This window comes from Streptomyces sp. NPDC006197 (assembly GCF_040613865.1).
Classification (GTDB): domain Bacteria; phylum Actinomycetota; class Actinomycetes; order Streptomycetales; family Streptomycetaceae; genus Streptomyces.
In genome coordinates this window covers 1-54,901 of record NZ_JBEXSZ010000025.1, presented here as the reverse complement: position 1 = coordinate 54,901, position 54,901 = coordinate 1, and the positions used below count along the sequence as shown (strand labels likewise).

The 54,901-nt window shown below is 73.1% G+C and carries 57 protein-coding genes and 1 riboswitch (1 of these 58 cut by a window edge); of the genes, 26 read left to right on the top strand and 31 right to left on the bottom strand.

Annotated features, from left to right (window positions below; genetic code table 11):
- A protein-coding gene (locus ABZ318_RS11085) for an FHA domain-containing protein (protein WP_356902186.1) crosses the window boundary here: on the bottom strand, window positions 1–223 show its beginning. The gene continues 2,354 nt to the left of window position 1, outside the view; 223 of the gene's 2,577 nt are visible here — the first part of the coding sequence; it begins with the start codon at window positions 221–223; its stop codon lies beyond the left edge, outside the window.
- 197 nt (window positions 224–420) lie between these two features.
- Here ABZ318_RS11085 and serB point away from each other — a divergent pair, with 197 nt between their 5' ends.
- On the top strand, window positions 421–1,638 hold the full coding sequence (gene serB / locus ABZ318_RS11080) for a phosphoserine phosphatase SerB (protein ID WP_356902185.1): 1,218 nt from the start codon (window positions 421–423) through the stop codon (window positions 1,636–1,638).
- Window positions 1,639–1,759: 121 nt separating this feature from the next.
- On the opposite strand, the gene ABZ318_RS11075 is transcribed toward serB, so the two are convergent.
- The 4 genes from ABZ318_RS11075 to ABZ318_RS11060 form a co-directional block, all read right to left on the bottom strand.
- Complete coding sequence (locus ABZ318_RS11075) at window positions 1,760–2,278, bottom strand: histidine phosphatase family protein (RefSeq protein WP_356902184.1); 519 nt, start codon at window positions 2,276–2,278, stop codon at window positions 1,760–1,762.
- Window positions 2,279–2,313: 35 nt separating this feature from the next.
- The gene (locus ABZ318_RS11070; RefSeq protein ID WP_356902183.1) at window positions 2,314–2,517 is read right to left on the bottom strand and encodes a hypothetical protein; all 204 of its coding nucleotides are present in this window, start codon (window positions 2,515–2,517) and stop codon (window positions 2,314–2,316) included.
- A 136-nt stretch (window positions 2,518–2,653) separates the two neighbouring features.
- Entirely contained in the window at window positions 2,654–2,770 is a 117-nt protein-coding gene (locus ABZ318_RS11065; RefSeq protein ID WP_260174269.1) for an SGM_5486 family transporter-associated protein, read from the bottom strand.
- A 17-nt stretch (window positions 2,771–2,787) separates the two neighbouring features.
- Window positions 2,788–4,104: an MFS transporter gene (locus ABZ318_RS11060; protein ID WP_356902182.1), complete on the bottom strand. Its 1,317-nt coding sequence runs from the start codon at window positions 4,102–4,104 to the stop codon at window positions 2,788–2,790.
- A 63-nt stretch (window positions 4,105–4,167) separates the two neighbouring features.
- On the opposite strand from ABZ318_RS11060, the gene ABZ318_RS11055 reads away from it, so the two are divergent.
- Window positions 4,168–4,890 (top strand): FCD domain-containing protein, encoded by a 723-nt coding sequence (locus ABZ318_RS11055; RefSeq protein WP_356902181.1) that lies wholly within the window; start codon window positions 4,168–4,170, stop codon window positions 4,888–4,890.
- Here ABZ318_RS11055 and ABZ318_RS11050 read toward each other — a convergent pair.
- The 3 genes from ABZ318_RS11050 to fabG form a co-directional block, all read right to left on the bottom strand.
- A complete protein-coding gene (locus ABZ318_RS11050; protein ID WP_356902180.1) occupies window positions 4,826–5,245 on the bottom strand; it encodes a hypothetical protein in 420 nt (139 codons plus the stop codon). The genes ABZ318_RS11055 and ABZ318_RS11050 overlap by 65 nt on opposite strands.
- 158 nt (window positions 5,246–5,403) lie before the next feature.
- Entirely contained in the window at window positions 5,404–6,180 is a 777-nt protein-coding gene (fabI, locus tag ABZ318_RS11045; protein ID WP_356902179.1) for an enoyl-ACP reductase FabI, read from the bottom strand.
- A gap of 5 nt (window positions 6,181–6,185) precedes the next feature.
- The gene (gene fabG / locus ABZ318_RS11040) at window positions 6,186–6,905 is read right to left on the bottom strand and encodes a 3-oxoacyl-[acyl-carrier-protein] reductase (RefSeq protein WP_030691676.1); all 720 of its coding nucleotides are present in this window, start codon (window positions 6,903–6,905) and stop codon (window positions 6,186–6,188) included.
- Between the two features lie 252 nt (window positions 6,906–7,157).
- Between fabG and ABZ318_RS11035 the strand changes: the two genes are divergently transcribed.
- The 3 genes from ABZ318_RS11035 (at window position 7,158) to tyrS (ending at window position 11,500) form a co-directional block, all read left to right on the top strand.
- Complete coding sequence (locus ABZ318_RS11035; protein WP_356902178.1) at window positions 7,158–8,681, top strand: TldD/PmbA family protein; 1,524 nt, start codon at window positions 7,158–7,160, stop codon at window positions 8,679–8,681.
- Window positions 8,682–8,787: 106 nt separating this feature from the next.
- Window positions 8,788–10,179 (top strand): metallopeptidase TldD-related protein, encoded by a 1,392-nt coding sequence (locus ABZ318_RS11030; RefSeq protein WP_356902177.1) that lies wholly within the window; start codon window positions 8,788–8,790, stop codon window positions 10,177–10,179.
- Window positions 10,180–10,234: 55 nt separating this feature from the next.
- Window positions 10,235–11,500: a tyrosine--tRNA ligase gene (gene tyrS / locus ABZ318_RS11025; RefSeq protein ID WP_356902176.1), complete on the top strand. Its 1,266-nt coding sequence runs from the start codon at window positions 10,235–10,237 to the stop codon at window positions 11,498–11,500.
- A gap of 59 nt (window positions 11,501–11,559) precedes the next feature.
- Here tyrS and ABZ318_RS11020 read toward each other — a convergent pair whose 3' ends face one another.
- A complete protein-coding gene (locus ABZ318_RS11020; protein WP_356902200.1) occupies window positions 11,560–11,838 on the bottom strand; it encodes a GlsB/YeaQ/YmgE family stress response membrane protein in 279 nt (92 codons plus the stop codon).
- A 169-nt stretch (window positions 11,839–12,007) separates the two neighbouring features.
- Between ABZ318_RS11020 and ABZ318_RS11015 the strand changes: the two genes are divergently transcribed.
- Entirely contained in the window at window positions 12,008–12,334 is a 327-nt protein-coding gene (locus ABZ318_RS11015) for a DUF3099 domain-containing protein (protein ID WP_356902175.1), read from the top strand.
- Window positions 12,335–12,468: 134 nt separating this feature from the next.
- Window positions 12,469–12,705, top strand: a complete 237-nt coding sequence (locus tag ABZ318_RS11010; protein ID WP_356902174.1) for a hypothetical protein — start codon at window positions 12,469–12,471, stop codon at window positions 12,703–12,705.
- 28 nt (window positions 12,706–12,733) lie between these two features.
- Here the strand turns inward: ABZ318_RS11010 and moaA are convergent, their stop codons facing one another.
- The 3 genes from moaA to ABZ318_RS10995 form a co-directional block, all read right to left on the bottom strand.
- On the bottom strand, window positions 12,734–13,723 hold the full coding sequence (gene moaA / locus ABZ318_RS11005) for a GTP 3',8-cyclase MoaA (protein WP_356902173.1): 990 nt from the start codon (window positions 13,721–13,723) through the stop codon (window positions 12,734–12,736).
- Between the two features lie 165 nt (window positions 13,724–13,888).
- Window positions 13,889–15,514, bottom strand: coding sequence for a cation acetate symporter (locus ABZ318_RS11000; RefSeq protein WP_356902172.1), 1,626 nt, complete (start codon window positions 15,512–15,514; stop codon window positions 13,889–13,891).
- A complete protein-coding gene (locus tag ABZ318_RS10995; RefSeq protein ID WP_356902171.1) occupies window positions 15,511–15,882 on the bottom strand; it encodes a DUF485 domain-containing protein in 372 nt (123 codons plus the stop codon). Before ABZ318_RS10995 ends, ABZ318_RS11000 begins: the two co-directional genes overlap by 4 nt.
- A gap of 273 nt (window positions 15,883–16,155) precedes the next feature.
- Between ABZ318_RS10995 and ABZ318_RS10990 the strand changes: the two genes are divergently transcribed.
- A complete protein-coding gene (locus ABZ318_RS10990) occupies window positions 16,156–17,688 on the top strand; it encodes a S8 family serine peptidase (protein ID WP_356902170.1) in 1,533 nt (510 codons plus the stop codon).
- Window positions 17,689–17,778: 90 nt separating this feature from the next.
- A complete protein-coding gene (locus ABZ318_RS10985) occupies window positions 17,779–19,116 on the top strand; it encodes a CoA transferase (protein ID WP_356902169.1) in 1,338 nt (445 codons plus the stop codon).
- 308 nt (window positions 19,117–19,424) lie between these two features.
- Here ABZ318_RS10985 and ABZ318_RS10980 read toward each other — a convergent pair whose 3' ends face one another.
- The 8 genes from ABZ318_RS10980 to ABZ318_RS10945 all read right to left on the bottom strand — a co-directional run bounded on the left by ABZ318_RS10980 (window position 19,425) and on the right by ABZ318_RS10945 (window position 27,181).
- The gene (locus ABZ318_RS10980; RefSeq protein ID WP_356902168.1) at window positions 19,425–20,468 is read right to left on the bottom strand and encodes a zinc-dependent alcohol dehydrogenase family protein; all 1,044 of its coding nucleotides are present in this window, start codon (window positions 20,466–20,468) and stop codon (window positions 19,425–19,427) included.
- A gap of 18 nt (window positions 20,469–20,486) precedes the next feature.
- Window positions 20,487–21,149 (bottom strand): lysoplasmalogenase, encoded by a 663-nt coding sequence (locus tag ABZ318_RS10975; RefSeq protein ID WP_356902167.1) that lies wholly within the window; start codon window positions 21,147–21,149, stop codon window positions 20,487–20,489.
- A complete protein-coding gene (locus ABZ318_RS10970; protein WP_356902166.1) occupies window positions 21,146–22,063 on the bottom strand; it encodes a sterol desaturase family protein in 918 nt (305 codons plus the stop codon). The genes ABZ318_RS10975 and ABZ318_RS10970 overlap by 4 nt, the downstream gene beginning before the upstream one ends.
- 144 nt (window positions 22,064–22,207) lie before the next feature.
- Complete coding sequence (locus ABZ318_RS10965; RefSeq protein ID WP_356902165.1) at window positions 22,208–22,921, bottom strand: VIT family protein; 714 nt, start codon at window positions 22,919–22,921, stop codon at window positions 22,208–22,210.
- Window positions 22,922–22,945: 24 nt separating this feature from the next.
- Complete coding sequence (locus ABZ318_RS10960) at window positions 22,946–24,190, bottom strand: amidohydrolase family protein (RefSeq protein ID WP_356902164.1); 1,245 nt, start codon at window positions 24,188–24,190, stop codon at window positions 22,946–22,948.
- Window positions 24,187–25,479 carry an amidohydrolase family protein gene (locus tag ABZ318_RS10955; protein WP_356902163.1) on the bottom strand — a complete coding sequence of 431 codons (1,293 nt, stop codon included), beginning with the start codon at window positions 25,477–25,479 and terminating at the stop codon, window positions 24,187–24,189. The genes ABZ318_RS10960 and ABZ318_RS10955 overlap by 4 nt, the downstream gene beginning before the upstream one ends.
- Before the next feature lie 20 nt (window positions 25,480–25,499).
- Entirely contained in the window at window positions 25,500–26,384 is an 885-nt protein-coding gene (locus ABZ318_RS10950; RefSeq protein ID WP_356902162.1) for an SDR family NAD(P)-dependent oxidoreductase, read from the bottom strand.
- Window positions 26,384–27,181 carry an acetoacetate decarboxylase family protein gene (locus ABZ318_RS10945; RefSeq protein WP_093876759.1) on the bottom strand — a complete coding sequence of 266 codons (798 nt, stop codon included), beginning with the start codon at window positions 27,179–27,181 and terminating at the stop codon, window positions 26,384–26,386. The genes ABZ318_RS10950 and ABZ318_RS10945 overlap by 1 nt, the downstream gene beginning before the upstream one ends.
- Window positions 27,182–27,279: 98 nt before the next feature.
- Here ABZ318_RS10945 and ABZ318_RS10940 point away from each other — a divergent pair, with 98 nt between their 5' ends.
- The 6 genes from ABZ318_RS10940 to ABZ318_RS10915 all read left to right on the top strand — a co-directional run bounded on the left by ABZ318_RS10940 (window position 27,280) and on the right by ABZ318_RS10915 (window position 32,833).
- Window positions 27,280–27,903 carry a TetR family transcriptional regulator gene (locus tag ABZ318_RS10940; protein WP_356902161.1) on the top strand — a complete coding sequence of 208 codons (624 nt, stop codon included), beginning with the start codon at window positions 27,280–27,282 and terminating at the stop codon, window positions 27,901–27,903.
- A 181-nt stretch (window positions 27,904–28,084) separates the two neighbouring features.
- Window positions 28,085–29,059 (top strand): DEDDh family exonuclease, encoded by a 975-nt coding sequence (locus ABZ318_RS10935; protein ID WP_356902199.1) that lies wholly within the window; start codon window positions 28,085–28,087, stop codon window positions 29,057–29,059.
- Window positions 29,060–29,122: 63 nt separating this feature from the next.
- Window positions 29,123–29,356 (top strand): hypothetical protein, encoded by a 234-nt coding sequence (locus ABZ318_RS10930; protein WP_030691654.1) that lies wholly within the window; start codon window positions 29,123–29,125, stop codon window positions 29,354–29,356.
- Between the two features lie 81 nt (window positions 29,357–29,437).
- On the top strand, window positions 29,438–30,235 hold the full coding sequence (locus tag ABZ318_RS10925) for an SURF1 family protein (protein WP_356902160.1): 798 nt from the start codon (window positions 29,438–29,440) through the stop codon (window positions 30,233–30,235).
- Between the two features lie 53 nt (window positions 30,236–30,288).
- Complete coding sequence (locus ABZ318_RS10920; RefSeq protein ID WP_356902159.1) at window positions 30,289–32,073, top strand: glycoside hydrolase family 15 protein; 1,785 nt, start codon at window positions 30,289–30,291, stop codon at window positions 32,071–32,073.
- A 4-nt stretch (window positions 32,074–32,077) separates the two neighbouring features.
- The gene (locus tag ABZ318_RS10915) at window positions 32,078–32,833 is read left to right on the top strand and encodes an SDR family oxidoreductase (RefSeq protein WP_356902158.1); all 756 of its coding nucleotides are present in this window, start codon (window positions 32,078–32,080) and stop codon (window positions 32,831–32,833) included.
- Window positions 32,834–32,874: 41 nt separating this feature from the next.
- On the opposite strand, the gene amaP is transcribed toward ABZ318_RS10915, so the two are convergent.
- From amaP to ABZ318_RS10890, 5 genes are read right to left on the bottom strand one after another with little or no spacing between them, the layout of a single operon-like run.
- Window positions 32,875–33,462, bottom strand: coding sequence for an alkaline shock response membrane anchor protein AmaP (gene amaP / locus ABZ318_RS10910; protein WP_356902157.1), 588 nt, complete (start codon window positions 33,460–33,462; stop codon window positions 32,875–32,877).
- The gene (locus tag ABZ318_RS10905; protein WP_356902156.1) at window positions 33,459–34,112 is read right to left on the bottom strand and encodes a DUF6286 domain-containing protein; all 654 of its coding nucleotides are present in this window, start codon (window positions 34,110–34,112) and stop codon (window positions 33,459–33,461) included. Before ABZ318_RS10905 ends, amaP begins: the two co-directional genes overlap by 4 nt.
- The gene (locus ABZ318_RS10900; protein WP_356902155.1) at window positions 34,109–34,474 is read right to left on the bottom strand and encodes a hypothetical protein; all 366 of its coding nucleotides are present in this window, start codon (window positions 34,472–34,474) and stop codon (window positions 34,109–34,111) included. The genes ABZ318_RS10905 and ABZ318_RS10900 overlap by 4 nt, the downstream gene beginning before the upstream one ends.
- A gap of 9 nt (window positions 34,475–34,483) precedes the next feature.
- Window positions 34,484–34,675, bottom strand: coding sequence for a hypothetical protein (locus tag ABZ318_RS10895; protein WP_356902154.1), 192 nt, complete (start codon window positions 34,673–34,675; stop codon window positions 34,484–34,486).
- A 41-nt stretch (window positions 34,676–34,716) separates the two neighbouring features.
- Window positions 34,717–35,193, bottom strand: coding sequence for an Asp23/Gls24 family envelope stress response protein (locus tag ABZ318_RS10890; RefSeq protein WP_356902153.1), 477 nt, complete (start codon window positions 35,191–35,193; stop codon window positions 34,717–34,719).
- A gap of 93 nt (window positions 35,194–35,286) precedes the next feature.
- On the opposite strand from ABZ318_RS10890, the gene ABZ318_RS10885 reads away from it, so the two are divergent.
- Window positions 35,287–35,973: a hypothetical protein gene (locus ABZ318_RS10885; protein WP_356902152.1), complete on the top strand. Its 687-nt coding sequence runs from the start codon at window positions 35,287–35,289 to the stop codon at window positions 35,971–35,973.
- 106 nt (window positions 35,974–36,079) lie between these two features.
- Here the strand turns inward: ABZ318_RS10885 and ABZ318_RS10880 are convergent, their stop codons facing one another.
- The 3 genes from ABZ318_RS10880 to abc-f all read right to left on the bottom strand — a co-directional run bounded on the left by ABZ318_RS10880 (window position 36,080) and on the right by abc-f (window position 39,199).
- Complete coding sequence (locus ABZ318_RS10880) at window positions 36,080–36,880, bottom strand: enoyl-CoA hydratase/isomerase family protein (RefSeq protein WP_030691644.1); 801 nt, start codon at window positions 36,878–36,880, stop codon at window positions 36,080–36,082.
- Window positions 36,881–37,013: 133 nt separating this feature from the next.
- Window positions 37,014–37,235, bottom strand: coding sequence for a helix-turn-helix domain-containing protein (locus ABZ318_RS10875; protein WP_006123601.1), 222 nt, complete (start codon window positions 37,233–37,235; stop codon window positions 37,014–37,016).
- Window positions 37,236–37,600: 365 nt separating this feature from the next.
- Window positions 37,601–39,199: a ribosomal protection-like ABC-F family protein gene (gene abc-f, locus ABZ318_RS10870; RefSeq protein WP_356902151.1), complete on the bottom strand. Its 1,599-nt coding sequence runs from the start codon at window positions 39,197–39,199 to the stop codon at window positions 37,601–37,603.
- A 267-nt stretch (window positions 39,200–39,466) separates the two neighbouring features.
- On the opposite strand from abc-f, the gene ABZ318_RS10865 reads away from it, so the two are divergent.
- Both ABZ318_RS10865 and ABZ318_RS10860 read left to right on the top strand, forming a co-directional pair.
- Window positions 39,467–40,357 (top strand): neutral zinc metallopeptidase, encoded by an 891-nt coding sequence (locus tag ABZ318_RS10865; RefSeq protein WP_356902150.1) that lies wholly within the window; start codon window positions 39,467–39,469, stop codon window positions 40,355–40,357.
- Window positions 40,358–40,415: 58 nt separating this feature from the next.
- Complete coding sequence (locus ABZ318_RS10860) at window positions 40,416–40,817, top strand: VOC family protein (protein WP_356902149.1); 402 nt, start codon at window positions 40,416–40,418, stop codon at window positions 40,815–40,817.
- A gap of 14 nt (window positions 40,818–40,831) precedes the next feature.
- Here ABZ318_RS10860 and ABZ318_RS10855 read toward each other — a convergent pair whose 3' ends face one another.
- Both ABZ318_RS10855 and ABZ318_RS10850 read right to left on the bottom strand, forming a co-directional pair.
- Complete coding sequence (locus ABZ318_RS10855; protein WP_356902148.1) at window positions 40,832–42,160, bottom strand: hypothetical protein; 1,329 nt, start codon at window positions 42,158–42,160, stop codon at window positions 40,832–40,834.
- A gap of 144 nt (window positions 42,161–42,304) precedes the next feature.
- Window positions 42,305–43,432, bottom strand: a complete 1,128-nt coding sequence (locus ABZ318_RS10850) for a hypothetical protein (RefSeq protein ID WP_356902147.1) — start codon at window positions 43,430–43,432, stop codon at window positions 42,305–42,307.
- A 506-nt stretch (window positions 43,433–43,938) separates the two neighbouring features.
- Between ABZ318_RS10850 and ABZ318_RS10845 the strand changes: the two genes are divergently transcribed.
- The 7 genes from ABZ318_RS10845 to ABZ318_RS10815 all read left to right on the top strand — a co-directional run bounded on the left by ABZ318_RS10845 (window position 43,939) and on the right by ABZ318_RS10815 (window position 52,336).
- Complete coding sequence (locus ABZ318_RS10845; protein ID WP_356902146.1) at window positions 43,939–45,207, top strand: inorganic phosphate transporter; 1,269 nt, start codon at window positions 43,939–43,941, stop codon at window positions 45,205–45,207.
- Between the two features lie 16 nt (window positions 45,208–45,223).
- Window positions 45,224–45,445: a hypothetical protein gene (locus ABZ318_RS10840; RefSeq protein ID WP_356902145.1), complete on the top strand. Its 222-nt coding sequence runs from the start codon at window positions 45,224–45,226 to the stop codon at window positions 45,443–45,445.
- Window positions 45,446–45,565: 120 nt separating this feature from the next.
- Window positions 45,566–45,698: riboswitch (cobalamin riboswitch) on the top strand.
- Between the two features lie 34 nt (window positions 45,699–45,732).
- On the top strand, window positions 45,733–46,707 hold the full coding sequence (locus tag ABZ318_RS10835) for a cobalamin biosynthesis protein (RefSeq protein ID WP_356902144.1): 975 nt from the start codon (window positions 45,733–45,735) through the stop codon (window positions 46,705–46,707).
- Window positions 46,704–48,212 carry a cobyric acid synthase gene (locus tag ABZ318_RS10830; protein WP_356902143.1) on the top strand — a complete coding sequence of 503 codons (1,509 nt, stop codon included), beginning with the start codon at window positions 46,704–46,706 and terminating at the stop codon, window positions 48,210–48,212. The genes ABZ318_RS10835 and ABZ318_RS10830 overlap by 4 nt, the downstream gene beginning before the upstream one ends.
- Window positions 48,213–48,261: 49 nt before the next feature.
- Window positions 48,262–50,334: a putative cobaltochelatase gene (locus ABZ318_RS10825; protein WP_356902142.1), complete on the top strand. Its 2,073-nt coding sequence runs from the start codon at window positions 48,262–48,264 to the stop codon at window positions 50,332–50,334.
- The gene (gene cobO, locus ABZ318_RS10820; RefSeq protein ID WP_356902141.1) at window positions 50,334–50,942 is read left to right on the top strand and encodes a cob(I)yrinic acid a,c-diamide adenosyltransferase; all 609 of its coding nucleotides are present in this window, start codon (window positions 50,334–50,336) and stop codon (window positions 50,940–50,942) included. The genes ABZ318_RS10825 and cobO overlap by 1 nt, the downstream gene beginning before the upstream one ends.
- A complete protein-coding gene (locus tag ABZ318_RS10815; RefSeq protein WP_356902140.1) occupies window positions 50,936–52,336 on the top strand; it encodes a cobyrinate a,c-diamide synthase in 1,401 nt (466 codons plus the stop codon). The genes cobO and ABZ318_RS10815 overlap by 7 nt, the downstream gene beginning before the upstream one ends.
- A 2-nt stretch (window positions 52,337–52,338) precedes the next feature.
- Here the strand turns inward: ABZ318_RS10815 and ABZ318_RS10810 are convergent, their stop codons facing one another.
- Complete coding sequence (locus ABZ318_RS10810) at window positions 52,339–53,067, bottom strand: ZIP family metal transporter (protein ID WP_356902139.1); 729 nt, start codon at window positions 53,065–53,067, stop codon at window positions 52,339–52,341.
- A 21-nt stretch (window positions 53,068–53,088) separates the two neighbouring features.
- On the opposite strand from ABZ318_RS10810, the gene cobC reads away from it, so the two are divergent.
- Window positions 53,089–54,831 (top strand): Rv2231c family pyridoxal phosphate-dependent protein CobC, encoded by a 1,743-nt coding sequence (gene cobC, locus ABZ318_RS10805; RefSeq protein ID WP_356902138.1) that lies wholly within the window; start codon window positions 53,089–53,091, stop codon window positions 54,829–54,831.
- Window positions 54,832–54,901 lie beyond the last annotated feature (70 nt).

Below are 54,901 nucleotides of genomic sequence, written 5' to 3'. Positions count from 1 at the left end.
GGATCCTCTGGCCCTGGAGGAAGGTGCCGTTCGTGGAGCCGTGGTCCTCGATGACCCAGCTCCGGCCTCCCCAGCTGATGGTGGCGTGGCGCCACGAGACCCTGGCGTCGTCGATGACCAGGTCACCCTGAGGGTCCCTGCCCAGGGTGTACGACCGGGACGGATCGAGCGTCCAGGTCCTGCCGTTCAATTCCAGTACGAGTTCTGGCACTCCATGCCCCACTACTTGTCCCCCGATGTACCCCCGTCGTCGGGAGTCCAGGGATGGCGAATCATCCTGGGGAACTATTTCAGGCCCGGTCCCGTATCGGAAAGTCGGGCCGCGTGAAGACCTCAAGGGTGTCTCCTGGACCGGTCGGGTGTCCGCAGGGCGGGACGGGGGGTCTGACCGCACACGGTGCCCGATACGGTGGAACCACCATGAGCGCATCGCAGACCTCAGACGTTCCCACCCTTCTCGTCAAGATCTTCGGGAAGGACCGTCCCGGGATCACCGCGGGACTCTTCGACACCCTCGCCGCCTACTCCGTCGACGTCGTGGACATCGAGCAGGTGGTCTCCCGCGGCCGCCTCGTCCTGTGCGCGCTCGTCACCGAGCCGACCGTCGCCTCGCAGGGCGAACTCCGGGCCACCATCCACAGCTGGGCCGAGTCGCTGAAGCTCCAGGCCGAGATCATCTCCGGCACGGGCGACAACCGTCCCCGCGGTGAGGGGCGCTCGCACGTCACCGTGCTCGGCAACCCGCTCACCGCCGAGCAGACGGCGGCCATAGCGGCCAGGATCGCGGAGACCGGCGGCAACATCGACCGCATCTTCCGCCTCGCGAAGTACCCCGTGACGGCGGTCGAGTTCGCCGTCTCGGGCTGCGAGACCGAGCCGCTGCGGACCGCGCTGGCCGTCGAGGCGCACGGCATCGGGGTCGACGTGGCCGTCGTCTCCGCCGGTCTGCACCGGCGGGCCCAGCGGCTCGTGGTCATGGACGTCGACTCCACCCTGATCCAGGACGAGGTGATCGAGCTCTTCGCCGCGCACGCGGGCTGCGAGGACAAGGTCGCCGAGGTGACGGCGGCGGCGATGCGCGGCGAGCTGGACTTCGAGCAGTCCCTCCACGCGCGCGTGGAGCTGCTCGCCGGTCTCGACGCCTCGGTGGTCGACAAGGTCCGCGCCGAGGTGCGGCTGACTCCGGGCGCCCGGACCCTGATCCGTACGCTCAAGCGGCTCGGCTACCAGGTGGGCGTCGTCTCCGGCGGTTTCACGCAGGTCACCGACGACCTGAAGGAGCGGCTGGGTCTCGACTTCGCCTCCGCCAACACGCTGGAGATCGTGGACGGGAAGCTCACCGGCCGGGTGACCGGCGAGATCGTCGACCGGGCGGGCAAGGCGCGGCTGCTGCGCCGGTTCGCCTCGGAGGCGGGGGTGCCGCTGGCGCAGACCGTGGCGATCGGCGACGGGGCCAACGACCTGGACATGCTGAACGCGGCCGGGCTGGGCGTGGCGTTCAACGCGAAGCCGGTGGTGCGTCAGGCGGCCCACACGGCGGTGAACGTGCCGTTCCTGGACACCGTGCTGTACCTGCTCGGCATCACGCGCGAGGAGGTCGAGGCGGCGGACTTCGGCGAGGACGACCTGCCGCACTGAGCGGTGGCGGTAAGGAGGAGGGCCCGGGTGTCGGACGACGCCCGGGCCCTCCCGCGTACGGAGTGCGGCGTACGGGATGAGGCGTACGGGGTGGGCCCCCGTGCGGGGCCGGCGTACGCGATCAGGCGTGCGGGGTCCAGAAGTCGACGAGTCGTCCGACTCCGTGCTCCACGGACTTCCACGTGCCGTCGAAGGTGACGACGGCGAAGGCGGAGGTCGGGAAGCCGCTGCGGTTCATCCGGGGCAGCACGTCCCCCTCGGACCCGCCCGCCAGAGCGTCGGCGAGCGCGTGCATGCCCGGGTTGTGGCCGACGAGCAGGAGGTTGTTCACGGTGTCCGGGGTCTCGTTGACCAGGGCGATGAGCTCGCCGAGGGAGGCCTCGTACAACCGCTCCTCGTACACGGTCTTCGGGCGGCGCGGGAACTCGTGGACGGCCAGCTTCCAGGTCTCGCGGGTGCGCACGGCGGTCGAGCAGAGGGCCAGGTCGAAGGTGATGCCGCTGTCGGCGAGCCGGCGGCCGGCCACCGGTGCGTCCTTGCGGCCGCGGTCGGCGAGGGGCCTCTCGTGGTCCGGTCCGTCGTTCCAGTCTGCCTTCGCGTGCCGGAGGAGCACGATGCTGCGGGGTGTATCGACGCTCATGGTCCACAGCTTCGCATGAAACAGGTCACTCCGACTCAGAGAGAGAGTGTTTGCCAGAGGTGCTCCAGGACGCGGCCGGTCGCGAGCTCACCCGGGGTCGCCTGGGCCCCGTCCGACCCGGTCATGAGGACCAGGAGGGCGAGGAAGGCGGCTGCCGGGAGGACGAGGGCCCACCAGGGCAGCCGGGTGTCGACGCCGGTGGTCGTGGTCCGGATGCCGGGGTGCGTGGGGGCCGACATGGCCGCCTCCGTGGGTGAGTTCCGCGCTTTCGCCGTTGTCACCAACGTACGGATCGCGCGTCTTCCGGCCCATCCGGTGATCCACCCACTTCACCCTGAGACCCGCCCCCTAGGGGATGCGGGGGCTACCCCCACCTCACGGGGAGGCGAAGGAGGCGATGACGGCGATGACGACCGTGATGCCGAGCATCGCGCCGAGCACGAGGAGCAGCTTCTTCTGGCCGTTCGGGGGGTTGGGTTCGAGGACTGGCATGGGGACAGTCTCGCATCTCAGCATTCGTCCTCGACCGTCCGGTCCCTGCCCGCCAGGGTTCCGACGATCATCTGCGGCACCATGAGCCCGCCCATGAGCGCGATGGGCAGTCCCCAGCCGCCGCTGTGCTGGTAGAGCACGCCGACGAGGAGGGGGCCGGGGATCGAGATGAGGTAGCCGACGCTCTGCGCGAAGGCGGAGAGTCGGACGACGCCGGCGCCGGTGCGCGAGCGCATGCCGATCATCGTGAGGGCGAGCGGGAAGGAGCAGTTGGAGATGCCGAGGAGCACGGCCCAGACCCAGGCTCCGCCGGCGGGGGCGAGGAAGAGTCCGGTGTAGCCGGTGAGTCCGCACAGGCCGAGCGCGACGACGATCGGGCCCTGGTTCTTCATCCGGGTCGCGAGGCGGGGGATGACGAAGGCGAGCGGGACGCCCATGACCATGGTGACGGCGAGGAGCACGCCCGCGGTGGCGGCGGGGACGCCGGCGTCGCGGAAGATCTGCGGCATCCAGCCCATGGTGATGTAGGCGCCGGTGGCCTGGAGGCCGAAGAAGACGCCGAGCGCCCAGGCGGTGCGGCTGCGGGTGATGCGCGGCGCGGGGGCGGCCTGCGGTGCCGTTTCGGGGGTCGTGGCCGCCGGACGTGGCGTGTCCGTGTCCCGGTCGCGCAGGAGCGGGAGCCAGGGCAGGACGGCGAGCGCGGCGAGGGCCGCCCAGACGCCGAGGCCGAGGCGCCAGTCGCCGCCGAGGGCGTCGGTCATGGGCACGGTCGCGGCCGCGGCGACGGAGGTGCCGAGGGCGAGCGCCATGGAGTAGAGGCCGGTCATGCTGCCGACGCGGTCGGGGAAGTACCGCTTGACGATGACGGGCATCAGAACGTTGCTGACGGCGATGCCCATGAGGGCGAGGGCGCTGGCGGCGAGGAAGGCGGCGGTGCCGGTCGCGAAGGGCCGCAGGACGAGGCCGGTGAGGATCGCGGCCATGCCCGCGCAGACGACGGCGGCGGGGCCGAAGCGGCGGGCGAGGCGGGGCGCGGTGATGCCGAAGACCGCGAAGCAGAGCGGGGGGACGGAGGTCAGGACGCCGGCGACGCTGCCGCTCATGTGGAGGTCTTCGCTGACCTCTTCGAGGAGGGCGCCGAGGCTGGTGATGGCGGGGCGCAGGTTGAGGGCGGCCAGGACGAGTCCGACGGCGACGATGCCGAGCAGCCGGCCGCGTGCCGGGCCCGGTGCGGGAGAATCGCCGGCGGTGGCGGGCGCTCCGGAGGACGCGGTCGCGGCGGTGGTTCCGGCCGGTGGTGCGGCGGGGTCGAGGGTCTTCGGCTCGTCAGGCATGAAGCCATCATAGAATCATGGGATGATTGATTGTCCAATCTCGAACGAATGGGAAGGCGCTCCATGGCCCTCGGTCACCCCCGGCGCACCGGCCTCTCCGACCAGGTGATCGCCGAGCTGCGGAACCAGATCACCTCCGGCGAGTGGCCGGTGGGTTCGCGCATCCCGACCGAACCCGAACTGGTCGAGCAGCTGGGCGTGGCCCGCAACACGGTGCGCGAGGCGGTCCGCGCGCTCGCGCACAACGGTCTGCTCGACATCCGCCAGGGCTCGGGGACGTACGTCGTCGCCACCAGCGAGCTGGCGGGCGTCATGCACCGGCGCTTCGCCGGCTCCGACCCCCGGCACGTCGCCGAGCTGCGCTCCACGCTGGAGTCCGCCGCGGCGCGCTTCGCGGCCGGGCGGCGCACGGAGCGGGACCTGAAGCAGCTGGACGCCCTGCTCGTGCGGCGCGAGGAGGCGTGGGAGTCGGGGGACGCGGAGCGGTTCGTGACGGCCGACGCGGCCTTCCACCACGCGGTCGTCGCCGCCTCGGGCAACGAGGTGCTGACGGAGCTCTACGCGGACCTGGGCGATCTGCTGCGGGACTGGCTGCGCGACGACGTGGGGCAGGTGCTGCGGCCGGAGAACCACATGGACCACGCGCGCCTGGTGGACGCGATCCGCGAGGGCGATGCCGAGCGGGCCGGCACGGAGGCGGCCGGTTACCCCTTCATGTGCCTCAGGAGCCCCGTACCGGAAGGGGCTGCCCCGGAGCGGGAGCCGGATCCGCGGGCTGGTGCGTGATCCAGGCGGACCGGACCTCCTTCCAGCAGCGGCCGGTGACCTGGGCGAAGTCGGCGGGGCCGACCTCCACGGGGGCGCTGTCGCTGTCGACGTCCCACCAGCGGTCGCACTCGACGTGGAGGCGGACGCGGTCGGTGCGGGGGTACGGGTTGCTGCAGTGGGCGGTGACGCGGGAGCCCTCGACGACGGTGCGGCAGGAGGCTCCGAAGTCCTCCGGCTCCCCGGTCGCCGGGGCGGTGGCGGAGGGCTCCTCGGCGGGGGCGGGGGCGTCCCGCAGCTCGGTGGCCACGGCTGTCCCGGTGATCAGAACGGCGACGGAGGCGAACGCCCCGAAGCCCTGGCGTATCTCGCGCATGCCCGTACCTCCTCCCCGTCAGCAGCAGAACATCACGCTCTGCCCCAGTCTGGGGTCATTCGGGCTACATTTCGACCCGTGCAGGAGTTGCGGAACGGCGAGGGCCGTGTGTCCGCCACCGGGGCGGACACACGGCCCTTCACTGCCGTACCGGGCGGTTACGCGCCGATCGCGTGCAGACCGCCGTCGACGTGGATGATCTCGCCCGTCGTCATCGGGAACCAGTCCGAGAGCAGCGCGACGATGCCGCGGCCGGCCGGCTCCGGGTCCGCGAGGTCCCACGTCAGCGGGGAACGGGTGTCCCACACGGAGGCCAGGCCGTCGAAGCCCGGGATGGACTTCGCGGCCATGGAACCGAGCGGGCCCGCCGAGATCAGGTTGCAGCGGATCTTCTGCTTGCCGAGGTCGCGCGCCATGTAGCGGCTGGTGGCCTCCAGGGCGGCCTTGGCCGGGCCCATCCAGTCGTACTGGGGCCAGGCGAACTGCGCGTCGAAGGTGAGGCCGACGACCGAACCGCCCTCGGACATCAGCGGCAGCAGCGCCATGGTCAGCGACTTCAGGGAGAAGGCGGAGACGTGCATGGCGGTGGCCACGGACTCGAACGGCGTGTTCAGGAAGTTGCCGCCGAGCGCGTCCTGCGGCGCGAAGCCGATGGAGTGCACGATGCCGTCGAGGCGGTCGCCCAGGTGCTCGCGGACCTGGCCCTCCAGACGGGCGAGGTGCTCGTCGTTGGAGACGTCGAGCTCCAGGACCTTCACCTTGTCGGGGTGGGGCAGCTTCTTGGCGATGCGCTCGGTCAGCGTCGGACGCGGCCAGGCGGTGAGGATGATCTCCGCACCCTGCTCCTGGGCCAGCTTCGCGGCGTGGAAGGCGATGGAGGACTCCATCAGCACACCGGTGATGAGGATGCGCTTGCCCTCGAGAATTCCGCTCATGGTGATCAGTGACCCATGCCCAATCCGCCGTCAACCGGGATGACGGCTCCAGTGATGTACGAGGCGTCGTCGGAGGCGAGGAACTTCACCGCGGCGGCGATCTCCTCCGGCTGCGCGTAACGGCCCAGCGGTACCTGGGACACGATGCCCGCGCGCTGCTCGTCGGTGAGCACCGCGGTCATGTCGGTGTCGACGAAGCCGGGGGCGACGACGTTGAAGGTGATGTTGCGCGAGCCCAGCTCACGCGCGAGGGAGCGGGCGAAACCGACCAGGCCTGCCTTGGAGGCGGCGTAGTTGGCCTGGCCCGCGGAGCCCAGCAGACCGACCACCGAGGAGATCAGGACGACGCGGCCCTTCTTGGCCCGCAGCATCCCGCGGTTGGCGCGCTTGACGACCCGGAAGGTGCCGGTGAGGTTGGTGTCGAGGACGGACGTGAAGTCCTCCTCGGTCATGCGCATGAGGAGCTGGTCCTTCGTCACGCCGGCGTTGGCCACGAGGACCTCCACCGGACCGTGCTTCTCCTCGATCTCCTTGTAGGCCGTCTCCACCTGCTCCGCGTCGGTGATGTCGCACTTGACGGGAAGGCAGCCGAGCTCGACCAGGGCGGCCGGGGGCTCGCCGGAGCGGTACGTGATCGCGACCTTGTCGCCGGCCTCGGCGAACGCGCGGGCGATGGCGAGGCCGATGCCCCGGTTTCCTCCGGTGACGAGAACCGAGCGGCTCAACGGATCACCCTTTCGATAGCGGTCTGGTAGCCGAAAACCTATCGGTACCGCCCCCGACATGAGGAATCGACCTCCGACAGTGGCGTACGGGCGTCACTGTCGGGTCCCTACAGCTCGGGGCCGGTGCGGGCCGGCCCGCGGGTGCGCCGGGGGCGCCCTCCGATCCAATGCGCGGACTCGGCCGCCCGTCCCGTGATTGACTTCCCGGACAGTTCAACCGCCGTCTTCCGATCGCCGAGAGCGAGGCCGCTCGTGGTCCATCAGATCGACCCTTCGTTCGTCGCGCTGCCGTTGCGGGCGCTCGCCGACGCGGCGCTCGCCCGAGCGCGCGCGCTGGGTGCCGAGCACGCGGACTTCCGCCTGGAGCGGGTGCGCAGCGCCTCGTGGCGGCTGCGCGACGCCAAACCGTCCGGGTCCTCGGACACCACGGACCTGGGCTACGCGGTGCGGGTGGTGCACGGTGGGGCCTGGGGGTTCGCGTCCGGCGTCGACCTGACGATGGACGGGGCCGCGCGGGTCGCCTCGCAGGCGGTCGCCATGGCCAAGCTGTCGGCGAAGGTGATCGCGGCGGCGGGGTCGGAGGAGCGCGTGGAGCTGGCCGAGGAGCCGGTGCACGCGGAGAGGACGTGGGTCTCCTCGTACGAGATCGACCCGTTCTCCGTCCCCGCCGAGGAGAAGAGCGCGCTGCTCGCCGACTGGAGCGCGCGGCTGCTCCGGGCGGAGGGCGTGGCGCACGTGGACGCCTCGCTGCTGACCGTCCACGAGAACAAGTTCTACGCGGACACGGCCGGCACCGTGACCACCCAGCAGCGCGTCCGGCTGCACCCGCAGCTCACGGCGGTCGCCGTGGACGGGACGACCGGCGAGTTCGACTCGATGCGGACGATCGCGCCGCCGGTCGGGCGGGGCTGGGAGTACCTGACGGGGACCGGCTGGGACTGGGACAAGGAGCTCGACGAGATCCCGGGGCTGCTCGCCGAGAAGATGCGGGCGCCGAGCGTGGAGGCGGGCCGGTACGACCTGGTCGTCGACCCGTCGAACCTGTGGCTGACGATCCACGAGTCCATCGGGCACGCCACCGAGCTGGACCGGGCGCTGGGCTACGAGGCGGCCTACGCGGGCACCTCGTTCGCCACCTTCGACCAGCTGGGCAAGCTGGCGTACGGCTCCTCGATCATGAACGTGACGGGTGACCGGACCGCCGAGCACGGTCTCGCCACGGTCGGCTTCGACGACGAGGGCGTCGAGGCGCAGAGCTGGGACCTGGTGAAGGACGGCACGCTCGTCGGCTACCAGCTGGACCGGCGGATCGCGAAGCTCACGGGCCTGGGCCGGTCGAACGGCTGCGCCTTCGCCGACTCCCCCGCGCACGTCCCGGTGCAGCGGATGGCGAACGTCTCGCTCCAGCCGGACCCGGGCGGTCTGTCGACGGAGGACCTGATCGGGGGCGTGGAGCGCGGCATCTACGTGGTCGGCGACCGGTCCTGGTCGATCGACATGCAGCGCTACAACTTCCAGTTCACCGGCCAGCGCTTCTTCCGCATCGAGAACGGCCGCCTCGCCGGGCAGCTGCGGGACGTGGCGTACCAGGCGACGACCACGGACTTCTGGGGCTCGATGGAGCAGGTCGGCGGCCCGCAGACGTACGTCCTCGGTGGCGCCTTCAACTGCGGCAAGGCCCAGCCGGGCCAGGTCGCCGCCGTCTCGCACGGCTGCCCGTCCGCCCTCTTCCGGGGCGTCAACATCCTCAATACGACGCAGGAGGCCGGTCGATGAACGCCCGCCACGATCTTTGCTGGGGGTCCGGCCCGCGGCGGAGCCGCAATCGGATGCAGTGTCCCCCGGGCAAGCACAGTCTCAATACGACGCAGGAGGCCGGTCGATGAGCCGCGTCAGCAAGCCGTACGAGATCGTCGAGCGGGCCCTGGAGCTGTCCCGCGCGGACGGGTGTGTCGTCATCGCCGACGAGGAGTCCTCGGCCAACCTGCGCTGGGCCGGGAACGCGCTCACCACGAACGGGGTGACCCGGGGCCGGACGCTCACCGTGATCGCGACCGTCGACGGCGCCCAGGGCACCGCCTCCGGTGTCGTCTCGCGGTCCGCCGTGACCGTCGACGACCTGGAGCCCCTGGTCCGGGCCGCCGAGGCCGCCGCGCGCGCCGCCGGGCCCGCCGAGGACGCCCAGCCGCTGGTGGAGGGCGTGCCCGCCTCCCCCGACTTCACGGACGCCCCGGCGGAGACCTCCTCCGCCGTCTTCACCGACTTCGCCCCGGCGCTCGGCGAGGCCTTCGCACGCGCGCGTGCCGGCGGACGCGAGCTCTACGGCTTCGCCAACCACGAGCTGACCTCCACCTACCTGGGCACGTCCACGGGGCTGCGACTGCGCCACGACCAGCCCAACGGGACCCTGGAGCTCAACGCCAAGTCCCCCGACCGCTCGCGCTCCGCCTGGGCCGGGCGCTCGACCCGGGACTTCAAGGACGTCGACCCGGCCGCGCTCGACGCCGAGCTGGCGACCCGGCTCGGCTGGGCGGAGCGGCGGATCGAGCTGCCCGCCGGGCGGTACGAGACGCTGCTGCCGCCGACCGCGGTGGCCGACCTGATGATCTACCAGCTGTGGTCCTCGGCGGCCCGGGACGCGGTGGAGGGCCGTACGGTCTTCTCCAAGCCCGGCGGCGGCACCCGGCTCGGCGAGACGCTCTCCCCGCTGCCGCTGACGCTGCGCAGCGACCCGAACGAGCCGGGTCTGGAGTCCTCGCCGTTCGTGATCGCGCACTCCTCCGGCGACGACTCCTCCGTCTTCGACAACGGTCTGCCGGTCGGGCCGGTGGACTGGGTGAAGGCCGGCGCCCTGGCGCACCTGATCACCACCCGGCACACGGCGGGACTTACTCGCTTGCCCGTGGCGCCGGGAGCGGGGAACCTGATCCTGGACGGCGGCGGCGAGCGCTCCCTGGAGGAGATGGTGGCCTCCACCGAGCGGGGACTGCTGCTGACCTGCCTCTGGTACATCCGCGAGGTCGACCCGGCGACGCTGCTGCTGACCGGGCTGACCCGGGACGGCGTCTACCTCGTCGAGAACGGCGAGGTGGTCGGCGAGGTGAACAACTTCCGGTTCAACGAGTCGCCGGTGGACCTGCTGTCGCGGGCCACGGAGGCGGGCCGTACGGAGAAGACGCTGCCGCGCGAGTGGAGCGACTGGTTCACCCGGGCCGCGATGCCCGCCCTGCGGGTTCCGGACTTCAACATGAGCTCGGTCAGCAAGGGGGTCTGACCCGCCTAGACTGGGCCGACGTAGCACTGACGACTTTCTGAGGAGACGGACGATCGTGACGGACATCGTCGACGAGCTGAAGTGGCGCGGGCTGTTCGCCCAGTCCACCGATGAGGACGCACTGCGCAAGGCTCTCGCGGACGGTCCCGTCACGTTCTATTGCGGTTTCGACCCGACCGCGGCCAGCCTCCACGTCGGCCACCTGGTCCAGGTCCTCACCGTCCGCCGGCTCCAGCAGGCCGGGCACCGGCCGCTGGCGCTGGTCGGCGGGGCCACCGGGCAGATCGGTGACCCGCGTCCGACGGCCGAGCGCACCCTGAACGATCCGGAGACGGTCGCGAACTGGGTGAACCGGCTGCGCTCGCAGATCGAGCCCTTCCTCTCCTTCGAGGGGGAGAACGCGGCGGTCATGGTGAACAATCTGGACTGGACCGCCGGGATGTCGGCGATCGAGTTCCTGCGGGACATCGGCAAGCACTTCCGGGTCAACAAGATGCTGACCAAGGACTCCGTCGCCCGGCGCCTGGAGTCCGAGCAGGGCATCAGCTACACCGAGTTCAGCTACCAGCTGCTCCAGGGCATGGACTTCCTGGAGCTGTACCGCCGCTACGGCTGCACGCTCCAGCAGGGCGGCTCGGACCAGTGGGGCAACCTGGTGGCCGGCCTCGACCTGATCCACCGCCTGGAGCCGGGCGCCGAGGTGCACGCCCTCGCGACCCCGCTGATGGTGAAGGCGGACGGCACCAAGTTCGGCAAGACCGAGAGCGGGGCCGTCTGGCTGGACCCGGAGATGACGACGCCGTACGCGTTCTACCAGTTCTGGCTGAACGTGGACGACCGGGACGTCTCGACGTACATGCGGATCCTGTCCTTCAAGTCCCGTGAGGAGCTGGAGGAGCTGGAGGCGCAGACGGCCGAGCGGCCGCAGGCGCGTGCCGCCCAGCGGGCGCTCGCCGAGGAGCTCACCACCCTGGTGCACGGCGCCGAGCAGTGCGCGGCCGTCATCAACGCCTCCAAGGCGCTGTTCGGGCAGGGCGACCTGGCCGAGCTGGACGAGCCGACGCTCGCCGCCGCGCTGTCCGAGCTGCCGCACGCGCGCGTGACCGGGCTCGGCCAGGTCGTGGACCTGTTCGCCGAGGTCGGTCTCGTGGCGAGCAAGTCGGCGGCGCGGCGCACGGTGAAGGAGGGCGGGGCCTACGTGAACAACGTGAAGGTGACCGCCGAGGACGCCGAGGTGTCGGCGGAGGAGCTGCTGCACGGCCGGTGGCTGGTGCTGCGGCGCGGCAAGAAGAACCTGGCGGCGATCGAGTTCGCCGGCTAGCGGGGTCGTGGAAGGGGCCCGGTACGCGCGCGGTGCGCCGTACCGGGCCCCTTTCCGTCTCAGGCGCGCTGTCGTCTGTTGCCCCTGATCGAGGCCCACAGCATGTCGCCCACGCCGACGACGGCGACGGCGCCGATCAGCTGGAGCAGGTGCCGGGTCCAGTCGATGCCCTTGGTGTCATTGACTCCGATCCAGGTCGCGACCGCGTTTCCGAGCACGCTGCCGAGAATGCCGAACACGGTCGTCAGCCACAGCGGGATCTGCTGCTTCCCCGGCAGGATCGCCTTCGCGATCAGACCGAGGACCAGTCCCACGATGATCGCCCACAACCAACTCATCATCGCCTCCTAGTGCGCACGTGGTCCCACTCTCGGCCCGTCCGCCATACAGCGCATGTCGGACGGCGCCATACGTGCCCCGGCCTCGTCGGCCGCGGAGGGCGGGCGTACCGTGGAATCAGGTCCGGACCGGGGAGGGTCCGGCACGACCTGTGGGCGGTGAACGGCGATGCTGAAGCATGGCGGGACCGAGGTCTTCCGGATCACGGGAGCCCGACAGGGGCTCGCCGACGACGTGCGGGGGCGACAGCGGCGCTATGTCATCTCGATGACGGTGCGGACGCTCTCCGTGATCGCCGCGACGGTGCTGTGGAACGTCGAGCGGCATGTGGCTTTCGTGGCGCTGGCCCTGGGCCTCCTGCTCCCCTACATCGCCGTGGTGATCGCCAACGCGGGACGCGAGAGGGCGCCGTCCCTTCCCTCCACCTTCGTCCCCCCTCCGGTGCGCCCCGCGCTCGACGCCCCGAACCTCAAGAAAACCTCAGATCAATCATGACGATCCGGTGCACCGCACCCCAGGTGCCGTGACATACTGCCTACGCGCTCCGCATCCCCCGTCGGAGCGACGGACCGATGCCGGGCAGCTCCCCCCGTGGCTGCCCGGCATCGCTGTTGCTGGACAATGATCGGGTGATCAATGGTCCAGTGAACGAAGAGAAGCCGATCTGTTCCGCCAAGGGGTGCCGCGCCGACGCCGTCTGGGTCCTCGCGTGGAACAACCCCAAGCTGCACACGCCCGAGCGCCGCAAGACCTGGCTCGCGTGCGAGGAGCACCGCGAGCACCTCTCCCAGTTCCTGGGGGTACGGGGGTTCCTGAAGGACGTCGTGCCGCTGGGCGAGTGGGAGTCCGACTCTCCGGAGTCCTAGGACCTGTCCGGCGGACGGGCCCGGGGCGTCAGCCGCCGATCGCCGACATCGGGCGCTCGGGCTGGAGGAAGCTCGGGTCGTCGAGGCCCGAGCCCGCCTTCTTGCCCCACATGGCCTTCTTCCAGATCTCCGCGACCGTCTCGTCCGGGGCGTCCGAGCGGAGCGCGGCCCTCAGGTCCGTCTCCTCGGTGGCGAAGAGGCAGGTGCGCACCTGGCCGTCGGCGGTGAGGCGGGTGCGGTCGCAGGCCCGGCAGAACGGGCGGGTGACGGAGGCGATGACGCCGACCGTGTGCGGTCCGCCGTCGACCACCCAGCGCTCGGCGGGGGCCGAGCCGCGCTCCTCGGAGCCCTCGGGCGTGAGGGTGAAGCGGGTGCGCAGCGACTCCAGGATGTCCCCGGCGGTGATCATGCCGTCGCGCTTCCAGCCGTGCTGGGCGTCCAGGGGCATCTGCTCGATGAAGCGGAGCTCGTACCCCTCCTGGATGGCCCAGGCCAGCAGGTCGGGGGCCTCGTCGGCGTTGAGCCCGGGCATCAGGACGGCGTTGACCTTGACCGGGGTGAGGCCGGCCTCGCGGGCGGCGGCCATGCCGTCGAGGACGTCCCGGTGGCGGTCGCGCCGGGTGAGGGTCTTGAAGACCTCGGGGCGCAGGGTGTCGAGGGAGACGTTGACCCGGTCGAGGCCGGCCGCCTTGAGGGCGGCGGCGGTGCGCTTGAGTCCGATGCCGTTGGTGGTCAGGGACATCCGGGGGCGGGGCTCCAGGGCGGCGCAGCGCTCGACGATCCCGACGAGGCCGGGACGGAGCAGCGGCTCGCCGCCGGTGAAGCGGACCTCGGTGACGCCGAGGTCGGTGACCGCGATGCGGATCAGCCGGACGATCTCGTCGTCGGTGAGGAGGTCCGGCTTGGCGAGCCACTGGAGGCCCTCTTCCGGCATGCAGTACGTGCAACGCAGGTTGCACCGGTCCGTGAGCGAGACGCGCAGGTCAGTGGCCACACGGCCGTAGGTGTCGATGAGCACTGTGGGCCCCCTCCCCGTATTCCGGATGCGTGTTCTCCGAGCCTACGCGAGCGGACGGACAACGAGCAGGGCAGATTGTCACGAGGACCGGCGCGGCCGCGTCGTAGAACTCTACGACGCGGCCGTCCGGCGGTCGCGGAACGTATACGACCCACTGCGTTCCGGTCAGTGCGCTCCGATTCCGGTGAGGGACTTGACCTCCAGTTCCGCGTACTTGCCCTTGTCCGGCTCCTCCTTGGAGAGGATCGAGCCGAGCCAGCCGAGCAGGAAGCCGAGCGGGATGGAGACGAGGCCGGGGTTCTCCAGCGGGAACCAGTAGAAGTCCACCGTCTTGAACATCGACGTGGGCTTGCCGGAGACGACCGGCGAGAAGACCACGAGGACGACGGCGGAGACCAGGCCGCCGTAGATCGACCACAGGGCGCCCTGGGTGGTGAACCGCTTCCAGAAGAGCGAGTAGAGGATCGTCGGCAGGTTGGCCGAGGCGGCGACCGCGAAGGCGAGGGCGACCAGGCCGGCGACGTTGAGGTCGCGGGCGAGGGCGCCGAGCGCGATGGAGACGACGCCGATGAGGACGGTCGCCCAGCGGGCGGCCCGCACCTCCTCCTGCTCGGTGGCCTTCCCGCGCCGGATGACGTTGGCGTAGATGTCGTGCGCGAAGGACGAGGAGGAGGCCAGGGTCAGGCCGGCGACGACGGCGAGGATGGTCGCGAAGGCGACGGCGGAGATGACGGCGAGGAGGATCGCGCCGCCGGTGGAGCCGGCTCCGCCGCCGATCTCCAGGGCGGCGAGCGGGGCCGCCGTGTTGCCGGCCTTGTTGGAGGCGACGATGTCGCTGTTCTTGAGGAGGGCGGCGGCGCCGAAGCCGAGGACGATCGTCATCAGGTAGAAGGCGCCGATGATGCCGATGGCCCAGTTGACGGACTTACGGGCGGCCTTGGCGGTCGGCACCGTGTAGAAGCGGATCAGGATGTGGGGCAGGCCGGCCGTGCCGAGGACGAGCGCGATGCCGAGCGAGAGGAAGTCCAGCTTGGAGGTGGCGGTGGCGCCGTACTTGAGGCCGGGCTCCAGGAAGGCGTCGCCCTTGCCGCTGTTGGTGGCGGCCGCGCCGAGCAGCTCCGAGATGTTGAAGTGGAACTTGAGGAGGATGAGGAAGGTGATCAGCAGGGTGCCCGCGATGAGCAGGACCGCCTTGACCATCTGCACCCAGGTGGTGCCCTTCATGCCGCCGATCGTCACGTACACGATCATCAGGAGGCCGACCAGGGCGACGATCGCGATCTTGCCGCCGTCGCTGGTGATGCCGAGCAGGAGCGAGACGAGGACGCCCGCGCCCGCCATCTGGGCGAGCAGGTAGAAGATCGAGACGACGATGGTCGAAGTGCCGGCGGCGGTGCGGACGGGCCGCTGGCGCATCCGGTAGGCGAGGACGTCGCCCATGGTGAACCGGCCGGAGTTGCGCAGCGGTTCGGCGACCAGGAGCAGGGCGACGAGCCAGGCGACGAGGAAGCCGATCGAGTAGAGGAAGCCGTCGTAGCCGAAGAGGGCGATGGCTCCGGCGATGCCGAGGAAGGACGCGGCGGACATGTAGTCGCCGGAGATCGCGAGGCCGTTCTGGAAGCCGGTGAACTGGCGTCCGCCGGCGTAGAAGTCGGCGGCGCTGCGGGTCTGGCGGCCGGCCCAGACGGTGATGACGAGGGTGGCGACGACGAAGGCGCCGAACAGGGCGATGATCAGGGGCCGGTGCTCGGTGGTGGCGTTGCCCGCCGCGAGCAGGACGGGGGTGCTCATGCGTCGGCCTCCATACGGTGCTTGATGGCCTCGGCCTTGGGGTCGAGGCGGTTCGCCGCGTGCCGGGAGTAGAGCCAGGCGATGAGGAACGTGGTGGCGAACTGGCCGAGGCCGAGGACGAGCGCCACGTTGACGTTGCCGAACAGCTTGGTCCCCATGAAGTCGCCCGCGTAGTTGGAGAGCAGCACGTACAGCAGGTACCAGGCGATGAAGGCCAGGGTGAGGGGGAAGGCGAAGGAGCGGTACGTCCGGCGCAGTTCGCCGAACTCCGCGCCTTCCTGCACCTCGACGAACTGCTCCGTCGTGGGCGACGCGGGAACGTGGTCGGTCTCCGTGTCGTTTCTGGGCGGCGGTGCTTCGGTAGCCACGGAATCTCCTCGTGACGCGGGGGCGGGCGGCGTGGTCATGGGGGCCTCACCGGGGGTGCGGAAAGCGGGGCTCCGAGCGGAGCCCCTCCCCTGACCAACGGCACGGAGCCGGAAGCGAAGCGGTTCACCCGCGGGATTTCCTTGAACAGATCTTCATGAAGTCTTCTCAACTCATTGAAGCTTCGGGAAGATCAGCGATAGCTTCACTCGTCATGCACCTGTCCACGCGCAAACCCGCGCGTGGGCAGTACATACGGATGATGTGGAGAACCCATGGCTCATCTGGGATCGAGGCGCGGCCGAGCTCTCGCTCTGCCGGTTGGTCTCGCGCTCACTGCCTCGCTCGGCTTCCTCGCCCCCGGCGCCGCCTCCGCCGCGGAACTGAGCGACGCTCCGGCCACCGTGGCCGTGAACGGCCCGAAGCTCTCGTACGTCGTCAACATCGCGGGCGGTCGCTGGACCGGCGCCTCGGTGAAGAAGGCGATCGCCGCCGCGGGCGGCGAGGTGGTCGTCTCGTACGACCAGATAGGCGTCATCGTCGTCCACTCGCAGAACCCCGAGTTCGCGAAGACGATCCGTCAGGCGCCCGGCGTGGTGTCGGCCGGCGCGACCCGGACCGCCCCGCTCTCCGTCCAGTCCGACGACTCCGTCGACGAGGGCGCGCAGGCGCTGACCCCGGCCGAGGCCAAGGCCGCCGCGGCCGCCGCCACGGACGGCCAGGACCCGATGGAGCCCCTGCAGTGGGACCTCCCGGCGATCAAGGCCGACAAGGCCCACAAGAAGACGCTCGGCAGCAGCAGGGTCACCGTCGGCATCATCGACACGGGCGTCGACGACACCCACCCGGACCTGGCGCCGAACTTCGACGCCGCCGCGTCCGCCAACTGCGTGTCCGGCAAGCCGGACACCACGGCCGGCTCGTGGCGTCCGATGAAGGGCGAGAGCGACCACGGCACGCACGTCGCCGGCACCATCGGCGCCGCCAAGAACGGCATCGGCATCACCGGTGTCGCGCCGGGCGTCAAGCTCGCCGGCATCAAGGTGTCCACCCCGGACGGCTTCTTCTACACCGAGGCCGTGGTCTGCGGCTTCGTGTGGGCGGCCGAGCACGGCGTCGACGTCACGAACAACAGCTACTACACCGACCCGTGGATGTTCGCCTGCAAGAACGACGAGGACCAGAAGGCCCTCATCGAGGCGGTCACCCGCGCCACCCGCTACGCGGAGAAGAAGGGCACGGTCAACGTCGCCGCGGCCGGCAACTCCAAGTTCGACCTGGCGGCCGACAAGATCACCGACACGAGCAGCCCGAACGACACCACGGCGGTCACCCGGGACATCGACCCGAAGGAGTGCTTCGACTACCCGGCCATGCTGCCGGGCGTCGTGACGGTCTCCGCGACCGGCGCCAAGGACCTCAAGGCCTCCTACTCCAACTACGGTCTCGGCGTGATCGACGTCGCCGCCCCCGGCGGTGACCGCACCGAGTACCAGACGCCGGACGCCCCGGCGGTCAACGGCCGCATCCTGTCGACCACGGTCGACGGCGGATACAACTACAAGGCCGGCACGTCGATGGCCTCGCCGCACGCGGCGGGCGTCCTGGCGCTCCTCAAGTCGACGCACCCCCACGCGAGCCCGGCGGCGCTGAAGGCGCTGCTGTACGCGCAGGCCGACGACCGCGCCTGCACCAACCCGTACGACATCGAGGGCGACGGCAAGATCGACGCCGTCTGCGAGGGCGGCGTGAACAAGAACGGCTTCTACGGAGCCGGTCTGATCGACGCGCTGGACGCCGTGAAGTAAGCGGTACCCGTGTACGAGGGCCCTGGTGTGGTGCGCCACACCGGGGCCCTCTCCGCGTCCGCGGGTGGCACTGAGTGCCACACTGCGGTCATGGACAACACAGTGCGTACGGGTACGGAGTTGCTGTGGTCGGCCCTGGGCGGCGATCCCGCCCTCGTCGACCGCGTGGAGTACGGCGGGGTCTCCGGGCTGCTGCCCGCGCGGCTGCCCGTGATGGACCTGGCGCGCGCGGCGGTCGCGGCCTGCTCGCTCGCCGCGGTGGAGCACGCCGGACTCCCGGGGCCGGTACGGGTCGACGACGGGGCCGTCGCCACCGCCTTCGTGAGCGAGCGTCACCTGCGGGTCGACGGACGGGCGCCGGTGAACTTCGCGCCGCTGTCACGGTTCTGGCGGGCGGCCGACGGCTGGGTCCGCACGCACGCCAACTACCCGCACCACAAGGCGGCCCTGCTGGCGGCCCTGGGGGTGCCGGACTCCGGCTCCGACTCCGGCTCCGACTCCGGCTCCGACTCCGTGGAGGCCGTCGCGGCGGCGATCGGCGAGCGGAAGGCCGTCGAGGTCGAGACGGCGGTGTACGCGGCCGGGGGCCTGGCCGTCGCCCTGCGCACGCCCGAGGAGTGGGCCGCGAGCGAGCAGGGCCGGGAGGTGGCGGCGCGGCCGCTGCTGACCCGGGAACGGCTCGACGAGGCCGCGCCCCGGGCCGGGAGCGGGCGCCCGCTGCGGGTCCTCGACCTCACCCGGGTGATCGCCGGGCCCGTCGCGACCCGGACGCTCGCGCTGCTCGGCGCGGACGTGCTGCGGATCGACCCGCCGGGCAACCCCGAACTGCCGGACCAGCACGCGGACACGGGCGTCGGCAAGCGGACGGCCGCGCTCGACCTGGACCGGCCGTCGGACCGGCGCACGTTCGACGAACTCCTCGACTCCGCCGATGTGCTGGTCACCGGTTACCGACCCGGCGCGCTCGACCGGTTCAACTTGGAGCGGCCGGGCCTGGTGACCGCCCGCCTCTCCGCCTGGGGCGACTACGGGCCGTGGGGCGGGCGGCGCGGCTTCGACTCCCTGGTGCAGGTGGCGACGGGGATCGCCGCCGTGGAGGGGTCGGCGGAGGAGCCGGGCGCGCTGCCGGCGCAGGCGCTGGACCACGGCACGGGGTATCTGCTCGCGGCGGCGGTGCTGCGGTCGCTGACCGAGCAGCGGGCGGAGGGCGGCAGCCGCCTCGTCCGCCTGGCCCTCGCGCAGACGGGGCACTGGCTGACGGGATCGCTGCCGCGGTACTCGCCGGAGCGGTATCTCGCGGAGTCGGAGGGGCCGCTCGGGCGGTTGCGGTACGCGGTGTCGCCGGTGACGTACGAGGGCGGGCCGGCGGGGTGGACCCGGGCGCCGGGGATCGCGGGGGCGGATGCGGCGGAGTGGGGCGGGGGGTGAGGGGCGGGGCCCTGGCGGTGCGGCTCTGAGTACGGTGCGGCTCCGCGCCGCGGGCCGGTTCCGCCTGCGGGCCCCGGCCCGCGCCGTCGGCCTCGCGGGCCGGGGCCCTGGCGGGGCACCGGCGCGGGGCCGTACGGGGCGAGGTGGGCCGGGACGGGTACCCGGCAACGGGGGTGTGCCCACCCGTTCCGCCCTGCGGAACGATTGCCCACACAGTCGACGGCGGGCCGGAGCGCCCGCGCAGGTGGCCGCGGGAGGGCCTCCCGTGCCCACGGGCGGGCGGCACGGGAGACGGCAGCCCTGCCGTCCTACGGCTTGACCAGGACCTTCAGGGCCGTGCGCTCGTCCATCGCCTTGTAGCCGGCCGGGACGCCGTCCAGGCCGACCGTCAGGTCGAAGACCGGGGACGGGTCGATGGTGCCGGCCAGGACGTCCGGGAGGAGCTCCGGGATGTACGCGCGGACCGGGGCGACGCCGCCGCGCAGCGCGATGTTGCGGTCGAACATGACGGAGAGGTCGAGGCCGGTGCCGCTGCCGTGCGGGACGCCGACGTAGCCGATGGAGCCGCCGTCGCGGGCGATCGCGACGGCCGTGCGCATGGACTGCTCGGTGCCCACGGCCTCGATGACGCCGTGGGCGCCCTGGCCGCCGGTGAGTTCGCGGACGGCGGCCTCGGCGGCCTCGCCGCGCTCGGCGACGACGTCGGTGGCGCCGAAGGCGCGGGCGATGTCGGTGCGGGCGGTGTGCCGGCCGAGCGCGATGATCCGCTCGGCGCCGAGCCGCTTGGCGGCGAGGACGCCGCAGAGGCCGACGGCCCCGTCGCCGACGACGGCGACCGTGGAGCCCTTCGTGACCCCCGCGCCGAGGGCGGCGTGGTGGCCGGTGCCCAGGACGTCGGAGAGGGCGAGCAGCGCGGTCAGGAGCCGGTCGTCGGAGGCGGCTTCGGCGGGGAGCTTGACGAGGGTGCCGTCGGCGAAGGGGACGCGGACGGCCTCGCCCTGGCCGCCGTCGGAGCCGACCGAGCCCCAGAATCCGCCGCGCGGGCAGGAGGTCTGGAGGCCCTCGGCGCAGTACTCGCAGGTGCCGTCGGACCAGACGAAGGGGGCGACGACGAGGTCGCCGACGGCGAAGCCGGTGACGTCGGAGCCGGCCGCCTCGACGATGCCGAGGAACTCGTGGCCGATGCGCTGGCCGGGCTGCCGGGCGGCCTCGCCGCGGTAGGCCCACAGGTCGCTGCCGCAGATGCAGGCGCGCAGGACCCGCAGGACGACGTCCGTGGGCTCCTGGACCACCGGGTCGGGCACGTCCTCCACGCGCATGTCGAAGGGGGCGTGGATGGTGGTGGCGCGCATGGGGGGTGGTCCTTGCTGTCAGACGGTTGTACGACGTTCACCGTACATCGCGCGGAGCGTTCCCGCTGTCAGCAGGTACTGCGCCGCGATGTAGGTCAGCATGACCCAGAAGTCGGGCGCCGGCAGCTGGGGCCAGTCGGCGACGCCGGTGGCGATGAGGGTGTCGGACAGCAGGAACAGGGCGCCGCCGAGGCCGGCGAGCCCGAGGGCGCTGGAGCGGTAGGCCATGGCGGTGAGCAGCAGCGAGTAGCCGGCGACGGGGATCCTCAGCTCGGCGGGGAGGTCGGGCCAGAGGAGCACGACGGTGCCGACGAGCGCGGCCGCGTACAGGGCGCCGAGCGCCGGGGACGTACGCCTCCGTCCGAAGAGGACCAGGTAGCAGACGTGTCCGGCGGCGAAGGAGCCCATGCCGACGAGGAAGGCCCGGTCGGCGTCGGAGAGCAGGAGGACGTCGCCGCCCCAGCCGAGGAGGAGCGCGGCGGTGAGCGGCTTCGGGGCGCCGAGGGTGACGGCGTACGCGGCGAGCAGGGGCATCAGGAGCGGTTTGGCGATCTGGTGGCCGAGGTCGGCGCCGGCGAGCAGGGAGGCCAGGTCGACGGCGGCCGCGAGCCCGAAGGCGGCGAGGAGCGCGCGGGAGGCGGTGGTCGGGACGGCGCGGGCGGCCGCGGGTGCGGTGCTCACGCGGCGGCCCGGGGCGCGGCGCCGGCCTGCGGGGCGGGCGCGGCGTCCGGTGCGGGGCCCGTCGCGGCGGGGCTCGTCCCGGCCGGGGCCGGCTGCCAGCCCGGGCCGCGGAAGACCCTTCCGGCGCGCTCGCGCCAGTCGTGCGCGGCGCGCAGGTCGCGGGCGATGGCGGCGTACTCGTGGGTGGCGACGCGCAGGGGGTTGTAGGTCTCGATGTTCTTGGTGAGGCCGTAGACGGGCCGCTCGGTCTCGCCGGCCCAGGAGCCGAACACCCGGTCCCAGACGATGAGGATGCCGCCGAAGTTCCGGTCCAGGTAGCCGCCCTGGGAGGCGTGGTGGACGCGGTGGTGCGAGGGGGTGTTGAGGACGTACTCGAAGGGGCGGGGCAGCTTGTCGATGCGCTCGGTGTGGATCCAGAACTGGTAGACGAGGTTGACCGAGTAGCAGAAGGCGACGGCCGCCGGGTGGACGCCGAGGGCGATCACCGGCAGGTAGAACGGCCAGCCCGTCACGCTGGTCCAGGGCTGGCGCAGGGCGGTGGTGAGGTTGAACTTCCGGCTGCTGTGGTGGACGACGTGGCAGGCCCAGAGGATGCGGATGACGTGGTGTCCGCGGTGCTGCCAGTAGTAGGAGAAGTCCTGCGCGAGCAGCATGAGCGGGATCGTCCACCAGAGGACGGGGACGCGGAGCGGGGTCAGTTCGTAGACGGCGGTGTAGATCGCGACCACGGGGATCTTCCACAGCGCGTCGAAGGCGAGGCTCCCCAGGCCCATGCCGATGCTGGTGGCGGCGTCCTTCGTCTCGTACCCGGCGGCGTCCTCGTCGGGGTGGATCCGGTGGCCGACCATCTCCAGGACGGTGAGCAGGACGAACGCCGGTATGGACCAGAGCACGACGTCGGGCAGGTTCGGCATGGCGTCGACGGTAGAGGCGGGTGGCGGGGACGGCTAGACGTTGTTACCAACAAGTATGCGAGACGGATTGTCAGCAAGCTTTGGCGCCTTCCGACAAGCGCCCTCCGACAAGTGCCTTCCGACAAGCGCCCTCCGGCAAGCGGCTCAGACCCCAGCCGCTCCCAGCAGGGACCCGGCCCCGTAGGTGACCGCCATCGCGAGGGCACCGCCCGCCGCGTTGCGCAGGATCGCGGGGCCCGTGGGGGCGTCGCCGAGACGGGCGCTCCACCAGCCGGTGAGGACGAGGGCGGCGAGGACGGAGAGGACCGTGATCCAGAGGCGGGCGGAGGCCGGCGGGAGGACGATCGCGAGGAGCGGGAGCAGGGCGCCGACGGTGAAGGCGAGGAAGCTGGCGCCGGCCGCGTGCCAGGGGTTGGTGAGGTCGTCGGGGTCGATGCCGAGCTCCACGCGCGCGTGGGCGCGCAGGGGGTCGCGGGCGGTGAGCTGTTCGGCGGCCTCGCGGGCCACCTCCGGGGAGAGCCCCCGGGCGGCGAGCAGGTCGGTCAGTTCGGCGAGTTCGGCCTCCGGCTGTTCGCGCAGTTCGCGCTTCTCCTGGGCGAGCGCGGCCCGCTCGGAGTCGCGCTGGCTGGAGACCGAGACGTACTCACCCGCCGCCATCGACATGGAACCGGCGAGCAGCCCCGAGAGGCCGGCCGTGAGCAGGGCGGCCCGGGACTCGGTGGCGCCTGCGACGCCGACGACGAGACCCGCGGTGGAGACGACGCCGTCGTTGGCTCCGAGCACGGCCGCCCGGAGCCAGTTGAGACGGGAGCCGAGGCCGCCGCCGTGGGTCTCGTCGTGCGCGGGAGGTTCGGTCACGTCAGGAGGGTCGCACCCGGCGGCTCACCAGACGCGGACCGACCCGCCCGGGGCGAAGGCCGGGCTGGTGGCGCCCGCGGGGACCTCCTCCAGGGGCCGGGCGATCTCCTCGACGGTCGGTCCGTGGACGGCGGCGAGGCGGTCGAGGAGGGCGAGGTCGAAGCCGTAGACGCGGGCCGCGTTCCCGCCGACCATGGCGGCGACCTCCTCCCGGGGCAGTCCCGCGTAGGCGATGCGGAGACCTTCGCGGGAGTACGGGGTGGTGCCCTCGTCGTGCGGGTAGTCGCTGCCCCACATGATCTTGTCGAGGCCGATCCGGTCGCGCAGCGGCACCTCGTGGGGGCGCATGAAGCTCGCGCCGACGAAGCAGTTGTCCCGCCAGACCTCGCCGGGGCCCTTGCCCATGGACTCCGCGAGGCCGGCGCCGAACTTGGACTCGGCGGTGGCGGCCCTCGTCGCGGCCGACACCAGGCGCCGGTGGTAGTAGTCCAGCATGTCGAGCACGCCCGGGATCCAGCCCGAGCCCTGCTCGGTCAGGACCAGCTTGAGCCCCGGATGGCGCCGGAACGCGCCGCCGAAGATCAGGTGCCACAGGGCCCGGTGGGAGAACCAGGTGGTCTCCACCATGAACACCGCGCGGGCGGCCGGTTCGTCGCCCAGTGGTGGCGAGGCGGAGCCGCCGTGGTGGTTGACCGGGACGTCGAGCTCGGCGCAGACCGCCCAGATCGGGTCGTACGCCGCCGAGTACAGCTCCGGGACGGGCGAGCCCGGCGGGACCCCCGGCAGCAGGATGCCGCCGGTCAGCCCGGCCTCGCGGGCGCGGCGGATCTCCGCGACCGCCGCGTCCACGTCGTTGAGGAGGATCTGCGCCACGCCCGCCCTGCGCCCCGGGGCGTCCGCGCAGAAGTCGGCCAGCCAGCGGTTGTGCGCCTGGAGGCCGGCCCAGCGCTGCTCGTACTCGGCTCGGGTGGGCGGCTGGGCCATCAGGGAGGCCTTGGGGAAGAACGGCGGGATGGTGTTCGGGAAGACGACCTCGGCGACGATGCCGTCCGCCTCCAGTTCGCGCAGCCTGCGCCGCGAGTTCCAGTTGCGGTCGGCGGTGTCGGCGAGGAGGTCCTCGTACGGGTTGACGTAGGTCGCCGCCCAGGCGTCGAAGTCGTCGTGGTGCTTCTTCTCCAGGTACGGCTTGTAGTCGAGGAGGTCGGCGCCGGCGTGGCAGTCGGCGGAGACGACGGTGTAGCGGTCGGTCACGGCGTAGGGGTCGGTCACGGCGTCACCCCCAGGACCGGGAACTCGTGGTCGGTGAGCCAGTGGCGGCCGACCTCGCGCGAGCGGGCCCAGGAGGCTTCGACGGCGGCCTGGTCGGCGGGCTGGCCGAGGTCGGCGGGGGTGGGGCCGATCCGACGGGCTATCGGATCCAGTATGTGGATATCGAATCCGAAAACCTCCGCGGCGGCGAGCCCCAGCATCCGCCGCGTCTCCTCGACCGGGATGTCGTGGAACGTCTTCCGCAGCCACGCGCGCGTGTCCGGCCACGTGCCCTCCGGGTGGGGGAAGTCCGAGCCCCACAGGATGTTGTCGACGCCGATCTCGTACCGCTGCGCGAGCTCGCGCCGCTTGGTGTTGGTGGCGCAGACGAAGACCTGCCGGTCCAGGTACTCGCTCGGCGGCCGCTTCAGCTCCGCAAACGGGGACAGCTTCTTGCCGCCGTGCGCGCCCAGGTAGAGCCGGTCCATGAACCAGAGCAGGTTCGGCAGCCACCAGCAGCCGGACTCGGCGACGCCGAACCGCAGGCCGGGGTGGCGCTCGAAGGCGCCCGACCAGAGCAGGAACCACAGCGGCCTGGCGGGCCACCAGGTGACCTCGGAGACGTAGATCCCGAGGTGGTCCCCGTACTCCTCGCGCGGCGCCGCCCCGGAGTGGGTGACGACCGGCATGCCGGTCTCGGCGGCCGCCGCCCACACCGGGTCGTAACACCGGTCGTGGTACGGGGCCTTGTCCACCCACATGGAGGGGATCATGAGCGCGCCGAGCCCGGACTCCTTGGCGCGGTGGATCTCGGCGACGACCTCGCGGACGTCGGCGGTGACGGGGAGGAGGGCGACCCCGCAGTGCCGGGCCGGGTTCGCGGAGACGAACTCGGCGAGCCAGCGGTTGTGCGCCCGCGCACCCGCCATGCCGAGCTCCGGGTCCTGGTCGCCGGAGAGCCCGAGGCCGACGCCGAAGGGCGCGGCGGTCCGGCTGTCGACGGCGTCCGCGTCGGGGAAGACGACCTCGGCGGCCACCCCGTCGCCGTCGAGCTCCTTGATGCGCCGGGCGGGGTCCCAGCCGCCGCGCAGGCCTTCCTCGTTGTCGCTGAACCACTTGTTCGCGAAGGCCTCGTTGCGCACCCCGAGCCGGGTCATGGCCTCGCGGCGGGCCTCGCGCCCCGCCAGGAAGTCGTCGAAGTCCCGGTGGAAGCGGGGGTCGAGATAGGGCCGGTACTCCTCGGTGGGCAGCCCGGCGTGACAGTCGGAGGAGATGATCAGATACGGGTCCTCATGGCGCTCGTTGCTCATGGCGAAGCCCCTCGGTCGAGTCAGTCGAGGATGAAACTCTCCAGGTACGACGGGTTGGCGCGGTCGAGCATGGACTGCGAGCGCGCCTTGATCTGGCGGTCGCTGTGCTCGCTGTCCGGCAGCATCCAGAAGCGGTCGGCGCGGATGCCGTCGACGACGTGCTCGGCGACCTCCTCCACCGGCGTGAAGGCCACCTCGTGCCCGGCCTCCTTCATCGCCGCCTCCCACTGGTCGAGGCTGCGGTACGGGGTCCGGCGCGGCCGCTGCTTGGCATACCGCTCGGGCCGGTTGCGGTGCGACTCCCACAGCCCGGTGCGGAGCATGTGCGGGCCCGGGAAGAGCACGGAGGCGCCCACGCGCGCGTGCTCGGCCCTGAGGTGGGCGTAGAGCGACTCGGTCATGGTGACGACGGCCGCCTTGGTGACCGCGTACACGGAGGCGGTGGGCAGCGGGGCGATGCCGCCGTCGCCCGAGGAGGTGTTCACCACGTGGCCGGGTTCGCCGCCCGCGAGCATGCGCGGGACGAAGGCCTGGATGCCGTGGAAGACGCCCCAGACGTTGACGGAGAAGGCCCACTTCCAGTCGTTCGGCTCGTGCTCCCACATGCGGCCCTCGGCGCCGGAGCCGACGCCCGCGTTGTTGCACAGGACGTGGACCGCGCCGAAGGTGTCGTACGCGGCGTCGGCGAACGCCCGCACCTCGTCGGGGTCCGAGACGTCGACCGTCCGGGCGAGGACCTGCGCCCCGCTCCCCATCAGTTCGTCGGCGGCCTCCGCGAGCGCGCCCCGCTCGACGTCCCCGAGGACGACGGCGAGGCCCTCGGCGGCGAAGCGGCGGGCCATCGCGAGCCCGATGCCGCTCGCCGCGCCCGTGACGACGGCGACCTGCCCCTCGCGCAGCTCCATCAGGCGCTTCCTTCCGGGGGTCCGTCGAGGATCTGGAGCGGGTCGTCGTACCGCTGGTGGACGAAGGGCAGCAGGTCCCGGGCGGAGACGCGCTCGGCGACCGTGCCCTTCTGGTCGGTGGTCTTCTCGCCGATCGTGATCTCGACGAGCCGGCGCACGGGGAGGTCGGCGACCGGGTCGTACATGGACTCGCGCAGGACCACGTCACCCGTGATCCGCTCCAGCTTCCGCACCTTCTCGTTGCGGACGCAGTGGACGAGGACGGGGTCGGCGTCGAAGCCGGTCCCCTCCACGCCCGGCAGGAACTTGAAGTAGAAGTCGGTCTTCTCGACGGGCTCCGGCAGGGGCAGCGGTCCGGAGACCGCGCCGCGCACCTCCACGAAGGCGATGCCGTGCCGGGCGAGGGCGGCGCGCACGACGAGCCCGTCGCGCTCGACGGTCACCTCACCCAGCTTCTTCGGCTCGCCGAAGACCTCGCGCCCGCCGATCAGGGCCCGTTCGTGGGTCATCGGCATGACCAGCGGGTACCAGCCCTCCCGGTCGCCGTGGGCGGCGGCGACGGCCACCGAGCCGGCGCCGAGAGGGTAGCCGGGCAGGTCGACCTTGCTGATGTTGACGCGTACGAGGGGGCGCGCGGTGGGTTTCAGCGGGGGCGGCAGGACCGCCGCCACGACGTCCGGGTCGGTCTCCCAGACGGCGACCACGCCGGTGGACCAGATGTCGGGGAGCCTGGCGGACCGCTCGCGGGCCGCCGCCGCCTCCGCGTCGCCGCGAGCCCCGTACCGTACTCGTGCCATGACGTACCGCCCTTCGGGAACGTATCGGCCTGTAACACAGTTACACCGACCACCCCGCAGGGTAAAGAGGGCCGCACGCAGAGGAGTTGGGGGAACCGATGGCACGCTCCGCGCTGACCCGCGACGAGGTCCTGGACACGGCGGCCGCCCTGGTGAGGGAGCACGGCCCGGACGCGCTGACGATGCGTCGGCTCGCCGCCGAGCTCGGCACCGCGGTCACCTCGATCTACTGGCACGTCGGCAACCGCGAGTCGCTCCTCGACGCCCTCGTCGCCCGCACCGTCGCCGACCTCGGCACGATCCGCCCCCGGGGCGCGACCCCGGCCGAGCGGATCGTCTCGGTCGCCCGCGCGCTGCGCCGCGCCCTGCGCGAGCGCCCGCACCTGGTGGCGATGGTCCACGAACGCGGCCTGACGGAACGCATGTTCCTGCCGGCCCAGCGCGCCCTGGTCCACGAGGCCCACGCGGCGGGGCTGCGCGGCTCCCGCGCGGCCGCCCTGGTCCACGCGGTCCAGTTCCAGGTCGTCGGTCACGTCCTCGTCGAGCGCAACCGCGAACGCGCCCCCGCCCAGCCGCCGGCCGAGACGGACCTCTGGGCCACGGAGCCGACCGGCCTCACCACCCCCGACCCGGAACTCGCCCGCGCCCTCGCCGCCCCGATCGACACGGAGGCCGTGTTCCTGGTGGCGGTGCGCGCGCTGGTGGCGGGGTTGCTGCGCTGAGGAGACCCGGCTTCCGCGCCCCCGGCCGGCGGCCCGGTCGCCGCGCGCACCGCCTCGCACACGGCCCCGCACGCCGTCCGCTCCCCGTCGGCGACCCGGCGCCCGAGGGCCCCGGTGCCGGATCCCGGCCCCGGAATCCGGAACCGGGGGGCCCGGGTGTCCGTGGAGGCCCGTATTCTCAATAACCGTGCTTGACGACCGTACGACAGCAGCGACGTGGCCGACCGCCTACCCGCAGGGGTACGCGGTCGTCGACGTGGAGACCACCGGCCTCGCCCGCGACGACCGGATAGTGTCGGCTGCCGTCTACCGGCTGGACGCCCAGGGGAACGTCGAGGACCACTGGTACACCCTGGTCAACCCCGAGCGGGACCCCGGCCCCGTCTGGATCCACGGCCTGACCAGCGACGTCCTGGAGGGCGCGCCGCTCTTCCCGGAGATCGCGGCGGAGTTCGCCGCGCGGCTCGACGGGCGGGTGCTCGTCGCGCACAACGCGATGTTCGACTGGCAGATGATCGCCCGGGAGTACGCGCGCGCGGAGTCCGCCGCGCCGGTGCGCCAGCGGCTGTGCACGATCGCGCTCGCCAAGGAGCTGTCGCTGCCGCTGCCCAACCACAAGCTGGAGTCGCTCGCGGCGCACTTCGGTGTCGTGCAGCAGCGCGCGCACAACGCGCTCGACGACGCGCGGGTGCTCGCCGAGGCGTTCCGGCCGAGCCTGCACGCGGCGGCCGAGCGGAACGTACGGCTGCCGCTGCTGGAGTGCCGGCCGCTCACCGAGTGGGCCTCGACGCCGACGCAGCCCCGGACGGGCCACCAGTCCTCCTACCGGGCGGGCAGCTGGCGGCCCTCGCGGAAGCGCCCGTCGTGCCCGTACCCCAACCCCGGACGTTACGAGTCGGACAAACCACTCAAGCAGGGCATGCGGGTGGCGTTCTCCGGCGACACCTCCGTCGACCGCGAGCTCCTGGAGGACCGCACCGTCGAGGCCGGCCTCCACGTCGCCACCAGCGTCTCCCGGCTGACCAGCCTCCTGGTCACCAACGACCCGGACTCCGCCACCTCCAAGACCCTCAAGGCCCGGTCGTTCGGCACCCCGGTCGTCGACGAGGCCGCCTACACCCAGCTGCTGCGGGACGTGACCCCGGCAGACGGGTGACACCCCCGGTCCTGCGGGCGCGCCGCGCTGCGCGCGCCCGCCGGGCGCTCCACCCTGTGGCGCATGGCACGTTGTGAGGTCTGCGGAAACGATTACGGCATGTCCTTCGAAGTGCACGCGCAGGGCGCGGTGCACGTCTTCGACTGCTTCGCCTGCGCCATCCACCGCATGGCGCCCATCTGCGAGCACTGCCGGGTCCAGATCATCGGACAGGGCGTCGAGGTCGAGGGCAGCTGGTACTGCGGCGGCCACTGCGCCCGCGCGGAGGGAAAGGTGGGCATCGTCGACAGGGTGTGAGGAAACGATCCCGGGCGGTCGGGCGACCCGACCCGAACCCCCCGTGCGTGCACCCCTCGGCCCCCGCTGTACGGTCGTGGGGTGTACCGCTTCCTGTTGTCCCGGCAGTGGGTGATCCTCACCCTCGGCGCCCTCGCCCTCATCCCCACGATGATCCAGCTGGGATTCTGGCAGTTCCACCGGCATGAGCACCGGGTCGCCCAGAACGCCCTGATCGCGGACAACCTCAAGGCGAAGCCGCTCCCGGTCGAGGAGCTCACCTCCCCCGGCCACACCGTCCCGCGCGCCGACTACTGGCGGCGGGTCACCGCCACCGGCACCTTCGACACCGCCCACGAGGTGGTCGTCCGCCGCCGCACCTCCTCCGACGACCAGGTGGGCGTGCACGTCCTGACCCCGCTGGTCCTCCGCGACGGCCGGGTCGTCCTGGTCAACCGCGGCTGGGTCCCGGCCGCCGCCGACCAGCACTCCTACCCGCCGGTGCCGCCCGCCCCCAGGGGCGAGGTCACCGTCACGGGCCGGCTCAAGGCGGACGAGACGACGGGCGCCAGCGGCATCAAGGACCTGAAGGGCCTGCCGGACCGCCAGGTCATGCTCATCAGCAGCCGGCAGCAGGCCGAGCTCATGGGCCGCGAGGTGCTCGGCGGCTACGTGGAGCTGACCGCGCCCGAGCCGGCCGGAGACACCCCCGAGACGATCGCCGAGCCGGACCACGAGTCGATCGGCCCCCACATGGCGTACGCCGTGCAGTGGTGGCTCTTCGCCGCCGGGGTGCCCGTCGGCTGGGTGATCCTGGTGCGCCGGGAGAAGCGCGACCGGGAGGCCGGGGACGCCGCCGACGTCCCCGGATCCCCGGAGCGGGAGACGGTGGAGGCGTAGGGCCCGTCCGTCCCGCTGATTGACCGTCGCCGCTTCCGGGAACAGGCCGAAGCGTGACGCAACGTATCGACGACTACGCCCTCATCGGGGATCTCCAGACCGCCGCGCTCGTCGGCCGCGACGGGTCGGTCGACTGGCTGTGTCTGCCCCGCTTCGACTCCGCCGCCTGCTTCGCCGCCCTCCTCGGCGACGAGAACAACGGCCACTGGACCGTCGCGCCCAAGGGCGCCACGAGCTGCACCACCCGCCGCTACGCCGAGGACACCCTCGTCCTGGAGACCTACTGGGAGACCCGTACGGGCACCGTCAAGGTCGTCGACTTCATGCCGCAGCGGGACGCGTCCCCCGACCTGATGCGGATCGTGGAGGGCGTCAGCGGCAGCGTGGAGATGGCCTCCGTGCTGCGGCTCCGCTTCGACTACGGCTCGATCGTGCCCTGGGTGCGCAGGGCCGACGGCCACCGGGTCGCGATCGCCGGGCCGGACTCGGTCTGGCTGCGCAGCGAGCCGCACGTGAAGACCTGGGGGCAGCAGTTCTCCACCCAGTCCTCCTTCACCGTCGCCGCCGGCGAGAAGGTGGCCTTCGTCCTGACCTGGCACCCCTCGCACGAGCCGCGCCCGGCCCTCGTCGACCCCTTCGAGGCCTTGGAGCAGTGCCTGGAGGACTGGCGGAAGTGGACGGCCCGCTGCACCTACGAGGGCCCGTACCGGCCGTCGGTGCTGCGGTCCCTGATCACCCTCAAGGCGCTCACGTACGCCCCCACCGGCGGGATCATGGCCGCCCCCACCACCTCCCTGCCGGAGGAGCTCGGCGGCGTGCGGAACTGGGACTACCGCGCCTGCTGGCTGCGCGACTCCTCCCTCACCCTCGGCGCGCTGCTCGCCGCCGGGTACGAGGAGGAGGCGGCCGCCTGGCGGGACTGGCTGCTCCGCTCGGTCGCGGGCGACCCCGCCGACCTGCAGATCATGTACGGGCCGGCCGGGGAGCGCCGGCTGCCGGAGACCAGCCTGCCGTGGCTGCGCGGCTACGCCGACTCGGCGCCGGTCCGGACCGGGAACGCGGCGGTGGACCAGTTCCAGCTGGACGTGTACGGCGAGGTCATGGACTCCCTCCACCGCGCGCGTGAGGCCGGGATCCCGGCGGAGCGGCACGCCTGGAACCTCCAGCTGAGCCTGCTCGGCTTCCTGGAGTCCACCTGGCGGGAGCCCGACGAGGGCCTGTGGGAGGTCCGCGGGCCGCGCCGCCACTTCACCCACTCGAAGGTGATGGCCTGGGTCGCCGCCGACCGGGCGGTCCGCACCCTGGAGGCCGACCCCACGCTGCCGGGGGACGCGGGACGGTGGCGGGCGATGCGGGACGAGATCCACGCCCAGGTATGCGCGCGGGCGTACGACCCCGTGCGGAACACCTTCACCCAGGCGTACGGCTCGTCCGAGCTGGACGCCGCCACCCTCCTCATCCCCCAGGTCGGTTTCCTGCCGCCGGACGACCCCCGGGTGGTGGGGACGGTGGACGCGGTACGGGACGAGCTCATGCACGGCGGCTTCCTGCGCCGGTACAGCCCCGACTCGACGGCCCTGGACGGGCTCCCGGGGCAGGAGGGGACCTTCCTCGTCTGCTCGTTCTGGCTGGCGGACGCGCTGCGGCTGACCGGGCGCACCGAGGAGGCCCGCGAGCTCTTCGAGCGGCTCCTCACGCTCACCAACGACGTGGGGCTCCTCGCGGAGGAGTACGACCCGGTGGCGGGACGGCAGCTGGGGAACTTCCCGCAGGCCTTCAGCCACATCGGCCTGGTGGGGACGGCTCTCGCCCTGGCCGCCGAGGACGCGGCAGGATAGGGGCATGGATCTTGGACTGAAGGACCGTGTGTACGTGGTGACCGGTGCGACGCGGGGGCTCGGCCGGGCCTCGGCCGAGGCGCTGCTCGCCGAGGGCGCGAAGGTGCTGGTCACCGGGCGCGAGGAGAAGACGGTCGCCGACGCGGTGGCCGAGCTGGGCGAGGGGGCGGCCGGGATCGCCGCCGACAACGCCGACCCGGGGACCCCGGCCCGGCTGATCGCCGAGGCGCGGGCCCGCTTCGGCGGCTTCGACGGCATCCTGATCAGCGTCGGCGGCCCGGCGCCCGGCTTCGCGGCGGACAACACCGACGAGGAGTGGGCGGCCGCCTTCGACGCGGTCTTCCTGGGGGCGGTGCGGCTGGCCCGCGCGGCCGCCGAGACGCTCTCCGAGGGCGGGGTCATCGGCTTCGTCCTGTCCGGCTCCGTCCACGAGCCGATCCCCGGCCTCACCATCTCCAACGGGCTGCGCCCGGGGCTGGCCGGCTTCGCCAAGTCCCTCGCCAATGACCTGGGCCCGCGCGGGATCCGGGTCGTCGGTCTGCTGCCGAGCCGCATCGACACGGACCGGGTCCGTTCCCTCGACGCGCTCTCCGGCGACGCGGACGCGGCCCGCGCGGCGAACGAGCTCACGATCCCGCTGCGGCGCTACGGCACCCCGGAGGAGTTCGGGCGCACTGCGGCCTTCCTGCTCTCGCCGGCCGCCTCGTACCTGACGGGGCTGATGCTGCCGGTGGACGGCGGGGCGCGCGCCGGATTCTGACCTTCAGGCGTCGTTCTGGCCCTCAGGCGTCGTTCTGTTCTTCAGGCGACCCGGCGGGCGCGGTGCTTCACCGCGCGCAGCCGCGCCTCGGTGGGCAGTGCGGGCAGTCCCGTCGACGTACGGGCGTGGGCGAGGGCCCGGGTGCTGAGGGCGGACAGGGTGCCGCCCGGGGAGGCGTGCGGCTCCAGGAGGAGCGCGATCCGGGTCCGGGGGGCGCTTCGGCGGCCCGTGAGGGCGACCTTGGCCCGGGCGACGCCGTCCTGCGAGGCGGCGTCCGCCTCCAGGACGCCCTCCAGGGCCCGGCCGCGCAGGACCGCCTCCTCGCCGTCGCCCGTGTCCACGAGGACCTCGGCGAGCCGGGCCCGCCGGAACTGAACGAGCAGCCACCACAGGGCCAGCAGGACGACGAGTCCGAGGGCGGCGATGACCGCCGGCCACCACCAGCTCTCGTCCCGCCAGCGCTGCCGGTCGGCGGTGGAGAGCAGCACGTCGGAGGGGCCCGACCAGGGCCACCAGGACGGTACGGGAAGGTCGACGGCGGCGGCGAGGACCGCGCCGCCGACGACCACGAGGAGCAGCCCGGCGAGACCGAGCAGGACGCGGTTGACGCGCCGGAGGACGCGGGTCACTTGGCCTTCCCTTCCTTCCGCGACGGCCGGGCCACCCGTACCGCCAGCGCGGGCGGGCGGGCGAGGCCGAGTTCGTCGACACCGGCGGCGAGCACCCTCTCCACGTCGGCGCGGACCTCGTCGAGGGCGCGGAAGTGGGAGACCGCCCGGACGCCGACCTTGGCCCGGCCGGCCCTCACCCGGACGGACTGGACCCCGGAGACCTCCATCACGCGGTCCCGCAGGATGAGGGCGGCGGCCTCGCGGTCGAGTCCCGCCCGGACGTCGGTGTGCTCACGGCGCATCGGCAGGACGTCGCGCAGCCCGGGGGTGAGGGCCAGGACGAGGAGCCACAGGCCGAGCAGGACGGCGACGGACGCGCCGGCGACGATCAGCACGTCGTCGAGCGGCCGGGTCGCGAGGGCGTGGGCCAGCCGGCGCCGCCAGGACATCGCCGAGCGGTCGGCCCGTACGGCCGCGACGTCGTAGAGGAGCAGCCCGGCGGCGCCGAGGACGACGGCCGCGAGGAGGGCGGCGGGGATGCGGCGGACGGCCCAGAAGCGGCGGGCGCGGGGCACCGGGCCGTCGGCCGGGACGGCCGCCGCGCCGCCGGCGGATCCGGCCGGAAGGCCCGTGCTCGCCGTGGGGTCCGTTTCCGGGGTGGTGGTCATGCGAGGCGGCCCCTCGGCGAGGTGTGGCGGGTGTGCGCGGAGTGGAGGCGCTCGACGTGGACGGCCACCTCATGGACCTCCAGACCGACGAGCTCCTCCACGCGGGTGCGTACCCGGCTCCGGACGGCGCCGCACTGGCGGCCGACGTCGGAGGGGTAGTCGAGGTCGAGGCTCACCGAGACGCGGGCGGTCTCCCGGTGGACGACGACCGAGGCGTGCGGCTTCGACCCCCCTTCGGGGACGGCGTCGAGGGCCTCCCTGGCCGCCTGGGCGGCGATCTTCGCGACGACGCGGTCGGCGATGGTGGTCGCCCCCCGGTCCCGCGCTCCGTCCCGTACCGGATCGTCTGCCAGGTCCGTCACCACCTCGGCTCACCGCCGCCGGTCGCCGCGTTCGCGTCCTCGGAACAGATCGCCGGGTTCGAGGTCCCCGTCGAGGAACCGCCCGGCCACGAAGCCGATCGCACCGAGGGCCGCGACCAGCACAAACGCCCCGAAGCCACCGAAGTATCCGGCGAATCCGAGAGCCATGCCGGCCAGCAGGCCGACCATCGCCATGCTCATTCCGAGTCCCTTTCCTGGCCCTGTCGCCGGGGTTCCGACGCCTACTGGAGCCGGGGCTCCGGCTCCTCTTCCTCGTCCTCGGGCAACTTCACGTCGCTGACCGCGATGTTGACCTCGACGACTTCGAGACCCGTCATCCGCTCCACGGCGGCGATGACGTTCTCCCTGACGTCACTGGCGACGTCGGCGATGGAGACGCCGTAGTCGACGACGATCTCCAGGTCGAGCGCGGTCTGCACCTCGCCGACCTCGGCCTTGACGCCCCGGGTGACGTTCGACTTGCCGCTGCCCGTGCCGGGGACCCGGTCGCGGACGGCGCCGAAGGTGCGGGAGAGACCGCTGCCCATGGCGTGGACGCCGTCGACGTCGCGCGCGGCGAGACCGGCGATCTTCTCCACCACCCCGTCGGCGATGGTCGTCCGGCCCCGGGCGCCCGCCAGGCCGCCCCCGCGCTTGGTCACGGAGGTACGGCGCGGCTCGTCCGTCGCGAGGTCTCCGGAGTGAGTGGTGTCCGTCATGAGATTTAGCCCCTTCTGTCATATTTCGGGGTTCCTCGCCCACATTAAGGGTGCTTGCCCCAAATCGCCCCAGGAATGCGGCAGGCTGGGGGAATGACGACGGCTGAGGGATGGACGGCGGCGGTACGGGAGCGGCTCGCGCCGGGCAGGCTGCTGCCGCTCGGCACGGCCGGGGACGGCGCGTGGATCACCGAGCGGACGGTACGGGGTGTCCTCCGCCCGGCCGCCGCGGAGGTGCGGGGGGTGGTGCCGGGCAGGCTCCGGGTCGGACCCGACCTGGAGGCCGAGAACGAGGGGGCGGCGGGGGCCGAGCCGTTTCCGGTGCCGCCGGGCGCGCTCGGGCCGGGGCTGCTGCGGATCACCGCGGACTTCGGGGCGGTCGCGGGCCGGCCGCTGCCGGAGCTGGCCGAGGAGTTGCGGGCGGCCCTGCTCGGGGCGGCGCGGGACGGGCTCGGGCTGCTCGTGACGGCCGTGGACCTACGGGTGACGGAGTTGCTCGACATCGAGCCGGAGGCGGGCCCGGACACTCCCCCGCCCGGGCGGCCGGCCCCGGCGACGGACGATCCGGTGGCCCTGGCGGTCCTGCGGGTCGAGGGCGTGGCGGGCGTGACGGACGCCTGGGGGCCGCCGGTGCACCGGGGCCCGGAGGGGATGCGGGTGGAGCTGGCCGTGACGGCCGGCCACCGCCCGCTGGACGTGGCCCGCGCCGCCCGGAACGCCGCGACCACGGCCGCCGGTGGGGCGACCGCGGTCACGGTACTGGTGTCGGAGCTGCGCTGAACGGGCGCGGGCGCGGGTGCTTGCACTCAAGGCGCGCGTACTACGCCGGACGCGCGCGTGCGTCACTTCGGGCGCGCGCGTCAGCCGCCCTTCACGCGCGCGTGCGTCAGTCGCCGAGGCCCGCCAGATCGCGCAGGCGGCGGGCCTGGGCGGCGCGCTCGGCGGTGCGCTGCTCCTCGTAGGAGCGGCCGGAGACGCCCTGGAGCAGCGCCTTGGTCTCGTTGACCGCGTCGCGGGGCGCCGCGAGCAGGGCGGCGCTGAGGTCCCGTACGGCCGCGTCGAGCTCGTCGGCGGGCACGGACAGGTTGGCGAGACCGATGCGCTCGGCCTCCTCCGCGTGCACGAAGCGGCCGGTGGCGCAGATCTCCAGCGCGCGGGCGTAGCCGACGAGGGAGACGAGCGGGTGCGTCCCGGTCAGGTCCGGGACGAGGCCCAGGCTGGTCTCGCGCATGGCGAACTGCACGTCCTCGGCGACGACCCGCAGGTCGCAGGCGAGGGCGAGCTGGAAGCCCGCACCGATGGCGTGGCCCTGGACGGCCGCGATCGACACGAGGTCGCTGCGGCGCCACCAGGTGAACGCCTCCTGGTACTCGGCGATGACCGCGTCGAGGTCCTCGTCGGAACCGCGCGCGAGGTCGAGGAAGGACGGCTCGCCGTCGAAGCCCTCGGGCGTGAACGCCTGCCGGTCGAGTCCAGCGGAGAAGGACTTGCCCTCGCCGCGCAGGACGACGACCCGCACGCTGCCGGGCAACGACCGGCCGGCTTCCGTCAACGCCCGCCACAGAGCGGGAGACTGGGCGTTGCGCTTCGCCGGATTGGTCAGGGTCACCGTGGCAACGGCGTCCTCGACGGTGAGCCGTACACCGTCCTTGTCGAACACGAGCTCAGAGTCGTCGAGCGTAGTCATGGGGGCGCCTCCGGTTCCGGTGCAGCACTGCATGCGACATGCTAAGTGACTGCACAGTAACCACCTGGCCGACCGCAGGGCCGACCGGGTGCCCACCGGGAGGTCCCGGCGGGCCGGTCGAGCCGCCCCGATGTCAGGCCGAGGCCGCCTTCTTGCCCCGTGTCGCTCCGCCGCGTCCGCGCAGCGTGACTCCGGACTCGCTCAGCATCCGGTGGACGAATCCGTAGGAGCGGCCGGTTTCCTCGGCCAGCGCCCGGATGCTCGCACCGGAGTCGTACTTCTTCTTCAGGTCTGCCGCGAGCTTGTCGCGCGCGGCGCCGGTCACCCGGCTGCCCTTCTTCAGAGTCTCGGCCACCCGTGCCTCCTCATGGGAAGTGCGCTCTGGACTTCTCATGATCACCCCTCCCGTCCGTCCTGGCCACCCATTCGACAAGGTCCGTGCCGCCGGGTTTGTGGACGAGTACGCCGTCATCACGAACGGAAGCCAATATTCCGCAGGGCCGGAAACGCGCCTTCGAACCGGTCGGTACGGGAAGTGCCAGGTCAGCGCGGCAAGGGGAACACACGTACGGCGCGGGTCTGCCGGAAGGATTCGGCAGAGCACCGCGCCGGGATGTACGAGAGATCCTCACTCAGATGACGGATCACCCATGAGCCGAATGATCCAGCCCGGGATGATCATCCGGGGCCGGACGAGGCCCCGGGACGCCCCTCGGAGGGTCAGGCGAGGGCCACCAGGTCCGCGTAGTCCGCACCCCACAGGTCCTCGACGCCGTCCGGGAGCAGGATGATCCGCTCCGGGTCGAGCGCCTCCACGGCGCCCTCGTCGTGGGTGACGAGGACGACGGCGCCCTTGTACGTGCGCAGCGCGCCGAGGATCTCCTCGCGGCTGGCCGGGTCCAGGTTGTTGGTGGGCTCGTCGAGGAGCAGCACGTTCGCCGAGGAGACGACGAGGGTCGCGAGCGCGAGCCGGGTCTTCTCGCCGCCGGAGAGGACACCGGCCGGCTTGTCGACGTCGTCGCCGGAGAAGAGGAAGGAGCCGAGCGTCTTGCGCACGTCGACGAGGTCGAGGTCGGGCGCGGCCGAGCGCATGTTCTCCAGGACGGTCCGCTCGGGGTCGAGCGTCTCGTGCTCCTGGGCGTAGTAGCCGAGCTTCAGGCCGTGGCCCGGGGTGACCTCGCCGGTGTCGGGCTTCTCGACGCCGCCGAGGAGACGCAGCAGGGTCGTCTTGCCCGCGCCGTTGAGGCCGAGGATGACGACGCGCGAGCCCTTGTCGATCGCGAGGCTCACATCGGTGAAGATCTCCAGCGAGCCGTAGGACTTGGAGAGTCCCTCGGCCGTCAGCGGGGTCTTGCCGCAGGGCGCCGGCTCGGGGAAGCGGAGCTTGGCGACCTTGTCGGAGACCCGCACCGCCTCCAGGCCGGAGAGCAGCCGCTCGGCGCGCTTGGCCATGTTCTGCGCGGCGACGGTCTTGGTCGCCTTGGCGCGCATCTTGTCGGCCTGCGAGTTGAGCGCGGCGGCCTTCTTCTCGGCGTTCTGGCGCTCGCGCTTGCGGCGCTTCTCGTCGGCCTCGCGCTGCTGCTGGTAGAGCTTCCAGCCCATGTTGTAGACGTCGATCGTGGACCGGTTGGCGTCCAGGTAGAAGACCTTGTTCACCACGGTCTCGACGAGGTCGACGTCGTGGGAGATGACGATGAAGCCGCCGCGGTAGGTCTTCAGGTAGTCGCGCAGCCAGATGATGGAGTCGGCGTCGAGGTGGTTCGTGGGCTCGTCGAGGAGCAGGGTGTCGGCGTCGGAGAAGAGGATCCGGGCGAGCTCGACGCGGCGGCGCTGACCACCGGAGAGGGTGTGCAGCGGCTGGCCCATGACCCGGTCGGGCAGGCCGAGGGCGGCGGCGATGGTGGAGGCCTCGGCCTCGGCCGCGTACCCGCCCTTGGTCAGGAACTCGGTCTCCTGGCGCTCGTACTGCCGCAGCGCCTTGTCGCGGGTGGCGCCGGAGCCGGTGGCGATGCGCTCCTCGTTCGCCCGCATCTTCTTGAGGAGGGTGTCGAGGCCGCGGGCGGAGAGGATGCGGTCGCGGGCCAGGACGTCGAGGTCGCCGGTGCGCGGGTCCTGCGGGAGGTAGCCCACCTCGCCGGAGCGGGTGATGGCGCCGGCGGCCGGCTGGCCCTCGCCGGCGAGGCACTTGGTGAGAGTGGTCTTGCCCGCTCCGTTGCGGCCGACGAGGCCGATGCGGTCGCCCTTGGCGACGCGGAAGGAAGCGGACTCGATGAGGACTCGGGCGCCGGCGCGCAGCTCGATGCAGGAAGCGGTGATCACGGACAGACTCCAGGGCGGTGGGGATACGGCGGAAGGACGGGGTGGAGGGCTTCGACGCCGCTAATGCACCCAAAGGAGAATGGCCATGCGGCCAGTCTAACGGGCGCCTGCAACTGGTTTTCGGCCATACGGGTGCGGCAGGCAGACTCGGATCTTTCTCACATTTCCGCCAATGCGCCGGAAAAGGGGCGAGTGAGGCGAGATCATCCGATACTCGGCGCAGGGCGGCGGCCACCGCCGCGGCAGCGACGCGGAGGGTGGTGGACCGTGCAGTTCGACGACGACGCCGACCTGGACACCTCGGAGGTGCGGGACGTCCGCGGCAGCCGCATCCCGGGCGGCAGGGCGACCGTCGGCGGCGGGATCGTCGGCCTCGTCGCCCTGGTCCTGGGCGTGCTCTTCGGCGTGGGGCCGGACCAGCTCGGGCTCTCCTCCGGCGGTGACGAGCCGGTCGCGAGCTCCTCGTCCGCGGACCGGGTGAACCAGAGCTGCAAGAAGGGCTCGGACGCCAACACGCGCCAGGACTGCCGGATCGTCGCCGTCGTCAACAGCGTGCAGGACTACTGGCGGAGCGAGTACGCGCGCCGGGGCGGCACCTACGGGAACGCCGCCACCGTGATGTTCACCGAGCGGGTCGGCACCGCGTGCGGCCCGGCGACCTCGGCGGTGGGGCCCTTCTACTGCCCCGGCGACCGGCGGGTCTATCTGGACCTGGGCTTCTTCGACGAGCTGCGGACCGACTTCGGCTCGACCGGCGGGCCCTTCGCCCAGGCGTACGTGGTGGCGCACGAGTACGGCCACCACGTCCAGAACCTGATGGGGACCCTCGGCCGCGCCCAGGACGGGCGGACCGGTGCGAACTCCAACGCCGTACGGGTCGAGCTCCAGGCCGACTGCTACGCCGGGGTCTGGGCGCGGCACGCGACGACCACCCCCGACGAGAAGACGGGCCGGCCGCTGCTCACCCGGCTCACCGACGAGGACGTCCGGGACGGCCTGGACGCGGCGGCGGCCGTGGGCGACGACCGGATCCAGGAGAGGTTCCAGGGGCGGGTGACGCCGGAGAGCTGGACGCACGGCTCGGCGGCGCAGCGGCAGCAGTGGTTCCACGAGGGCTACCGGGCCGGCGACATGGCCCGGTGCGACACCTTCCGCTGAGTTGTCGGTGGCGGCTGCCAGACTGAGATCCAGGTCACATCGAGAGGGAGTGATCGGGATGGCTGGGACCCCCGACATCTGTCCGGCGCTGCGGTACGAGGACGCGAAGGCCGCGATCAAACAGCTCACGGAGGGCTTCGGCTTCACCGAGCACGCCGTGTACGAGGGCGAGGACGGCCGTGTGATGCACGCCGAGCTCGCCTGCGGGAACGGCATGGTGATGCTGGGCAGCAAGGGCAGCGGCACCGGCTTCGACAAGCTGATGGGCGACGGCGGGCCCACCGCGGTGTACGTGCGCGTGGACGACGTCGACGAGCACCACGCCCGGGCGGTGGCGCAGGGCATCGAGATCGTGCTGCCGCCGACGGACCAGGAGTACGGCGCGCGGGACTACACGGCCCGGGACGCCGAGGGCAACGTGTGGAGCTTCGGTACGTACGCCCCCGGCGCGGTGGGGTGAGCGCCCCCTGAAGGTCAGGCTCCGCCGGTGTGGACCTGGAAGGCGGCCCGGCGGACCGCCTTGGCCAGGGCCGGGTCCGGGTGGGCGGCCGCCAGGGCGACCAGGACCTGGACCGTGCGGGGGTGGCCGACGGCGCGGACCTCGTCGAGCAGCGCCGGGACGGTGCCCTGCACGGCGGAGTCGAGGTGGCGGACGAGCAGTTCGCTCTCGCCGTGGTCGGCGACGGCCGCCGCGGTGTCGACCCAGAGCCAGGTCGACTCCTCGCGGGTCAGCACCTCCTGGGCCTCGTCGGGGTCGGCCCCCTCGTACTCGGCCAGCCAGAGCAGCGCGTACGGGCGGAGCGAGGGCTCGGCGACGGTGGCCCGCACCTCGGCCTCGGCGGGCGCCCCGACGACGCGGAGCGCCTCGAAGGCGAGGCCGCGCAGGAGGGCGTCCTCACCGCGGGCGACGGCGAGGAGTTCGCTCACGGCGCTGGACAGGGTGCGGGCCGCGAGCCAGGCGCGGTACTCGTCGCGGGCCGGGCCCGGGGTGAGCCGGGCGCAGCCGCGGAGCATGTCCTCGGCGGACTGCTCGATGTTGCCCGCGGGGCTCTGCGCGGCGACGCAGATCTGCTCCAGCTTGACCCAGACCGCCCAGTTGCCGAGCGGGGTCAGGGTGGCGTGGCGCTCGTCGGTGCCGGGGTCCAGGGTGAGCGCGCCGACCGCGGCCAGGCCCTCCAGGGCCCAGTCGAGGAGGGCGGGCAGACCATCGAGGGCGGGGACGGCGGGGGCGTCCGCCGTCTCGGGCGCCTGCTCGGCCGCGGGGACCTCGCAGCGCTCCCCGCGGAGTTCCTCGACGCGCTGGCCGAGGAGGTCGAGGAGGGCGGGGACGAGGACCGGGCCCTGGGAGAGCTGGAGCAGCGAGAGCACCTGCGGGACGGCCTCGACGACCTCGGCGACGGCGCTCGGGGCGACCCCCTCGGGGGCGGGGTGCACGAGCGACCAGGCGTCGAAGAGGGCGACCCAGCCGCGCAGGACGGCGGAGTCGTCGCGGTCCCAGGCGTGCAGCCGCCAGCCGGGGCGGGCGGTGTCGCCGTGCAGCTCGACGAGCCCGGCGAGCCGGGCGCGGTCCCAGCCGGCCCGGATCTGGCCGGGCGTCAGGTCCAGTGCGGCCGCGGCCCGTTCCTGGGCGGGGCCGGCGCCGGGGCCGGTGCGGGGTGCCGCCTCGGCCCCGTGCTCGACGGCGGCCCAGCGGGCGATCCGTACGGCGTCGGCGAGGACGTGCCGGGCCTGGCGGGCGAGCTCCGCGCGGGGCGGAGTGCCCTCGGGCGGCCGCGGCGCCGGCCGGGTGCGCCGGGTCGTCACGGCCCGTCGGGCGGTGGCCAGCGCCCGCGGGCGGACGAGTCGGAGTCTGGAGTTGCGCGCCAATGGTTCATCGGGCTTTCGAGACGTCACGGGGGCAGTCTTCCCGCTGACGGCCCGAAAGCCCAATCGGAATCAGAAGTGCCGTCAGAGCAGCGGGGTGAGGAAGCGGCGCAGGGACTCCTCGTAGCGGACCGGGTCGGCGTTCCACATCGCGGCGTGCGGGGCCTGCTTCACGGTCCGCAGGCTGACCAGGCCGGGCAGGCGGGCGGCGAGTTCGACGGAGGGTTCCCAGGGGGCGAGGGTGTCGTCGGGGCCGTGGAAGAGGAGGGCCGGGGCGCGCAGGGCGTCCGGCTCGGAGACGGTCCGGAGGAGGTCGCCGTGCGCGCCCGTCCTGCCCTGGGCGGCGCGGACGGCGAGCGGGAGCAGGGGTCCCGGGACGTGGCGGGCCGCCGCGAGGTTGCGGAGGGTGGCCTCCCAGTCGAGGACCGGGGAGTCGAGGACGAGGCCGCCGATCCGGTCGCGCACGCCCGATTCGGCGGCGGCGCGCAGGGCCATCGTGGCGCCGGTCCCCCAGCCGTGCAGGACGACCTTCCGGGCCCCCCGGCGGACGGCGTAGCGGATGGCGGCGTCGACGTCCCGCCACTCGGAGTCGCCGAGGTGGGCGAGGCCGTCCGGGGTGCGGGGCGCCCCTTCGTCGCCCCGGTAGGCGGGGACGAGGACGGGGATCTTGCGGCGGTCGTAGAAGGGGACGAGGTTCAGCGGGTGCTCGCGGGTGGTGCCGAGGCCGTGCAGGGCGATCACCCAGGTGGAGCGGTGGCCGGGCACGAGCCAGGCGGGCAGGGGGCCGAGCTCGCCGGGGATCTCGACGTCCTCGTGGACGAGGCCGAGGGCACTGGTCGGGGTGCCGCGGTGGAGCTGGGGGGTGAGCCGGACGCGGGCGCCGGGCCCGAGGACGCCGAGCTCGACCCGTTCCAGGCGGCGGACGACGGTGTCGGCGGTGTGCGGGACCCGGTCGAGGACGGGGCCGAGGACGGCGTGCAGGCCGGGGGCGTCCATGCCGTACGTGCCGGGGCGCAGCGAGGCGAGGCTGCGGGTGAGGGTGATCCGTTCGGGCCCCGTGGCGTGCACGGTGAGTCCGGGATCTCCGGGCAGTGGTCGTCCGGACGGCGCCTTGAGGGCGACGTCGCTGGCGTACCGGCCGGCCGCGATCGCGGCCGCGCCGACACCGATCAGGGTGGTGACGGCCGCTGCCGTCGCTGTAGCCGGGCGCACGCTCCCAGTCTCGGCAGGGCGGGGTGGAGCTGCCACCGGACGGACCCGGCCGGGGTGGACCGCGGCGGGACCGGGGGGTCACCTGGGGCGGATCGCGGCGGGACCGGGGGGTCACCTGGGGCGGATCGCGGCGGGACCGGGGGTCCACCTGGAGCGGATCGCGGCGGGACCGGAGGGCCGCCCGGGGTGGACCGCGGCGGGCCGGAGGGGTCGCCCCGGGGAGTGACGTGGGTCTCCTCCAGGGGGTCCCCCGGCCGGATGGTCCTGTCCAGGGGGTGGAACCGGGTGCCGGGGGAGGAAGCGGGGCAGGTCGCACGTGCCCCGGGAAGGGCGGGATCACCCGGGTTGCGCGGTGACCGCATCGTGGACGCCGCGCCCTCCGGGGCGGGAAGCGGAACCTCTTGACACCGGATAGGGACACCACGCCGCCCGCCCCAGTTCATCTTCCGTTCACCCAGGTTGCTTACGTTCGACGAGCCACTGACGTCAAACGATTGCCTGGGTAAATGGAACACATCACGCTGCTGCTCGCCATTGTGGTCGTGACAGCTCTCGTGTTCGATTTCACGAACGGTTTCCACGACACCGCCAACGCGATGGCCACGACCATCTCGACCGGTGCACTCAAGCCCAAGACGGCGGTGGCCATGTCCGCCGTGCTGAACCTCGTCGGCGCGTTCCTGTCCGTGGAGGTCGCCAAGACGATCTCCAAGGGACTGGTCAACGAAGAAGGCATCCAGCCCGAAGTGATCCTCGCCGCGCTCGTCGGCGCGATCCTCTGGAACCTGGTGACCTGGCTGGTCGGACTGCCCTCCAGCTCCTCCCACGCCCTGATGGGCGGCCTCATCGGCGCGACCGTCGCCTCGATCGGCGTCAGCGGTGTCAACGGCGAGGTCGTCGTCACCAAGGTCCTCATCCCGGCCGTCGCCGCGCCGATCGTCGCGGGCATCGCCTCGATGCTGGCCACGAAGCTGACGTACAAGATCGGCGCCAGGACCGACGAGAAGGACACGGCCAAGGGCTACCGGGCCGGCCAGATCGCCTCCGCCGGTCTCGTCTCCCTCGCCCACGGCACCAACGACGCCCAGAAGACGATGGGCATCATCACCCTCGCCCTGGTCGCCGGCGGCGCCCTCGCCCCCGGCTCCAACCCGCCCGTCTGGGTCATCGTCTCCGCCGGTCTGGCGATCGCGCTCGGCACCTACCTCGGCGGCTGGCGCATCATCCGCACCATGGGCAAGGGCCTCACGGACCTCCAGCCGCAGCAGGGCTTCGCCGCCCAGACCAGCGCGGCCACGACCATCCTGGCCTCCTCCCACCTCGGCTTCTCGCTCTCCACCACCCACGTCGTCTCGGGTGGCGTCATGGGCGCGGGCCTCGGCCGCAAGGGCGGTGTCGTCCGCTGGTCGACCGCCACCCGCATGTTCGTCGCCTGGGGCCTGACCCTGCCGGCCGCCGGCCTGGTCGGCGCGGGTGCCGAGTACGTCGCCCGCCAGGGCGACTGGGGCGTCTACGTCGTCGCGGCCTTCCTGATCGCCTCCTGCCTCGGCATCTGGCTCGTCTCCCGCCGCCAGGTGGTCGACCACACCAACGTCAACGACGTCGAGACCGACGCCGAGACCGAGCCCGCGGGCGTCGTGACCACCGCGATCGCGGCCGTCACCCCGCCGCCGGCCGGCTCCGTCGCCGCCGTCGCGGACGAGGACCTGAAGACCACCATCCCCGCGCCGGTCCCCACGGACCCGGCCGCTCCCCCGGCCCCCGCCGCGGTCTAAGGAACTGGAACCAAGCATGAAGATCGACTGGGCAGCCCTCGGCTCCGTCTTCGGAGTCAGCCTCGGGGCGACCGTCGCCCTCGTGGGCCTCTTCACCCTCGGTGTCATCGGCCTCTCCAAGCAGGAGCGGGCCGCCGCGCAGGGAGGCTCCGCCACCCTGGCCCGCACCGGCGCCTACGCCGCTTTCGGCCTGTGCCTGGCGGCCGTGGCGTACGGCATCTACCTGATCGTCGCCTGACGCTCCCGTCACCTCGGCCGGGCGGCCCGCATCCTCGGATGCGGGCCGCTCGGCCGTCGTGTTTGTGGTGCTTCGCACAGTGACGCGGTGCAGGTCAAGGGTGAGTTGACGGCTGTTCTCGGCCCGTGGTGGACTGCCGAGGCCATTACGGCGGCAGTAGAGGAAGTCCGGTGCGAATCCGGCGCGGTCCCGCCACTGTGACCGGATCCCACGGGTCCGGGAGTCAGGAACTCTCGCCGCCGGTCACGTCGATCCAGGGCGCGGACCCTGAGTGAGGACAGAGCGCCATGCCCGGCCTCGGCCGCAGCGTCTCCCCAGCCACCGGTGTCTTCGCGTACGGCGCGGCCCTGGGCCTCGCCGTCGATCTGCTCGTCGGCGACCCCCGCCGCGGACACCCCGTCGCCGCCTTCGGACGCGCGGCGGGCCGCGTCGAGCGGGCCCTGTGGCGCGACCACCGCGGCTGGGGCGCCCTGCACACCGCCGTCTGCGCCGGCGCCACCGTCGCGGCCGGCGCCCTCGCCGCCCGTACGGCACGGGGCAGCCGCGCCGGATCCGTCGCGCTCACCGCGGCGGCCGTCTGGGCCGTCGTCGGCGGTACGACCCTGGGGCGCGAGGCCCGCGCGATCGGCGGTGCCCTCGCCGCCGGGGACCTGGAGGTGGCCCGGGAACGGCTGCCGCACCTGTGCGGACGCGACCCGCAGTCCCTCGACGGTCCCGCGATGGCCCGCGCGGTCGTCGAGTCCGTCGCCGAGAACACCTCCGACGCCGTGGTCGGCGCCCTCTTCTGGGGAGCCGTCGCGGGCGTGCCGGGGCTGGTCGGCTTCCGGGCCGTCAACACCCTCGACGCGATGGTCGGCCACAAGTCGCCCCGGTACCGCCGGTACGGCTGGGCCTCGGCCCGCCTCGACGACCTGGCCGGCTGGCCCGGGGCCCGGCTGACCGCCGCGCTCGCGACCGTCGCCGGCGGAGACCCGCGCGGAGCCGTACGGGCCTGGCGGGCGGACGCCGCGAAGCACCCGAGCCCGAACGCGGGACCGGTCGAGGCCTCCTTCGCGGGCGCCCTCGGCGTGCGGCTCGGGGGGACCCTCTCGTACGCCGGGCGGGTCGAGCACCGGCCCGTCCTCAACGCGGAGGGGCGGCCCGTCGAGGTCGCCGACATCGACCGCGCGGTCCGGCTGTCCCGCCGGATCACCGGACTGACCCTGGCCGCCTGCGTGGGCGGCCGCATGATCGCGAGCGCGCTGAAGCGGAGGAACGCATGAGGGGTGGGGGGCTGCTCGTCGCCGGGACCACGTCCGACGCGGGCAAGAGCGTCGTCACGGCCGGCATCTGCCGCTGGCTGGTCCGGCAGGGCGTCAAGGTCGCGCCGTTCAAGGGACAGAACATGTCCCTGAACTCCTTCGTCACCCGGGAGGGCGCCGAGATCGGCCGGGCGCAGGCCATGCAGGCGCAGGCCGCGCGGGTGGAGCCGACCGCGCTCATGAACCCGGTGCTGCTCAAGCCCGGCAGCGACCGCTCCAGTCAGGTCGTCCTCATGGGCAAGCCGGTCGGCGAGCTCAGCGCCCGGGGCTACCACGGCGGGCGGCAGAAGGAACTCTTCGAGCCGGTCCTGGCGTGCCTGGAGGAACTGCGGGGCACGTATGACGCCGTGATCTGCGAGGGGGCGGGCAGTCCGGCCGAGATCAACCTGCGGCGCACGGACATCGTGAACATGGGCATCGCGCGGGCCGCGAAGCTCCCCGTGGTCGTCGTCGGGGACATCGACCGGGGCGGGGTCTTCGCCCAGTTCTTCGGGACGACGGCGCTGCTCTCGCCGGAGGACCAGTCACTCGTCGCCGGATACCTGGTGAACAAGTTCCGGGGCGACGTGAGCCTGCTCGAACCGGGCCTCGACATGCTGCACGGGCTCACCGGCCGCCGGACCTTCGGCGTCCTGCCGTACGCGCACGGGCTCGGGATCGACGAGGAGGACGGCCTGCGGGTCTCGCTGCGGGGCACCGTCCGCGAGTCGGTCGTCGCGCCGCCGCTCGGCGAGGACGTGCTGCGGGTCGCCGTGTGCGCCGTGCCGCTGATGTCCAACTTCACGGACGTCGACGCCCTGGCCGCCGAGCCGGGCGTCGTCGTCCGGTTCGTGGACCGGCCCGAGGAGCTCGTCGACGCGGACCTCGTCGTCGTCCCGGGCACCCGGGGCACGGTGAAGGCGCTGGCGTGGCTGCGCGAGCGGGGGCTCGCCGACGCCCTCGTCCGGCGCGCGGCCGAGGGCCGGCCCGTGCTGGGCATCTGCGGCGGCTTCCAGGCCCTCGGCGAGCGCATCGAGGACGAGGTCGAGTCGAAGGCCGGCGTGGTCGACGGGCTCGGGCTGCTGCCCGTACGGGTCCGGTTCGGGGTCGAGAAGACCCTCGCCCGGCCGGTCGGCGAGGCGCTCGGCGAGCGGGTCGAGGGGTACGAGATCCACCACGGGGTGGCCTCCGTGGAGGGTGGGGAACCGTTCCTCGACGGGTGCCGGGTCGGCTCCGTGTGGGGCACCCACTGGCACGGCTCGCTGGAGAGCGACGGCTTCCGGCGGGCGTTCCTGCGGGAGGTCGCGGCGGCGGCCGGGCGACGGTTCGTGCCGGCCCCGGACACGTCGTTCGGCGCGCTGCGGGAGGAACAGCTCGACCGGCTCGGCGACCTGGTCGAGGAGCACGCGGACACGGACGCGCTGCTGCGGCTGATCGAGGAGGGCGCCCCGGAGGGGCTGCCGTTCGTGCCTCCGGGGGCGCCGTGAACGCCCGCCCGGTCCAGGCATCCGTACCCACCGAAGGAGCGAACCCCCGATGAGCACCCGCTATCCGTTCACCGCCGTCGTCGGCATGGACGATCTGCGGCTCGCGCTGCTGCTGAACGCCGTCAGCCCGGCCGTGGGCGGTGTGCTCGTCCGGGGTGAGAAGGGGACCGCCAAGTCGACCGCCGTGCGCGCGCTCGCCGAGCTGCTGCCCGAGGTCCCGGTGGTCGCCGGCTGCCGGTTCAGCTGCGACCCGGCCTCGCCCGACCCGGGCTGCCCGGACGGTCCGCACGGCAACGCGCCCGGCACCTCCCGTCCCGCCCGGATGGTGGAGCTGCCCGTCGGCGCCTCCGAGGACCGGCTCGTCGGCGCGCTCGACATCGAGAAGGCGCTCGCCGAGGGCGTGAAGGCCTTCGAGCCGGGACTGCTCGCCGCCGCGCACCGGGGGATCCTCTACGTCGACGAGGTCAACCTGCTGAGCGACCACCTCATCGACCACCTCCTCGACGCCGCCGCCATGGGCGCCTCGCACGTCGAGCGCGAGGGCGTCTCCGTGCGGCACGCCGCGCGTTTCCTGCTCGTCGGGACCATGAACCCCGAGGAGGGCGAGCTGCGGCCGCAGCTGCTCGACCGGTTCGGGCTCACCGTGGAGGTCGCCGCGTCGCGGGACCCGGAGCAGCGGGTCGAGGTCGTCCGGCGGCGTCTCGCGTTCGAGGACGACCCGGCCGCCTTCGCCGCCCGCTGGGCCGGCGAGGAGGCGGCCCTGCGCGAACGGATCGTCGCCGCCCGGGAGTTGCTGCCCCGGGTGGAGCTCGGCGACGCGGTGCTGCTCCAGATCGCCGCGACCTGCGCGGCGTTCGAGGTGGACGGCATGCGCGCCGACATCGTGATGGCCCGCACCGCGACCGCGCTCGCCGCCTGGGCCGGACGGACCGGGGTCACCTCGGAGGACGTGCGGCAGGCCGCGCTCCTGGCCCTCCCCCACCGGCGGCGGCGCTCGCCCTTCGACGCGCCCGGTCTCGACGAGGACAAGCTCGACGAGACCCTGGAGCGGTTCAAGGGGGACGACGAGGATCCGGAGCCGGAGCCGGACGGTCCGGGTGACGGCGGCCCCGGTGGTGGCGGTCCCGACGGCGGGGGCGTTCCGCCGCAGGGCGAGGGGCCCGACGGTCCCGCGCCCGAGTCGGCCGAGACCCCGGAGAGCGCACCCGCGCCCGAGTCCGCCGAGACCCCGGAGAGCGCACCCGCGCCCGCCCCGCAGGGCGCCGGCGCCGGTGAGCGGGGAGCCGTCAAGGCCGGCGAGCCCTTCCGTACGAAGGTGCTGAGCGTGCCCGGTCTCGGCGAGGGCGCGGCCGGGCGTCGTTCCCGGGCCCGCACCGAGCACGGCCGCACCACCGGCTCGACCCGGCCCCGGGGCGCGCTGACCAAGCTGCACCTGGCGGCGACCGTCCGGGCCGCCGCCCCGCACCAGCGGGCGCGCGGCCGGTCCGGCCCCGGCCTCGTGGTCCGCGGGGACGACCTGCGGCAGGCGACCCGGGAGGGGCGCGAGGGGAACCTGGTGCTGTTCGCCGTGGACGCCTCCGGCTCCATGGCGGCGCGGCAGCGGATGAGCGCCGTGAAGGGCGCCGTGCTCTCGCTGCTGCTCGACGCCTACCAGCGGCGCGACAAGGTCGGCCTCGTCACCTTCCGGGGGCGAGACGCCGAGGTCGCGCTGCCGCCGACCTCGTCCGTGGACGCGGCCGCCGCCCGGCTCGAGAAGCTTCCGACCGGAGGCCGCACCCCGCTGTCCGCCGGGCTGCTCAAGGCCCATGACGTGCTGCGGGTCGAACGGCTGCGGGACCCCTCGCGCCGCCCGCTGCTCGTCGTCGTGACCGACGGGCGGGCGACCGGCGGGGGCGCCGACCCGGTGGCGCTCGCGGCCCGCGCGGCGCGGCTGCACGCGGCCGAGGGCACGGCGTCGGTGGTCGTGGACTGCGAGACCGGGCCGGTGCGGCTCGGGCTCGCGGGCACCCTGGCGCGCGAACTCGGCGGCACCGCCGTGACCTTGGACGAGCTGCGCGCCGACTCGATCGCCGGCCTCGTCAGAGACGTACAAGCAGACAACGCCACCAGGAGGGCCGCTTAATGCCGCAGGGACAGCCGACCGTCGTGCCCGACGACGGTCTCACCACCCGTCAGCGCCGCAACCGGACACTGGTGATGGTGCACACCGGCGTCGGCAAGGGGAAGTCGACCGCCGCGTTCGGCATGGCGCTGCGCGCCTGGAACCAGGGCTGGCCGATCGGGGTGTTCCAGTTCGTCAAGTCCGCCAAGTGGAAGGTCGGCGAGGAGAACGCCCTCAAGGCGCTCGGCGAGACCGGCAAGGGCGGCACGGTCACCTGGAACAAGATGGGCGAGGGCTGGTCCTGGATCCAGCGCGAGGTCGCCGAGGGCGAGCAGTCCCACGAGGAGAAGGCCCGCGAGGGCTGGGAGCAGGTCAAGCGTGACCTCGCCGAGGAGAAGTACAAGTTCTACGTCCTCGACGAGTTCGCCTACCTGCTGCACTGGGGCTGGATCGACGTCAAGGAGGTCGTCGAGGTGCTGCGCGACCGTCCCGGGCAGCAGCACGTCGTCATCACCGGCCGCAACGCGCCGCAGGAGCTCCAGGACTTCGCCGACCTGGTGACCGACATGTCGAAGGTGAAGCACCCGATGGACGCGGGTCAGAAGGGCCAGCGGGGCATCGAGTGGTAGCACGTCTCGTCATCGCCGCGCCGTCGTCCGGCGCGGGCAAGACCACGGTCGCGACCGGCCTGATGGCCGCGTTCGCCGGCCGTGGTCTGGCCGTCTCCCCGCACAAGGTCGGTCCCGACTACATCGACCCGGGCTACCACGCGCTCGCGACCGGCCGCCCGGGCCGCAACCTCGACGCGTACATGTGCGGTACGGGGCTGATCGCGCCGCTCTTCCTGCACGGGGCGCGCGGCTGCGACCTGGCCGTGGTCGAGGGGGTCATGGGCCTGTACGACGGCGCCGCCGACCAGGGCGAGCTGGCGTCCACCGCGCAGGTCGCGAAGCTGCTCAAGGCGCCGGTGGTCCTCGTCGTCGACGCGTCCTCGCAGTCGCGGTCGGTGGCGGCGCTCGTGCACGGGTTCGCGTCCTGGGACCCGGAGGTGCGGATCGGGGGCGTGATCCTCAACAAGGTCGCGACGGACCGGCACGAGCATCTGCTGCGGGAGGCGCTCGGGGAGTCGGGGGTGCCGGTGCTCGGCGTGCTGCGGCGGGCCCCGGCTGTCGCCACGCCGTCGCGGCACCTGGGGCTCGTGCCGGTCGCCGAGCGGCAGGCGGCTGCCGTGGAGGCGGTGGCGGCGCAGGCGGAGCAGGTTCTCGCCGGGTGCGACATGGAGGCGCTGCTGGCGCTGGCGCGGTCGGCGCCGCCGTTGAGCGCGGAGCCGTGGGACGCCCACGGGTTGTGGGCAGGCGTTCCGCAGGGCGGAACGGGTGGGCACAACCCGGCCACCGGCCCGCGGACGGCCCACGAGCCCGGCCGAAAGCCGGTCGTCGCCGTCGCCGGCGGGGCGGCGTTCACGTTCTCGTACGCCGAGCACACGGAGCTGCTGCGGGCGGCCGGTGCCGAAGTCGTCACGTTCGACCCGCTCCGGGACGAGGCCCTCCCCGAGGGGACCCGCGGGCTCGTCGTAGGGGGCGGCTTCCCCGAGATGTACGGGGCCGAGCTGTCCGCCAACGAGCCCCTCCGCAAGGCCGTGGCCGAGCTGGCGGCAGCCGGCGCGCCGGTCGCCGCCGAGTGCGCCGGGCTGCTGTACCTGGCGCGGTCGCTCGACGGCACGCCCATGTGCGGGGTGCTCGACGCCGACGCGCGGATGTCGGAGCGGCTCACGCTCGGCTACCGGGACGCCGTCGCCGTGAGCGACAGCGTCCTCGCGCCGGCCGGGACGCGGATGCGGGGGCATGAGTTCCACCGCACCGTCATCGAGCCGGGTGCCGGGCCGCTGGCGGCCTGGGGGCTGCGGCAGCCCGAGCGGCGGGTGGAGGGCTTCGTGCGGGGCGGTGTGCACGCCAGCTACGTGCACACCCACTGGGCGGGGGCCCCGGAGGTCGCCGCGCGGTTCGTGGAGCACTGCGCGTGAACTCAGCCGCCGGAGACGCCCACCACGAACCAGATGAAGGCCACGCCCGCCACCGTGCACAGCACGGTGGAGCGGGCGGGGTGTTCGTGGTGGGCCTCCGGCAGGATCTCGGCCGCGGCGAGGTAGAGCAGGGCGCCGCCGAAGAAGCCGAGATAGCAGCCGAGCAGTTCCTCCGGAAGGGTGAACAGGGTGGCGAGGCCGGCGCCGGCGAGCGGGGCGACGGCGTCCGCGACGAGCATGGCGAGGGCTTTGCGGCGGGCGTTCCCGTAGAGGCTCGTGATCGTGTACGTGTTGAAGCCGTCGGCGAAGTCGTGGGTGATGACGGCGAGCGCGACGGTGGCGCCCATGCCGCCGCTGACCTGGAAGGCGGCGCCAAGTGCGATGCCGTCCATGAGGCTGTGGAGGACCATCGCGGCGGCCGCCGTGAGGCCGACCTGGGGAACCCTCTCGTCGGCGCCGACGCCGTGCGCGGCGCGGTTGACGGCGAGGAGGCGTTCGACGACGTGCGCGAAGAGGAAGCCGCCGACGAAGAGCAGCAGGGCCTCCCGGACGCCGAAGACCTTCTTCCCCGCGGCCTCCAGGGCCTCCGGCAGGAGGTCGAGTCCGACGACGCCGAGCATGAGTCCGCCGGCGAGGCCGAGGACGAGGTGGCGGCGGTCGGTGACGCGCCCGGCGACCCAGCCGCCGAAGAGCGTCATGAGGAACGCGCCGAGCGCGACGACTACTGCCATGGGCCTTTGCTATCGGATGGGGTGCCCGGCGCGCACCTCGGCGTCGGGGCCCGGTCGGGGACGACCGTGGACGAGCTGCTGGCGCTGATCGGGGAGGTCCTGCGGGAGGCGGGGCTCCCGGCCGGGTGCGTGCGGTCGCTCGGCACCCTGGACGCGCGGGCCGCCGAGCCGGGCATCGTGGCGGCCGCGGCGGCCCTGGGGGTGCCGGTGCGGGGCTTCTCGGCCCGGGAGCTGGCGGCCGTCCCCGTACCGCATCCTTCGGCGCTGCCGCTGGCCGCGACGGGCACGGCCTCCGTGGCGGAGGCGGCGGCGCTGCTCGCGGCGGGAGCGGCCGGCCGGAGGGCACCGGGCGCGCCTGCGGAGAGGGGAGCGGACGGCCCTGCGGAGGCGGGAGCGGACGCGCCTGCGGAGGCGGGCGCGGACGGGCCTGCGGAGGCGGGCGCGGGCGCCGGTGCGGCGACGGCCGCAGGTGCGGAGGCGGGGGGCCGGGCGGGGCCCGAGGTGCCGTTCGTCGGCCGGGGCGGGCCCGTGTTGGTCGTCCCGAAGCGGAAATCCCGGCGCGCGACCTGCGCAATCGCCGCTTTCGTACCGGTTCGTCCGAACGAAGTGACGTCCGTCGCACGGTTGTTGCCCTTGACGCACGGGTACATCGCTGGCGAGCCTGGCTCACCCCCCACCATCCCCACCCCCCACACGACGGCGGCCATGGACACGCACACGCACACCGACGCCCACGACCTGCGCCACCACGGTGACGCCGAGGTCCGGGACGAGAAACTCATCGACCTGGCGGTCAACGTCCGGACGAACACCCCGCCGGACTGGCTGCGGAAGCGGATCGCCGACTCGCTGACCGGTCTCGCGGCCTACCCGGACGGCCGGGCCGCGCGGGCCGCGGTCGCCGAGCGGCACGACCTGCCGTCGAATCGGGTGCTCCTGACGGCCGGCGCGGCGGAGGCGTTCGTGCTGCTCGCACGGGCCCTGCCGGTGCGGCGGCCGGTGGTGGTGCACCCCCAGTTCACCGAGCCGGAGGCGGCGCTGCGGGACGCCGGGCACGAGGTGGACCGGGTGCTGCTGCGCGAGGAGGACGGCTTCCGGCTGGATCCGGCGGCGGTTCCGGAGGACGCGGACCTGGTGGTGATCGGGAACCCCACGAACCCGACCTCCGTGCTGCACCCGGCCGCCTCGATCGCCGCGCTCGCCCGTCCGGGCCGGACCCTGGTGGTCGACGAGGCGTTCATGGACGCGGTGCCGGGCGAGCGGGAGTCGCTGGCCGGGCGGACGGACGTGCCGGGGCTCGTGGTGCTGCGGAGCCTCACCAAGACCTGGGGGCTCGCCGGACTGCGGATCGGGTACGTGCTGGCCGAGCCGGAGACGATCGCGGCCCTGGAGCGGACGCAGCCGCTGTGGCCGGTGTCGACGCCCGCCCTGGTGGCGGCGGAGGCGTGCATGACGCGGGCGGCGCTCGCGGAGGCGGAGCACGCGGCGCACCGGATCGGGGTGGAGCGGGCCCATCTGCTGGCCGGTCTCGCGGAGTTCGACGAGGTGCGGACGGTGGCGGGGGCGGAGGGCCCCTTCGTACTGCTGCGGATCGACGGGGCGGACGCGGTACGGGAGCGGCTGCGGTCGCTGGGGTTCGCGGCCCGCCGGGGCGACACGTTCCCGGGGCTCGACCGGAACTGGCTGCGGCTCGCGGTCCGGGACCGGGTGACGACGAACCGTTTCCTGCAGGCACTGGACCAGGCGCTGCTGATCGGCGGCTGATCGGCGGTTGATCGTCCCGCCGGGGTGTGTGCGGAAGGGGCCGGGGAGGGCGGTGTCGTCACCGCCCGCC

Coding starts and splice junctions, on each gene's coding strand:
- ABZ318_RS10845 (WP_356902146.1), top strand. CDS start 43,939: ATGGAACACATCACGCTGCTGCTCGCCATTGTGGTCGTGACAGCTCTC.
- ABZ318_RS10990 (WP_356902170.1), top strand. CDS start 16,156: ATGGCTCATCTGGGATCGAGGCGCGGCCGAGCTCTCGCTCTGCCGGTT.
- ABZ318_RS10980 (WP_356902168.1), bottom strand. CDS start 20,468: ATGCGCGCCACCACCATCCACGCCCCCTTCGACATGCGCGTGGAGGAC.
- serB (WP_356902185.1), top strand. CDS start 421: ATGAGCGCATCGCAGACCTCAGACGTTCCCACCCTTCTCGTCAAGATC.
- ABZ318_RS10915 (WP_356902158.1), top strand. CDS start 32,078: ATGGATCTTGGACTGAAGGACCGTGTGTACGTGGTGACCGGTGCGACG.
- ABZ318_RS10955 (WP_356902163.1), bottom strand. CDS start 25,479: ATGAGCAACGAGCGCCATGAGGACCCGTATCTGATCATCTCCTCCGAC.
- ABZ318_RS10825 (WP_356902142.1), top strand. CDS start 48,262: ATGAGCACCCGCTATCCGTTCACCGCCGTCGTCGGCATGGACGATCTG.
- ABZ318_RS11050 (WP_356902180.1), bottom strand. CDS start 5,245: ATGCGCGAGATACGCCAGGGCTTCGGGGCGTTCGCCTCCGTCGCCGTT.
- ABZ318_RS11030 (WP_356902177.1), top strand. CDS start 8,788: ATGAGCCGCGTCAGCAAGCCGTACGAGATCGTCGAGCGGGCCCTGGAG.
- ABZ318_RS10985 (WP_356902169.1), top strand. CDS start 17,779: ATGGACAACACAGTGCGTACGGGTACGGAGTTGCTGTGGTCGGCCCTG.
- ABZ318_RS11000 (WP_356902172.1), bottom strand. CDS start 15,514: ATGAGCACCCCCGTCCTGCTCGCGGCGGGCAACGCCACCACCGAGCAC.
- ABZ318_RS10945 (WP_093876759.1), bottom strand. CDS start 27,181: ATGGCACGAGTACGGTACGGGGCTCGCGGCGACGCGGAGGCGGCGGCG.
- ABZ318_RS10885 (WP_356902152.1), top strand. CDS start 35,287: ATGACGACGGCTGAGGGATGGACGGCGGCGGTACGGGAGCGGCTCGCG.
- ABZ318_RS11055 (WP_356902181.1), top strand. CDS start 4,168: ATGGCCCTCGGTCACCCCCGGCGCACCGGCCTCTCCGACCAGGTGATC.
- ABZ318_RS11070 (WP_356902183.1), bottom strand. CDS start 2,517: ATGTCGGCCCCCACGCACCCCGGCATCCGGACCACGACCACCGGCGTC.
- ABZ318_RS10830 (WP_356902143.1), top strand. CDS start 46,704: ATGAGGGGTGGGGGGCTGCTCGTCGCCGGGACCACGTCCGACGCGGGC.
- ABZ318_RS10880 (WP_030691644.1), bottom strand. CDS start 36,880: ATGACTACGCTCGACGACTCTGAGCTCGTGTTCGACAAGGACGGTGTA.
- ABZ318_RS10950 (WP_356902162.1), bottom strand. CDS start 26,384: ATGGAGCTGCGCGAGGGGCAGGTCGCCGTCGTCACGGGCGCGGCGAGC.
- ABZ318_RS10810 (WP_356902139.1), bottom strand. CDS start 53,067: ATGGCAGTAGTCGTCGCGCTCGGCGCGTTCCTCATGACGCTCTTCGGC.
- ABZ318_RS10860 (WP_356902149.1), top strand. CDS start 40,416: ATGGCTGGGACCCCCGACATCTGTCCGGCGCTGCGGTACGAGGACGCG.
- ABZ318_RS11015 (WP_356902175.1), top strand. CDS start 12,008: ATGCTGAAGCATGGCGGGACCGAGGTCTTCCGGATCACGGGAGCCCGA.
- cobO (WP_356902141.1), top strand. CDS start 50,334: ATGCCGCAGGGACAGCCGACCGTCGTGCCCGACGACGGTCTCACCACC.
- fabI (WP_356902179.1), bottom strand. CDS start 6,180: ATGAGCGGAATTCTCGAGGGCAAGCGCATCCTCATCACCGGTGTGCTG.
- ABZ318_RS10940 (WP_356902161.1), top strand. CDS start 27,280: ATGGCACGCTCCGCGCTGACCCGCGACGAGGTCCTGGACACGGCGGCC.
- ABZ318_RS11060 (WP_356902182.1), bottom strand. CDS start 4,104: ATGCCTGACGAGCCGAAGACCCTCGACCCCGCCGCACCACCGGCCGGA.
- ABZ318_RS10835 (WP_356902144.1), top strand. CDS start 45,733: ATGCCCGGCCTCGGCCGCAGCGTCTCCCCAGCCACCGGTGTCTTCGCG.
- ABZ318_RS10905 (WP_356902156.1), bottom strand. CDS start 34,112: ATGACCACCACCCCGGAAACGGACCCCACGGCGAGCACGGGCCTTCCG.
- ABZ318_RS10895 (WP_356902154.1), bottom strand. CDS start 34,675: ATGAGCATGGCGATGGTCGGCCTGCTGGCCGGCATGGCTCTCGGATTC.
- ABZ318_RS10840 (WP_356902145.1), top strand. CDS start 45,224: ATGAAGATCGACTGGGCAGCCCTCGGCTCCGTCTTCGGAGTCAGCCTC.
- ABZ318_RS10890 (WP_356902153.1), bottom strand. CDS start 35,193: ATGACGGACACCACTCACTCCGGAGACCTCGCGACGGACGAGCCGCGC.
- ABZ318_RS11065 (WP_260174269.1), bottom strand. CDS start 2,770: ATGCCAGTCCTCGAACCCAACCCCCCGAACGGCCAGAAGAAGCTGCTC.
- ABZ318_RS10930 (WP_030691654.1), top strand. CDS start 29,123: ATGGCACGTTGTGAGGTCTGCGGAAACGATTACGGCATGTCCTTCGAA.
- ABZ318_RS11020 (WP_356902200.1), bottom strand. CDS start 11,838: ATGAGTTGGTTGTGGGCGATCATCGTGGGACTGGTCCTCGGTCTGATC.
- ABZ318_RS10970 (WP_356902166.1), bottom strand. CDS start 22,063: ATGCCGAACCTGCCCGACGTCGTGCTCTGGTCCATACCGGCGTTCGTC.
- ABZ318_RS11075 (WP_356902184.1), bottom strand. CDS start 2,278: ATGAGCGTCGATACACCCCGCAGCATCGTGCTCCTCCGGCACGCGAAG.